A 57671-nucleotide genomic window follows, 5' to 3' on the forward strand; every position below is an offset into this window, starting at 1 on the left:
GCTGGAATTGTTTGTACTCTACCTCAATTAATAGGCTACGGGACTCTTGAGAATGATGTGTTTGGCTTGATCCTATTTGTGGTATTATCCTTGGTGATTTTAGTTACTATTATAATTTTTACAGAGGCACAACGCCGCATTCCGGTTCAATATGCTAGGAGCCTATACCGCGGCGGCAGGGTTTACCGCCAATCCGGTGGCACTCACATACCCATGCGCGTAAATTCTGGGGGCATGATACCGATAATCTTTGCTATGTCTTTTATGTTAATGCCTGGCATCATTGCCGGCTTTTTTGTCAGTCCTGATCTTGCAAATCCCAATTTTGCTAATTCGGTGGTTAATTTATTTTCCAGTGAAGGTTATTTCTATTGGATATTGTATTTCTTCTTAGTAGTTGCGTTGACGTTTTTCTATACTACGGTAATATTTCAACAGCAGAATTTGGCTGAGACATTGCAGAGGCAGGGCGCCTTTATTCCAGGTATCCGGCCGGGAAAAGCTACACATCAATATTTATCTAAGTTAAGCAATCGCCTCACATGGGGTGGGGCTATATTCCTGGGGCTTGTTACGATTTCGCCATTTATAATACAAAAAATTACTGGAATTTCTGGGAATTTGCAGCTTCCGGCTATCGGCATGATAATAGTTGTCGGCGTGGCGCTGGATACCATGAGACAGCTGGAAGCGCAGCTTCTGATGAGGAAGTACGAAGGTTTTCTGAAATAGGGAGGATTTTGCAGTGAGATTGATACTTTTAGGCGCTCCCGGATCAGGGAAAGGCACGCAGGCGAAGAATATCGCCGAGAAAGTCGGCATAACACATGTGGCTTCAGGGGATTTGTTCCGAGCTGCGGCAACCCGAGGGGATGAGTTAGGGAATCAGGCTAAGCATTATATGGAGCAGGGCCTCCTGGTTCCAGATGAGATTACTATTAAAATGATATTGGAACGCATAGATGCTCCTGATTGTTCGAAAGGTGTCATGCTGGATGGTTTTCCAAGGACGCTGGAGCAGGCTAAAGCGTTGGACCAGGCGCTGGGAGATAAGAAGTTAAAAATCGATCGTGTTTTCTATATTAACGTTTCCACCGATGAACTGGTACGACGGTTAAGCGGACGTTTTATCTGTCGTAAGTGTCAGGCGCCGTATCATAAGGTATCATCGCCGCCAAAGAAAGAAGGCGTATGTGATAAATGCGGTGGTGAGTTGTATCAACGTGCTGATGATACGCCGGAGACTGTCAGGAAAAGGATTGATGTTTATACAAAGGAGACATCACCGTTGATTGATTATTATAACAAGGCAAAGAAGCTTGTTGAGATAGACGGAGAGGGTAATATAGATAGTATTACTAAAAACATCATCGCAGCGCTTCCGTAGGATAAAAATGGGAATAGAGATTAAGTCGACCCGCGAGATTGAACTTATGAGGAAAGCGGGGGAAATAGTAGCCATCGTTCTGGATATATTGAAGAAGAGAATCAAACCTGGTATTATCACTGAGGAGTTAGACACAATAGCAATAGAAGAATTGAATAGACATGGCGCTAAGTCCTCTTTCAAAGGGTACAGAGGATATCCGGCGCATTTGTGTGTTTCTGTAAATGATGAACTCGTTCACGGTATACCCGGGAAGCGTGTTCTTAAAGAAGGAGATATTGTCACAATTGATTTTGGTGCCGTTTATAATGGCTTTCACGGAGATGCCGCTCGTACAATAGCAGTAGGCGAAATTAGTGACACAGCTAAGAAGTTGATAGATACGACTGATAATGCTTTGATGGTGGGGATTGAAAGCGCGAGAAACGGCGCTCGTCTTGGAGATGTATCTTATGCGATACAGTCTTTTGTTGAGGCTAACGGTTTCTCAGTAGTGCGTGAGTATGCGGGGCATGGTATCGGCCGACAAATGCATGAAGATCCACAAATACCGAATTATGGGAAACCAGGACAGGGGCCTGTGTTAAAAAAGGGTATGGCGCTTGCCTTGGAGCCGATGGTTACCCAAGGCGATTGGCATACTAAAGTAGGCAGAGACGAGTGGACGGTTTCTACTATGGATGGCAGTCTATGCGCTCATTTCGAGGATACGATTGTAGTAACTGAGGGGAAAGCAGAAATATTAACGGCGTTGGTTTAGGCAATTTATATGTCTAAGAAGGAAAGTATTGAAGTTGAAGGAACAGTTGTTAAGTCTTTGCCTAACACGATGTTCCGCGTCGAATTGGCCAATGGTCATCAGGTGCTAGCGCATATTTCCGGTAAAATGAGGATTCATTATATAAAAATATTGGCAGGAGACAAGGTTTTAGTTGAATTATCGCCTTATGATCTAACAAGAGGTCGTATCACATATAGATTTCGGTAGATTTTCGGGTGGTGGAAGGAGACAGATATGAAAGTCAAAGCATCGGTTAAATCGCGTTGCGAAAAATGTAAGGTAATAAAAAGACGGGGAATAGTCAGAGTGATCTGTGAAAATCCCAGGCATAAGCAAAGGCAAGGGTAAAAGTTCACAGCTTACTGTGTGAATATTATCAACGAAGGCTGAAGGATAAGGACGTAGTAATGGCACGATTAGCAGGGGTAGATCTTCCCAAGAACAAAAGGGTCGAGATAGGTTTGCGTTATATATACGGTATAGGACCTACCGCAAGCAGGGTGATCCTTGAAAAGGCAAAGGTAGATCCCAATACCAAGGTCAGCGATCTCACCGAGGGAGAGGTCGGTCAGATTCGCGAGATCATTGAAAGAGAGTATGAAGTAGAAGGTGAACTGAGGCGAAAGGTCAATCGCAATATTAAACGCCTGATCGAGATTGGTAGCTATCGTGGTATACGCCATAGGCGCGGGCTTCCGGTACGCGGACAGCGCACCAAGACCAATGCTCGCACGAAGAGGGGCGCACGTAAGACGGTTGCCGGCCGCAGACGGACTGTATCTAAGAAATAGTAGAGGAATATTATGCCAGAAAAGAAAAAAGTCACGCGTGTTAAGAGGAAAGAAAAAAAGTTAATAGCTAAGGGTCGTGCGTATATACAGTCGACTTTCAACAATACGGTGATAACAATAACAGATCAAGCCGGTAATACTATCTCTTGGGGCAGTGCGGGTACTGCGGGATTCAAGGGGTCGCGTAAGGGTACGCCCTATGCTGCACAGCTTGCGGCTGAACAGGCGGCTCATAAGAGTATAGAACATGGCTTAAAGCAGGTTGAAGTGTTTGTAAAAGGGCCCGGCAGCGGAAGAGAGGCTGCGATACGCGCGCTACAGGCAGCCGGCCTCACTATAACTGGGATTCGAGATGTAACGCCGATACCCCATAATGGATGCCGTCCATGTAAGAGAAGGCGGGTATAGTTTTTATATTTTGTAGCAGTACTTTAGAGTTGATTAGTTTTTTTGGATTTCTAGGGTAAAAGGAGCAAGGCGAAGAAATGGCTCGATATATAGGAGCAGTTTGTCGGATATGTAGACGGCAGAATGAAAAGCTGATGCTTAAAGGTGAGCGTTGCTTGTCAAGAAAGTGTGCTCTCGATAGACGCAGCTTTCCTCCCGGGCAGCAAAAATCTCATAGAAGAAAGGTCTCGGACAGAGGATTACAGCTCAGGGAAAAACAGAAGGCCAGGTTTACTTATGGCGTAGTTGAGAGGCAGTTCCGCAGACACTTCGATGATGCTGTGAGGCGTCCCGGCGCGACAGGTGAAATCTTGTTACAGATACTTGAGATGAGACTCGATAATGTCGTTTATAGGCTGGGCTTTGCTGATTCGAGGAGCCAGGCTAGACAACTGGTACGCCACGGGCATATCGTAGTGAACGGGAGGAAAGTAGATATCCCGTCCTATGCTACTCATATAGGAGATGAAATCGGTCTGCGCGAGGGTGATAAAGAGAGGACGTATTACAAAGTGGTCGCCCAGCAGGTAGGTACAAAAACGGTATCGGGATGGCTTAAGCTGGACGCAGAGAAGCTTACAGGGAAGGTGCTCTCTATCCCCAGCCGGAACGATGTTGATTTAAGAATTAATGAGAAGGTTATAGTTGAATATTATTCCAGATAGTATGATGGGGGGTAGCCACTTGACAGAGGCTGTACTACCGCAAATAGAGTGTTCAGAGCTCTCGGAAAAATACGGGCGTTTCGTCATAGAACCCCTTGAAAGGGGTTATGGTGTTACGCTGGGAAATGCTCTCAGAAGAGTATTGTTAAACTCCATCACCGGGTCGGCCGTGACGTGGATGATGATCGATGGTATTCAGCACGAGTTTTCAACTATTCCAAATGTTAAAGAGGATACCGTTGATTTTATCTTGAATGTAAAATCAATTCGCTTACGGGCTTTATCCTTGCGAGGCGGCAAGTTGACGTTAAGGTGTAAGGGGGAGCGCGAGGTCACGGCTGGCGATATCGAGCCTTCTGCCGACTTTGAGATAGTAAATCCTGATTTGCACCTTGCGACGCTTGATTCATCCGATTCTAAACTTGTAGTGGAATTCAACGTCGAACAGGGAAAGGGTTATCGTCTGGCCGGAAAAGCCGAAGGACTGCCGATTGGGGCTATTCCGATTGATGCGATTTTTACTCCTATAAGAAGGGTAAACTACAAGATAGAGACGGTTGCGCTTGAAGAACTCCACGGCTATGAGCGTCTAGCTATTGATATATGGACGGATGGCACTATTTCACCGGTGGAGGCAGTTAGTCAAAGCGCTCAAATGCTTATTGAGTATTTCCAACTCTTTTATGAGCTTGCGAAAGTGCCGCTGCGTGTCGGAGAAAAACAGCCTCGTCTTCCTATACCGCTAGAGCAATATAATATGCCTATTGAAGAGCTTGATCTCTCTGTTCGCACGTTCAATTGCTTGAAGCGAGCCGGAATTACAAAAGTCGGGGAGCTGTTTGAAAAGAACGAGGAAGACCTTTTGAGCATAAAGAATTTCGGGCAGAAAGCCCTTGACGAGCTTAGGGAGCAGATGAAAATAAAAGGGCTTAATCCCCCCAATCTTTTCAAGGGTGAGGCATCTGATGATGAGCCTTCGGAGGATATAACGGGGGAGGATGAATAAAATATGAGACACGGAGTTTCAGGCAGGAGTTTTTCCAGGTCTACTTCTCATAGGGTAATGATGTATCGTAACCTGGTTACAGATCTGTTAAGGTATGAGAAAATTGTCACCACTGAGGCTAAAGCTAAAGAGGTGCGCGGTTTCGCGGAACGCATGATAACGCTCGGCAAGGACGGCACATTGCAGAGCAGACGTCAGGTGCTCGCGTTTATCAATGACAAGCAGGTTGCAGACAAGCTGTTTGACGAGATCGCGCCTAAATATGCCCAGAGGGCTGGAGGATATGTTCGCCTCGTAAGGATCGGGCGGAGAGCCGGTGACGCCGCGCCTACGGCTCAGCTTGAATTAGTGAAGTAGCATTGAGAATTGCTCTTACGATTGAATATGACGGAACAAGATATTACGGCTCTCAAAGACAGAGAAATGTTCCGACGATACAGGGGGAATTGGAAGAAGCTATAGCTAAGGTTTCGGGAGAATATGTTCGAACGGTGTTCGCCGGACGCACCGATCAGGGTGTTCATGCAAAAGGTCAGGTGGCCGTATTCGAAACCAATTCGCGCCTTAAACTTGATAATATTACTAAAGCGTTAAACTTTTATTTACCGGAAGACATTGCTGTTAAGGAGGCCCATAAAGTCAGAGACGATTTCGATCCGAGGAGGGGAGCGCTGAGCCGGGAGTATTGTTACTATATCTGGAATGAGTCGACTCGGTCTCCTCTAAGGCGGCGTGATGCATTGCTGGTGCGGCGGCCTCTTGAAATTAGCATCATGGACGAAGCATGTAAGATATTGGAAGGTACACATGACTTCGCACCGTTTGCAAGCGCTTTAGAAGGACGCATAAATACAACCCGTACGGTTTATCGTGCTGGCACGTACAGAGAAGGATCGATGGTCAGTTGCGTCGTAGAAGCCAGTGCGTTTCTTCCTCATCAGATGAGGATGACGGTGGGGTCTCTGTTAAAGGTTGGTTTAAAAGTTAGCGATATAGCGGCTTTCCGTAAAATATTCGAATCCGGAAAGCCTGCAACGGCAGGGCCGGCAGTGCCGCCACATGGTTTATTTTTGATGAAAGTGAATTATCCTGGTGATGAAATATGAAGACTTATAGTATTAAAGCAGGCGAAATTGATCGGCAGTGGCATGTTATTGATGCATCTGATAAGACTTTAGGGCGTCTTGCATCCGAAGTGGCAGTAATATTGATGGGTAAGGATAAACCGACTTTCTCAAACCATATCAATGTGGGAGACTATGTAGTCGTAATAAATGCTGCCAAGATTAAGGTGACCGGGAATAAAGATAAGCAGAAGATGTATTACAGTCATTCTAACTATCCCGGCGGGCTGAGAACCGTAAGTTATTCAGATATGCTGAAGAAAAATCCGGAAAAAATAATCACATCCGCGGTTAAAGGCATGATCCCCCGCAACAGGCTTGGGCGTCAGATAATGAGCAGGCTTAAAGTATATGCGGGGGATGAGCATCCGCATCAGGCTCAAATAGGGAAATCCGACAAGGGGGAATAATTGGGCGAGAGAGGTTATCTACACGCAACAGGTAGAAGAAAGTCTGCTGTAGCGCAGGTGCGCATCAATTCGGGTGGTGGTGCCGTTATAGTTAATGGCAAGCCTCTTGAGGAGATGTTTCCGATTGAGAGACACAGAAACACGGTATTAGAGCCGTTGGTTGCAACGGACAGTCTCGAAAAATACAGCATCACTGTTAAGGTTAAGGGTGGAGGTTGTGCGGGACAGGCGGTTGCTGTCAGGCACGGCATAGCCCGGGCATTGGTAGAGGTTGACGATAGTCAGAAGAAACTGCTTAAAAGTAAGGGGCTTCTCACGCGCGACGCTCGTGTTAAAGAGCGAAAAAAGTATGGCCTTGTCAAGGCTCGAAAAGCGAAACAGTACACCAAGCGTTAGTCTTTATTCGAACTTAAGCGGCAATATAAAAGACCGCATGCGATGATTGTTAAATGCATGCGGTCTTATTTTGTATCCTGGGCGGCTGTTATGAAGAGAGCGCTTTCTTTAGATAATCGATGATCTCCACCGGCGAGGGGTTGATTTTATATAAAATTGCCAAGTAGTAGCTTACAAAGTCTCCCATCAGGATAGAGTTCATCATGCGGCATAGGGGAGTCTTACCGCTGGTATCGATGACCTCGTGAGGAACATGCGCTTTGGCTAGGATATCGCTTGTGATTTCGTAACGCTTGAGTGTGCGCGGATGCAAGTCTTCGGATCGCAGCATAACTACGAACAGTTTATCGGCCATACCAGCGGGAAACTGGTAACCTACGACGGCGTTGTGGTTAAGCTCGGGTAGTGTTTCGGAGAAGGCCCAGGCCTTGCTGTTTTCGTTGATTTGCGTTTTCCATCTGTAAGCTACGCTTGTTAATATACCGGCACCGTAAACAATTACGAGACGGTCGAATAGCTTCGCCGCCAATTGCTTGGCGGGGTTGCTTTCCATCGGGATGTCTTTACTTAGCTGCGTCGATAATTTATTCAGTGCGTCCAGTGATTCATCGATTTTCAGTAGCTCGTCCGGGATGATGCCTAGTTTGCGCATGAACGCCAGAAGTGAGAATAAGCTGCATCCCAGCGCCGCTCTCGGCTCAGAGCTGAATCCAAAGGATAGAAGCGGTACGCCGTTTCGTGCCGCCAGTTCACTGATCTTGCCGCCTGTGGTTATAACGAACTTTTTACAAGGTGTTTCCAGCGCCTGGCTGAAAGCTGATAGGGTCTCCTCGGTATTTCCTGAGTAGCTGGAGGCTATGACAAGTGTTTTTTCATTCACCGATTTCGGCAGGTCGTAGTCCCTCTGCACTATGACATCGATATTGCTTTGAAGGCTTACCATCGACCGCAACAAGTCGCCGCCTATTGCGGAACCTCCCATACCCAGAACTACGATCTTGTCGATACTATTGAAGTCTTCGGGCAAAGGCAATGTTAAGGCGCTCTGCCACGCCTGCCGGCACTGTTTAGGCAGATTTTGTATGCGCTCATGAAGGTTCGTGGTGTCGAGCTTTTCATATAGCTGCTGATCATCTAAATTTACTGTCATTTTACACCTGCCAATTTTTTACCTTCGCCAAGGAATGTCTTTACCTTTTTCATGCTATCGCTCTCCGAATATATGCGCATGATAGGTTCGGTGCCGGAGAAGCGTATTAGAAGCCAGCTGCCGTCCTTCATCAAAAAGCGGAATCCGTCTCTCGTTTCGACCTCGCGCACGGCCGTCCCGGCAATGCTGGAGGGCCTGCTATCGGTTAGACGTTTCATAATGGCTTCCCTTTCCTCTTGCGGGAAATCAACATCGAGACGATCGAAATAGTGAGGGCCTACCTTGCTGTAGAGATATTTGATGAGTTGAGACGGGCTCTTCTTCAGCTTTATCATAAGGTCAAGGAAGAATAGAGCTGATAGAATTCCATCTCGTTCCGGCATATGGCCGCGATATCCGTATCCTCCGCTTTCCTCGCCGCCCATCAAGGCATCTTTTTCCAGCATTAGCGGCGCTACATATTTAAATCCTACAGGAGTTTCATAAACGGGCACCTTGAATATCTCGCCCAGGCGGAACAGCATATTCGTAGTAGTTATCGTTTTGATTATCGGGCCGCGCTGTCCCTGCACTTCGAGAAGGTATAGGGCGATCAGTGCGTATGTCTGAAGCGTTGTGATAAATTCGCCTTTCTCGTCCATGATCCCTATGCGGTCGGCGTCTCCATCGGTGGCAAATCCGACGTCGGCTCGGATTTGTTTTATCTTCGTCGATAACTCCGTAAGGTTGTGCGCTATCGGTTCCGGCTGGAGGCCGGGGAAGAGGGGGTTGCGCTTCTTGTGAATCTCCGTAATCTTCGTCTTTCCGCCGCCGAGTATATTACGGAAATATCCCGCACCCGCGCCATACATGGAGTCGACGGCGATGTTTATACCGTTGCGCCTGATCTTCTCTATATCTACCATATCACCGAGATGCTTTATATAGGCAGGCGCCGGGTCGAATTTTACGACGGTACCTTTTTCAATCGCGTCGTCTAGGCTGATTTGTTTGATCCCTGCTGCGCCGGACTGTAAACGGGATATTCCCTTTTCCAGTTCTGTTATTACTTCTGGGGAGGCGCTGCGAGCGTCGCCCTGCTTGAATTTGAAGCCGTTCCACTGTCCGGGATTGTGGCTGGCGGTTATGATGATACCGCCGCCGGCTTTAAAATCCAGGATCGAATAGCTGATAACCGGTGTAGGTGCGGCGCTATCGCATAGATAAACCTTGATGCCGTTGGCGGCCACAACCTCGGCTGCTGCTGCGGCGAAGCGCTCCGAGGCGAATCGGGTGTCATAGCCTATGACCATGCCTTTCTTGGCAAGGCCAGCCGACTTCATGTAACCGGCCGCGGATTGGGCACAGATTCGAACGTTGTCGAAGGTGAAATCCTCGGCGATGATTGCACGCCATCCGTCCGTGCCGAATTTGATCTTCGAAGCCAAATGGCACCTCCGTTGCGGTAAATGCTCCGTTATCGACTAAGAGCCAGCGCCTTGAGAAGCGGAAACCTTTTCATCCGGCATGATTTTTGTATCCGGCGCCAGCCTTGAATTCTTCTCTATCGTAGCTTTGGTGCCTATGATGCACCCGGAGTCGATATAACAATCTTCATCGATGTTAACCGAGTCGGCGACAATGCATTGCCGCAGAGTTGTTCCTTTGCCGATTGCGACATTATGCCACACAATTGACTTTTCAACAAGGCTGTCGGCGCTTATATAGCAATGAGGCCCGATTACGGTCGGTCCTATAATGTGAGCCTGCGCCTCTATGAAGCAATCACGCCCGATTACAACCGGCCCGTCGATCCTGGCCCTGGGGTGTATCTTGTGTCCTTCTTCGGCCCATATGTTTCTGTTATAAATGCGGCCCGGAATATCTGTTGAGATTTCGCCCGTCAGAAGGTCGCCGTTTACCTTCATGTATTTCTCGGGCGTTCCGATATCGATCCAGTAGTCATGAGAAGAGAAGCTGAAGAAGGGATCGCCGCGCTCCAGAAGCAGAGGGAAGAGGCCGTGCTCGAACATGTAGAATTGATTGGTGGGAATATAATCCAGCATGTCGGGCTCAAGGATATATGTTCCTGCATTGATCATGTTTGTGGTTGCCTCTTCACGCTTGGGCTTCTCGACGAATCGTTTCACGCGGCCGTCGGCATCGGTCTCGACGACGCCGTACATACTGGGGTCGTCGACCGGCGTTAAAGCTATGGTCACCTTCGATGACTGCTTACGGTGTGTCTCAAGCATTTCGGTCAGGTTCATATCGGTGAATACATCGCCGTTGAAAACGAAGAAAGTTTCGTCCAGATGATCCGCTACGTTCCTGACTGCTCCTGCGGTGCCGAGGGGGAAGCTCTCTACAACGTAAGTCAGCTTCACTCCGAAATCAGAGCCGTCGCCGAAGTAATCTCTGATATGGTCCGGGAGATAGCACATGGCCAGCACCACATCATCGATGCGGTGGCTTTTCATATACCTGAGCATGTGTTCCAGGAAAGGGCGGTTCAGGATGGGAACCATAGGCTTTGGCGTGCCGTATGTCAACGGGCGGAGCCGTGTTCCTTCTCCGCCTACTAGAATGACTGCTTTCAATTTATTCGCTTTCTTTTACGCTCTATCCGGGATAGCCTGTAGCATCACTTGCTTTTAAGCCCGGCTTCTTTCCTGAGTATCTCGGCCTTGTCGGTTTTCTCCCACGGAAGGTCCAGGTCGGGACGTCCGAAGTGTCCGTAGGCTGCCGTCTGGCGATAAATAGGACGTCGCAACTGCATGTAGTCTATGATGGCGCCGGGACGCAGGTCGAAGTGCTTATTCACAAGCTTTACTATGACATCATCCGATACTTTATTTGTGCCGAAGGTCTCTATGGAAACGGACAGCGGGTGCGCCTTGCCGATGACATATGCCACCTGTATCTCCAATCGATCCGCCAGTCCTGCGGCTACAAGGTTCTTGGCGATATAACGCGCCATGTATGATGACGAGCGGTCTACCTTGGTACAGTCCTTGCCTGAAAATGCGCCGCCGCCGTGACGAGCGATTCCTCCATACGTATCGACGATTATCTTGCGGCCGGTGACGCCGGTGTCCGATACCGGTCCGCCTATAACAAACCGTCCGGTTCCGTTCACGTAGTATTGCGTCTCAGAGTTAAGCAGCTTAGATGGAATCACTTCCGAAATGACATGTTTTATGATGTCTTTTTCAATCTGGTCGTGTGTCACATTGTCGTCATGCTGGGCGCCGATCACTACGTTGACAATGCGTTTTGGCTTGCCGTTGATGTATTCTATGGTGACCTGGGACTTGCCGTCGGGACGGAGGTATTTTAATATTTTATCCTTCCTGACCTGGGCCAGCCGCTGGCACAGTCTGTGAGACAGCGAAATAGTAAGCGGCATCAGCTCCGGTGTTTCATTACAGGCGAAACCGACCATCATTCCCTGGTCTCCAGCTCCGATTTCATCTAAATGGCTGACGCCGGAGCTTTCCTTGGCTTCCAGGGACTTACTCACGCCCTGATCAATGTCGGGGGATTGTTCTTTAATAGAGACCATCACGCCCACGGACTGGTAGTCGAAACCGTATTCAGGTTTAATATAACCTATGTCACGCACAACCGCCCTTACTATCTGCGGTACATCGATGTAGCATTTGGTTGTTATCTCACCCATGACTATGACTAAACCGGTCGTCGTGGCAACCTCACAGGCCACCCTTCCGAACGGGTCTTTTTCCATAATCGCATCGAGAACGGCATCGGATATTTGGTCGCACAGCTTATCGGGATGACCCTCCGTAACCGATTCCGAGGTCAGAAACAAGGACGACGATGTCATAAATGTACTCATTTAATTTCCTTTCCAGATTAAGTGCCTGATTCCCAGCTCTCAAGATATTTTCGCTGTTCGTCCGTCAACGTGTCAATAGTAATGCCCATCGAGGCCAGCTTCAGCCTGCCAACTTCCTTATCGATCGCCGTCGGCACATTGTAAACGCCGGGCTTATCGATCCCTTCTTTAACTAGGTATTCCGCGCAAAGCGCCTGATTGGCGAAGCTCATATCCATAACGCTGGCGGGATGACCCTCGGCCGCTGCCAGGTTTATCAGACGACCTTCCCCGAGCAGGTATATCTTCCTCCCGTTTTTAAGCGAGTATTCGTCGATGCCCGGCCGTAGGCTGCGTTTTGCCATGGAAAGCTTTTCCAGCGCAAGGATGTTTATCTCAACGTTGAAATGCCCGCTGTTGGCTACGATTGCGCCGTCTTTCATTTTAGTGAAATGCGACTTATCGAGAACACTTGTATCTCCAGTTAGCGTAATAAAAACATCTCCTACTTTTGCCGCTTCGGCAATGGTCATGACAGCGTAACCGTCCATGCATGCTTCCAGCGCGCGGATCGGGTCGATCTCGGTAACGATGATATGGCTGCCCATGCCGCGCGCCCGCATGGCGACGCCGCGGCCGCACCAGCCGTAGCCGCATACTACTACGTTCTTGCCGGCCCAGAGGATGTTAGTGGCACGGGTGATGCCATCGATTGTGCTTTGCCCGGTGCCGTATCGATTGTCGAACAAATGCTTGGTGTCGGCTTCGTTGACCGCGATTATTGGGTATTTGAGCTTTTTCCCCGTAGCCATGCTGTTCAATCGAATACAGCCGGTGGTCGTCTCTTCCGTGCCGCCTATGATGTTCTTGATCAGGTCTTTGCGCTCTTTATGGATTGTCGACACCAGATCGGCTCCATCGTCCATCGTGATATTCGGCTTCGTATCCAGCACGGCGTTGATGTGTTTGTAGTATGTCTTATTATCCTCGCCTTTTATCGCGTAGACCGGTATGCCGAACTCATTCACGATGGCGGCGGCCGTTTCATCTTGAGTCGAAAGAGGATTTGAGGCGCACACTGCGACGTCAGCGCCTCCTTCTTTCAGCGTAAGCGCCAGGTTCGCCGTCTCCGTGGTCACATGAAGGCATGCCGCGATGCGTATGCCCTTCAGCGGTTTCTCTTTGGCGAAACGTTTGCGTATCAGGCGCAGCACGGGCATATCCCGTTCCGCCCACTCGATGCGTATCGCTCCCGCCGCTGCGAGTGACATATTTTTAACATCAGCCTTGATTTTGCCCATTATAAATATTCCTTCCTAATTTAGTTTGAACTGGTCCGCGACCCAGCCCGGCACATTAACGGTGCCGAGGATTATCGGTTTCTGGTGGCAATCGCTGCCACCAGTCATTATAAGCCCATTGCGCCTGGCGAAGCCAGTGTAATGCGCTGCTATAGTTTTATTGCTCCTGGGATACCAGCATTCCACGCCGTCTATGTACTCCAGCATGTATTGCGAAATTATGTTGGTCTGCGCATTCAGGTTTGTGGTTATCTCCCACAGGGACGTTCCTTTATCATCGGCTGGATGTGCGTGTACCAGCACGCCGCCCGCGTCCCTGATCAGATGCGACGCCTCTTCAAGTGATAGAGGGTACTTCGGGACGTCGAGTCTTACGAGATACTTATCGAAGGCCTGCTGCTTATCTCTGACTACCCCTTTTTTAACCAGATAGTTAGCGATATGCGGCCGTCCGAAAGAGCCGTTGACGCTATCGCTGATATTGGCGATATCATCCTCAGTGAACCTGTCGATACCTTCCGCGTCGAATGCTTCATTCAGCTTTTGCAGTATTTGCTGCGCCCTTTTCTCGCGATGCTCTCTTAATGATTGCAGTTTCTCCTTGAGCGCGGCATTATCCGGGTCGTAGTCATATCCCAGGAAATCCAGAGAATAAGGCTTGTTCTTGTATGTGAACGTCACGTTCAATTCCACTCCTGATATGTAGCAGATTCCGAGGTCGGACGCTATCTTGAACGCTTCGTTCTGACAATCGATATTGTCGTGATCGGTGACGGACATGAAATTAATGTTCCGGCGCTTCGCCTCTCGGAAGACTTCATCGATGGGCAGGTTGCCGTCGGAACCGGTCTTGGTATGGATGTGCAGGTCGATTTTCATGCGGGCCTATTCCAGACTTTCTCCATGCCGATCGGTTGTGTCTGAAGTCATGCTTTTTTGTTGTAACACTTGATGAATCTCTCTATGGAGCGATCGTACGTTCGTTCGACCTCAGGAGGGAAAAGACATCCCGGCAATTCACCCATCTTCCTGTGGTAAGTAATGCACTCGCAGCACTTCCCCTTGCGGGAGCACGGCTCGTATGTGCAGGTGCATTTCTCCATATTTGCTTTGATGTTACATTCCATTTCGAATTCCTATCACTTGATGTATTTATTCCTGAAGGCCAGCGAAAGGTCGGCGAGGAGTTCAAGAGCCCGCTCCGCGCCTTCTTCCGAGGCTGGTTCCAAACCGCATGCAGGCGTGAGAAGACTTTGTTTCAGCAGCTTGTCCCTGCTCACTCCTTTGCGCTCAAGTCCGGCCATGCAGCCGGTTAATCTGTCCAGCAGGTTTTTTACAGCTTCGTTCTGAAGGAACTTATCTTCGCGCGGCACTATGCCCCAGGCGATAACGCCTCCGCGCTCCATGAAGTCCTTTACTTCCGGATAAAGGGCGATCGTATTTCCGTAGCTGTAAGCGTCGAAGTTGATGATGTCTACGGATGTATTAAGCAGGATAGACCAGTCAGTATTGCCGCAGCAATGAACACCTTTCAGGCTTTGAACGTTTTCGAAAGTCCCTTCTATCAGTTCGGTAATACGTTCCCGCGGAATAGAGACAAATGCAGAGCCGGCCGCGGACATATAGGGTTCGTCGAAGAAAATAATCGTATTATCGGAGAGTTCTCGAAGCCTGGATTCCTGCCAGCGGGCCTTCAAGTTGAGATGCTTGACTACTGCGTCGGCGGCGGTCTCATCGTACAGGATAGGGCGGCGGTTCTCGTCGGTGACGGTCATGCCCCATGTAAACGGACCAGTTATCTGGCCTTTGACGGCAACAGGGTTCGACAGCCTGTGATTCAGGAATTCGTGCAGCCCCGCGGCGTATTCCTTGCTTATGCCGAAATCTTCTAGCTTGTTTTCAATATAAGCCGTGTACAGCTTTTCCAGTGGCTCGTCTATACCTTGTGATAAGTTTACATAAATTCTGTCCTGTTCCAGAACGAGTCCCGGGAATCCATCACTGTATTGGGCATACATGTTCTCAAGGAAAGAGCGTTTCGGCAATTGAGGCCAGAATGGGATCTCCGACAGGTATTTTGCAATGAGCGAGCAAGCCTTTGCAGGTTCTTTGTGAGGCATGCTGCCTATAGCAGTCGGCAGGCCGCTTAAATGAAAGCCGGTGCGGGATAATGTGTTCACTTTACTGAATATACTTCCTTATCAGCAGCGATAGGTCTTTCTTTGTTGCGGAAGGTATAAGCGCCGGGTCGGTCAGTATGGCGTTTTTTAACGCGCTGGCGCACTGACAATCCCGTTTATCCGGGATGCATCTCACCGCTTTTCTGATGATGCGTTTTGATATATCGGATGTGAGTTTGAGATTGGATATAGCTATATCGACGGTGACTTCTTCCTCGGTCTCGTGCCATACGTCGTAATCTGTGACGCATCCCACAGTGGCGTAACATATCTCTGCCTCGCGGGCCAGCTTGGCCTCGGGCAGTGCGGTCATGCCGATGATGCTGGCGCCCCATGAGCGGTAGAGGTTGGACTCGGCCTTAGTGGAAAAAAGCGGCCCCTCCATTATGACATATGTTCCCTCGGGATGGACCTTTGCCCTTTCTTCTAGCGCCGCTTTATACAGAATGTCGCTGAGTATAGGGCAGAACGGCCTGGCGAACCCCACGTGCGCGACGATGCCTCCCGTGAAGAACGAGCTGACCCTGTTGCTGGTGCGGTCGATAAGCTGGTCGGGGATCACGAGGTCGAGGGGGTGGATGCTCTCCTTCAGGCTGCCGACTGCGCTTACCGAGATTATCCATTCCACTCCAAGTGACTTCAGCGCATAGATGTTAGCCCTGGCCGGTATCTCAGTCGGGCTGACGAAGTGGCCCCTGCCGTGTCTCGGCAGGAAAGCCACATCTATTCCGTCGAGCGTTCCAATTATTATGGAATCGCTCGGTTCTCCGAACGGCGTCTTCGGCTTCACTTCTCTAATATCGGTCAGCCCCTCCATCTCATATAATCCGGTGCCGCCGATAACACCTATATTAGCCTTTGGCACGTTTTGTCTTCTCCTGTTTCTGTGGAAGCAATCGAATCGTTAGAGGGATACTATTTTAATCGAAGCAGACTGTTTTTATACGGCTCTCGTAATATCCCACGCTCTGTAATTATAGCAGATATATATCTGTGAGGGGTAACATCGAAGGCGGGGTTAGCCGCGCGCACGCCCTCCGGCGCAATGGGGATGCCGCGTATATGCGTAACTTCCTCGGGATTTCTTTGCTCGATGGGTATGTCGGAGCCTGAGCCGATGGTAGTATCGACTGTGCTTGTAGGCGCCGCCACATAGAAGGGTACGCCGTTCTCCATGGCCAGCACCGCCAGGTTATAGGTACCAATCTTATTTGCGACGTCGCCGTTGGCCACAATTCTATCGGCTCCCACTATCACACAATCGATTTTCCCTTGCGACAGGAAATATCCTGTCATGGTATCGGTGATCAGTGTGAACGGTATGCGGTATCGTTTGAGTTCCCATGCGGTCAACCTCGATCCCTGCAGCAGGGGACGGGTCTCACCGGCGAAGACATGAATCTTTTTGCCGCTTTCCCATGCCGCTTTGATCACGCCCAGCGCGGTGCCGTAGCCGGCGGCCAGCGCTCCCGTATTGCAATGAGTCATTATCGTATAGCCGTCCTTTATGAGGGAGGAACCGTGACGGCTCAGCGTCTTTTCCATCTCCTCGTCTTCTTTATCGATCTTTTTCGCTTCGGCCAAGAGAGCGCTCTTAATCTCGTCGACTGATTTGGCTTTCTCAGCTACGCGGTTCATTCGTTTTAAAGCCCAGAACAGGTTCACCGCCGTCGGTCGGGTAGCGGCTAATTCCTCGGATATCACGCGAAGCTTTGTGAGGAATAACTTTTTAGATTTGTCCCTTATTCCGTTTGCGCCCAGCGCCAGCCCGTATGCCGCCGCGATGCCGATGGCCGGTGCTCCCCGCACCCGCAGCATCTTTATGGCTTCAGCCACATCCTTGTAGTCGGAAAGTTCCAGATATACTTCTTCTTGAGGCAACTTTGTCTGGTCGATTAGACGGACTTTGCCGGAAACCCAATCGACAGCTTTGATCTCAGTTGTATTTCTCATGCTTCATGCTTTCGTCGGTTATTCCAGTATCTTGAATTGCAGCACGTCTACCAGTCCTTTATCGGTGAGACGCAGTTCAGGGATTACAGGCAGGGCGAGAAAGGATAGCGTCGCGAAAGGAGCGGATAGCTTCGAGCCCAGTTTAGCGGCAGCCTTCTCTACCTCCTCCAGCTTCTTGACCACCTTGTCGAGCGGCTGATCCGAGAGCAGTCCGGCTATGGGCAGGGGCAGCGCTTTGATGATTTTACCGTCGCATGCTACGACAAGACCTCCACCCAACGCCTCGACCTTTTTTATCGCGATATAAATATCTTTATCGTTCGTTCCCGCGGCGACGATGTTATGTGAGTCGTGAGCGATAGATGAGGTCAGCGCGCCGCGTTTCAGACCGAGCCCTTTCACCAGCCCCAGGCCGATGTTGCCGGTAGCTTTGTGGCGTTCGACTACGACGAGCTTTAAGATGTCGCGTTTCGTGTCAGCTACGACTGCGCCGTCGATTATCTTGGCTTTTTCATTAACGCTTCTAGTTATTATCTGATTCGGGACTATCTCTATTACGGGGTGATGCCATTTGGCAGCTTTAATCTTAAGTCTCTCGAGCTTAAAGGGCTTCACTTTCATGGTATGAGTCATCTGTTTGTTTTCACGTATCGAAGATGCGAATAGAGGTTTGCCAGCGCGAGCTACTAGCTTGCCGTGGCGGAATACCATCTCAGTTTTAAACCTGCGCAGGTCGCTCAGTACTGCAATGTTCGCCATATATCCCGGGGCGATGGCGCCGACGTTTTTTATCGCAAATCGCTCGGCAGTATTAATCGTGGCCATCTGTATCGCGCGTACAGGGTCCAGGCCCAGCTTTATCGCTTTTCGCACCACCGCATCGATGTCGCCGTCTTTCATCAGGTCGTAGCAGGAACGGTCGTCCACGACGAAGATGCAGCGCTTATAGGTTTTATCTGTGACCAGCGGCAGCAGTTCCTCAAGGTTCTTCTCGGATGAGCCCTCACGTATCATCACGTACATGCCTTTGCGCAGTTTCTCCTGAGCCTCTGCGAATTTTGTCGATTCGTGATCGGAGCTCATACCGGTGGCGATGTAGGCGTTAAGATCTTTGCCACCTAATCCGGGGGCGTGGCCGTCAATAACTTTGCTCTGAGACGCGCTGATTTTGGCCAGGACCTGGCCGTCGGCGAAAAGAACGCCCAGGAAGTTCATCATCTCGCCCAGGCCTGTAGTTTCGTCCCATGAAAGTATTTCTTCGATATCGTCCGGAGCTAGAGAGGCTCCGGCGGTTTCCAGGTGTGTTGCCGGTACACATGACGGGGCCATGAAATAAATGTCGAGAGGCAATGACCCGGCATAGCTCAAAACGTATTTTATGCCCGCGATGCCTTTGACATTCGCTATTTCATGCAGGTCGGTGACGATACCGGTGACGCCGCGCGGCACTACGGCTTCGGCGTAGCGGGCTATATGCAGCATCGAGCTTTCCGTGTGTATGTGCCCGTTGATGAGTCCCGGCGAGATATATTTGCCTTTGAGGTCGATAACTTGTTTCGCGTCCTTGTAGTCGCCGACGCCCGCGATCCTATCTTTATATATCGCGATGTTCCCCTTTTCGATTTCACCGCTGAAGGTGTTCACTATCCTGGCATTCGCCAGTATCAGATCGGCCGGGGCGATGCCGCGGGCTACGGCAATCAGTTTATCCAGCTTCATCTAATCCTCCACGACGCATATATCGCACAGGTTCCGGTATTCCTCATTGCAGTCTATTCCGTAACCTACGACGAATTTATCCGGAACGGTTATGCCGACGTAATCTATGTCGATTTTGACCTTTCTGCGCGACGGTTTGTCCAGCAGGGCGCATGTTTTCACGGAGGCCGGCTTGCGCCTTTTTACGTATTTCACGAAGTGGCTTATAGACAGGCCGGTATCCACGATATCATCGACGACGATAACATCGCGGTTTTTTACCGATGTCTCTAATCCGTGTACTATGTTTACCTTACCTGAGCTCACTTTACCCGAACCGTAGCTAGACAAGCGTACGAAGTCTACCTCAACCGGCATATCGATAAGGCGAATGAGATCGGCTAGAAAGATAAAAGAGCCTTTCAGCACGCCGATGATCAGGGGGTTCTTATCTTTATAATCGTTACTTATTTCTTGAGCCAGCCGTCTGACCTCGAAGTGCAGTTCTTCTCTCGGAATGAGCACTTTTGGTTTGTCCTGCGATTGCAACGATGCGATACCGGGAGTCGGCTTCATAAATGATTCATCTATGAGGCCTTCGGCGCGTTCGTAGCACGGGCATGGGGGAACTCCTATAGCGGCGAAAACACAGTTATCCAGGTGCATGCCTGAATACCACCCGGTCATCTCGTTTTCTTCTATCTCGCACCAGTGTTCCTGATAGTCCTCTTCAGGATCATATTGCCCCAGCTTGTGATGCGAGCATGTGGCGCAGCGAGCGGGACGAAAGAAATCCATAGCTTCCTCCATGCAGACATTATATTTACTCATCATCTGTGTGTCTACTTTTACTTGACACTATCTAGATACTCGTTTATCATCGCTACAGTTGCGAGTGTTCGTGGTCTGATATGAAGTACAAAGCTTTAAAATATGAGAAAAAGGGACGCACAGCTTATATCATTCTAGATACGCCTGAAAACGGCGATTCGTTGCATGAGAGTGTGTGTAATGAACTACTGGATGTTTGCGATGTTGTCAGCCGAGACGATTCCATAAGTGTGGTTGTGTTTGGACATGCCGGGCGAACGTTCCTGTTTGGCACGGCGACTGAGCTTGGTGCACTCGTAAGTGAAGTTATTGGGTCGGTGGCCCGCCTCGATAAAGTTACCGTTGCCGTGATTGATGGGGATGCTTTCGGCGAAGGGCTTGAATTGGCGCTTGCTTGTGATATTCGCATCGCCAGCGACAGGTCACGTTTTGGGCTTCCGAATGTTTCAGAGGGTACCATTCCATGCGGCGGCGGCACGCAACGGCTTCCGCGATTGGTAGGTCAGGGCAACGCTCTTGAATTAATTCTTACTGCGAAGACAATCGAAGCTGGGGAGGCGTTTCGTATCGGCTTAATACAGAAGATGATACCTTTCAAGGATATTGAAAAGGAATCCGACGTTCTGGTACAGAAGATCGCAGAGAAAGGGCCTGTCGCACTAAGATTTTGTAAGGAAGCCGTCAATAAAGGAGTGGACTTAACCTTGGTACAGGGATTGAGACTGGAGGCCGACCTGTACTTTCTTATTCAGACTACCGGTGACAGGATGGAGGGGATCAGGTCATTTTTAGAAAAGAGAAAACCATCGTTTAAAGGCGAGTGAGTGATACTGAAGTGTTTGACTACCACTTCAGGTCATATATTGATACACATGGCTGCACAAAAAAAGCACCTCTAATGTTTTGATAACGATTGTGGTAAAATAAATTCGTGACTGGATTTGAAACCATAATATATGAAAAGTGCGATGGCATAGCCAGAGTGATTCTGAATCGTCCCAAGGTGTTGAATCGGTACAACATCAAAATGCGGGACGAGATGTATGAGGTCCTCTCTGCGATAAGAGATGATCCTGAAGTTGAAGTGGTCATATTTAGCGGTGCCGGCGAAAGAGCATTTTGTGTCGGCGCGGACCTGAGTGAATTCGGTACCGCTCCTTCGCCTGTGATAGCCCGTCAGGTCAGGTGGGAACGAGATGTCTGGGGGTTATTGGACAGCCTTAAGCAACCTTTAATCGCTGCATTACATGGTTATGTGCTGGGTTCGGGTGTGGAAATAGCCTTGTTTTGCGATATCAGGATAGCTTCTGTCGACGCGGTTTTCGGAATGCCTGAAGTGGCTCTCGGTATGATCCCCGCGGCGGGAGGAAGCCAGACGCTTCCTAGAACCATAGGCGTAGGGAGAGCTTTGCAGTTGCTGCTCGATTGTGAATATATCGATTCGGAAGAAGCTTTAAGGATCGGACTTGTTAATAAGGTTGTGAGCCGTGAAGAACTTTTATCTGTTGCTGAAACCATGGCCAAAGATATAAAAGCAAAAGACGGTGCGGCGGTGAGATATGCTAAGGAGGCTGTGAAAAGGGGACGGGACTTGCCGCTGGAACAAGGTATGGCACTAGAAAGAGGTATAGCGAGGATTCTGAGAACAACGGTTGGGAATAGAGCCCGAGTCAACGATGCTGCTCTCATGTAGGGGATTTTTCCGGGAAATAGAGAATGGGTGATCAGCTAAAAGGCGGCATATCGGAACAGCTGGTTGAGGCGGCTGCGAATCTGGTTGTTGCTTCCAATAAGATTGTAGCATTTACCGGAACAGGTATAGCCAGCTCTACTCAGACCCAGCAGGTGAAAGCCTCAGTTAATCTAGGGGAGGATACATTCCCTAAATTTCAGGGCGATCCCGCCGCAAGGAAAAGAGGATGGCAGTTGTGGACCATGTTCCATATGATAGAGACTTCACAACCCAATGCCGTTCATTATGCGATAGCAGAATTACTGAAACTGGGCAAGCTTGAATGCGTTATCACTCAGAATGTAGACGGCTTGCATCAGAAGACGGGGATACCTGACGACAAGCTGGTTGAGCTACACGGTTCATTGCGGTGGCTTAAGTGTATTAATTGCGGTCAGCGTTATCATATTATAGATATCGCAAAGAAGCTGGCGGAAGGACAAAGTGAGGAGTCCGTTTGTACGGATTGTGGCGGGAAGTTGAAGGCGGCGACCGTATCTTTCGGAGAGCCTCCCCTGACGGAGGAGGTCAGTAAGGCGGAGCGGTTTTCAAGGAATTGCGACCTGTTTATGCTGCTCGGGTCATCGCTGATGATATATCCTGCCGCGTATATGCCGGTCTATGCTGTTGAGTCCGGCGCGAAGCTCATGATAATTAACACGGGTACTTCTCATATAGATGATAAGGCTGATGTTTTTATTCAGGGAGACGTAGGCAAAGCTTTGTCGGCCATCATGGATAGGGTCAGAAATAAGGCAGGGGCTTCTTAGAATATGTGTTATTTAAATTGCGACTGTAACAGATTGAATTAAAAGTAAGCAAGTCTAAATTTACAAGGAGGGAACTTAAAACAATGGTAGACAAGTCTGTCGCAACAATACAGGAGGCGATAGCTGACATCCAAGATGGCGCTATAATAGCAATTCCTGGATTCTTTGTCGCGGGCGTGCCTAGAGCACTGCTAAGGGGGATAATAGAAAAAGGGGTCAAGCACTTGACACTCGCCTGCGGCTGTGGGGCCTTGGTTGGAGCGAGGGAAGAATGCGAACTACTAGTTAAAAATGAGCAGCTGGATAAAGTAATAGATTCGTATCCGCTCGATCGTTCAGCGAGTAAAGGCGCAAATAATCCTTTTGAGCAGGCTGTCAGAGCGGGGAAGATAGAGGTGGAGATTTTTCCCATGGGTACTTTGGCAGAAAAGTATAGGGCGGCGGGCGCCGGCATTGCCGGTTTCTATACGCCGACTGGTGTCGGTACCGCTGTCGAAGGGACTATCACTAATATGCCGGATAATGGAAAAAAAGAGAAGAAGATGTTTGACGGCAGGGAATACATACTTGAGCTTGCTTTAAAGCCTGATTTCGCTTTCGTACATGCTTTCAAAGGAGACAAAGAAGGTAACCTCAGATATCGAAGGACGGCGAGAAATTTTAACCACGTTATGGCTGCATCGGCTAAGATTACCATAGCCGAAGTCGAGAATCTCGTGGAACCAGGGGATATGGATGTTGATGATATACATACGCCGGGTATCTATATTAAACGAATATTGCAGGTAGAACGTCCGAAATTTCATATCGGTATAGGTTAAGAAGGGAGAAAATAATGACCTCTGATAGCAAGATGAAGAAATTAGAAGGTATTCCTAGGGAGATGATTGCCCTGAGAGCCAGCAAAGAGTTGCAAGATGGCTGGTATGTCAATCTAGGCATAGGTATTCCTACTCTTATAAGTGACTGGATAGAGGGAAGGGATATAATACTTCAGGCTGAGATAGGTATGATTAAATGTGGTCCAATTGCCACAGGCGATGAGGCGGATCAGGATTTAATTAATGCCAGTTCTCAACCGGTAACAATATTGCCGGGATCAGCCTGTTTCGATATTGCAGAGTCGTTTGCTATGATACGCGGCGGACATATGGATGCTATTGTAGTTGGCGCCCTCCAGGTTTCAGAAAAAGGCGATTTAGCTGGATGGAACAACCCTGCCAGAGGGCTCACTATAGGCGTCATCGGCGGTTCAATGGACCTTTGTGCTAACGCCAAAAAACTCATGGTTGCTATGGAGCATACAACGACTACCGGAGAGCCCAAAGTACTTAGTAAGTGTACCTATCCCCTGACGGCAAAAGGCAGGGTTAATATGATCTTTACAGATCTGGCTGTTATGGAAGTTACTTCAAAAGGGCTAATATTAAAGGAAATAGCACCGGGAATCACTGTGGAACAATTGCAGTCGGTAACTGATGCGCCGCTGATCGTGGCACCTGACTTAAAAGAGATAGAATTCTAGATAGAATCCATCAGTTCGATAGATTATCTAGAGATAGAAAAAGGCCTTCATATCGTGAAGGCCTTTTTAGTTTGTATTTGGAAGGTAGATTATTTCTTCGGTTCGTCCTCTATCGCCAGCGCCACAAGTTCCGCAATATCGAGGGGCTTTATTTTCTCAGATGCTTCCTTTGCTTTTATCGCATCCTCGAACATCTGTAAGCAGAACGGGCATGCAGTGGCGATGGTGTCCGAGTTGGTTTCAAGAGCCTGATCGGCACGCATCTCGCTGATTCTTACGCCTGTCTTTTCCTCCATCCACATATGGCCGCCGCCGGCGCCGCAGCAGAAGCTCTTGCTGCCGTGTCTTGTCATCTCTTTGAATTGTACACCAGGCAGCGCATTTATTATCTTGCGCGGATCATCATAGACGGAATTGTGACGGCCTAAATAACAGCCGTCATGGTAAGTAATCGCTTTATCCAGGTTGTTCTTAAGCGTGAGCCTGCCCTGGCTGATTAGTTCGGCAATAAATTGTGAGTGGTGGATGATTTCAAATTCGCCGCCGAACTGAGGATATTCATTCTTCAGACAATTATAGCCATGCGGACAAGTGACGACTATTCGCTTGACATTATATTTTTTAAAGGTTTCGATATTTTTCATCGCCTGCATCTGGAACAGGTATTCGTTGCCGATACGACGCGCGGGATCACCGCAGCAGCTTTCTTCCTCACCCAGGATACCGAAATTGACGTTCGCAGCCCTGAGTATTTTCCCGAAGGCCTTGGAGACCTTCATGTTCCTATCCTCAAGAGCGGCGGAGCATCCGACAAAGTATACGATTTCAACATCGGAGTCGTTAGCTAAAAGCTTGCCTCCCTCGATATCGCCGCACCAATCCGTCCTGCAGGCGGTGGTGCCTTTGCAGGTATGTCCTCTCTCCTCGATGCACCGCAGAGCCATCTCAGCCGTTTCCGGCATTTCGGCCTGGTCAAGCACGAGGTTTCGGCGCATATCGATTATCTTATTGATGTGCTCGATATATGCAGGACAGGCCTCCTGGCAAGCTCTGCAGGTGGTACAGTCCCAGATGACATCATGCTTGATCACATCGCCGATCATCTGGGCGCCGGTGTCTCTGCCCTTACCCATAAACTTATTTCTTAACATGCCGAAGATATCCGGACCTGAATCGTACCAGTGGTTCTTCAAATCTTGTATTACCTGTTTTGGAGAGAGCTCTTTGCCGCTTAGGTAAGCCGGGCAGTTGTCCTGGCAGCGGCCGCATCTTGTGCAGGCATCGAGGTCCATGAGTTGTTTCCATGTGAATCCCTCGATTTTGCTAACGCCGAACGTTTCGGCTGTCTCCAGGTCTACAGGCACAAGCGCGCCTTTAGGCCCCAGTGAACTGAAGAACACGTTTAGTGGGGTCAGCAAGATATGCTGCAATCGTGAGCGGTTAACCATGACATATACCAGGAATACAAATGCAGGAAGTGTATGCAACACCGCTCTGTGCCAGACGAATACTTCGTTAAATGATTGTGTGTCAAAAGTCGGGAGCATCTTGGAGAAAAGATATCCGACCGGCGCCCATGTCGCCCAATCTGTCGGGTCTATCCCGCCAGCCGCGATGCGATAGCCCTTGGCCATGAATCCCGTGATTAAGATAATGAAAACCCAGATGTATATCAGTGTATCGTCCGGCTTCGTATCGAGCCGTGAAGGTTTTGCGATATATCTGCGGTATATGGCCAGAAGACCGCCGACTATCATCATTACGGCGCCGATCTCGGAGATGAGGGAGGCAAACAGGAAGACAGCCTGAGGCGGGCTGCTCAGGTCAACGGCGTACGAGAAAGGCCGTATAATTTTACCGAGGAGGAACAACGCGGTACCCCAGAATATCAACAGGTGCATTATTCCGGGATAGGGCTCTTTTATAATCTTCATATGTGCGAAGATCTCTTTTAAGACCAGCATTATTCTTGTGGGGATCTGGTCAAACCGATTCTCTTTTCCGCCCATACGTAAAAGCTGGTAATGACGGAATAAACCGAAAACAAATACTGCAGCAATAGCAAGTAAGCATATCGATGTTCCGATAATTACCGGCTTGTAGATATTCTCTATATATACACTTTGATTTATCCAGAAAAGATCACCCAATGCGGTCCCCCTGATTCAACTTCATATCTTCATTCATGAATTTTATGACCTTCGACAGATTATCTCATTAGTAAAGTTTCACTGTGCATATGCTAAATCTCAGGATAGAAAGTAAACAGGTGTGAGAATAGAAAAACCAGAAACAAACATCCGGCTGCAGCGATAAAGAGCGTTACTAGCTTGTTATGCTGCTGTTTAATACCAAGGTCAAAAAGTATCAACCTTACTCCTGCCAAAATTGAATAAAACACTATTCCCAATAATCCTACTTCAATCAAAACGGCTATTACTCTAAGAAATGTATCCATCTTTTTCACTCATCTCTTTTGTTGAATTACCACTCTACATGACGGACAGTATTCAGTCCATTCAGCGTCTGAGACCCCTGAGTCCTCCAACTTGCGTTTCAGTGCATCGACCATCGATTTCGATGCGTAAGGTTTATTACAATTGCGACAATGTATGAATTCATTCTCAAATATAGTTTCCCCGACGTTGCTTAACCTGGCGAAATCGAGTGCTTTACTAACCTTCATGCATTCCTCGGGGCATTTGTTCACGCAAAGGTTGCAGGCAATACATTTATCATGATTAAAGATCAGTTTAAAAGTAGGCGGATCGCCTGACGTTCGAGTTGATATAGCACCTGTAGGACAGTTCTGTGCGCAAACATTACAGCCAGTGCAGCGTGCCGAATCGATAGTTACAATTTCGAAAGGCACGTCTTCGCCTGATAACATGTCTTCGTTTGTAATTCGGAGCTTTGAATCCATCTCCTTGATAATAGCGGCCAGATTGTACATGCCTTCAAAAGTCATTGAACCTGGCGCAGACTTAAATTGTGTATGTCCTGATGCTACTACATAGTTGGTAAACTGGCGCAGATTGCCATTCAGCTCAATATCGACCTTATTTATACATTTGATACGGTTCTTATCTATTCCCCAGCGGTCGAGTAATTGCTGTACGAAATTGATAGTATTAGCTAAAGATTGCCGAGGCGTTTTATTGATGCAGCATTCTTCATCGTGAATAAGCGCTATGCCGTCGGCACCCATGTTAAAGGCGTTTAACAGCAGTAAAGGTGAGACGATTGACAGGGAAGGCACTTTAATGGTGAATATGCTGGGCGGGCAGTTTTTTATATCGGTATCGTCATTGTCAAAGCACGATTGACAGAAGATTGCTATTATTCTATATGGAAGCTCAGCGCGATTGGAAAGCAGTGCTTCGATTTCCCGTTCCAGTTCCACTGTGGAATATCCCGGATAAGATATCGCTCCTCTGGGGCATGCATTAACGCAGGCGCCGCAGCCGGTGCAAGAAGATTTATCGATTTGTAGTGCGTTATAGGAAGACGCTATTGCTCCGGCAGGACAAATATCCGCGCATAGTTTACATGAATCTCCCAGACAATCATCTTGTAAAATGGCCGGTATTACTTCATACCGCGGCAACAGCGAAGTTGCCAGATTCCGTCGAGTGATCTCGGTTTTGGAAAGAGAGAAACATAACTTTAGGTTCTCCTGAGAAATGTCACCGCATGTAGAAGCTTTTGAAATCTGTGACGCCAGAAGGAGTTTGATCCTATCCGATATTTCGGCATCCGAAAAGTCGGAGGATAATTCGCTCAGTATATTTAAAACTTTTGTGAAGCAAAGGCTGCTGTCGTCAACATCGACATCTTGCCAGAAGTTAGCTTTGTTCCGTATCTTGTCGCAAGCTCCTATTACTACAGGACGGATATTAACGCTATCCATGAGGAGGCGCAGTTCATGGCGTTTGCAGAGATTGTTGCCTGTAATTACTTCTAGACTCGGATCAGTATCATGAATAAAATGGCTCAACTCTTGTAGAGATATTCTTCTCTCAAGAGCTCCGTTACATTCACACAAAATAACTCCGCACCCAGACACTGCAACCTACTTTATTCTACGTCCTTTTCTTATTAAATATCCTATACTATGATGATTTATTCTCATCAGGATTTGCATGTGTATTTTCTGACGGAGCATCCGTCTTTGCAGCTTCCTCGGTTTTTTGAGGAGCGTCCGCTGCCGAAGATTCCGCTGCTTTCGGAGAAGCTTCTGTCTTTAATGGTTCTTCAGCTTTTGGAGGGGCCAGCTTAGCAGCTTCAGCTGCCAGCTCCTCGGCTGTCTTTTCCGGTAAGGCTTTTAGGAATTTCAAGCCCAACAAGAATAATAAACCTACCATTGTGAAAATACCAAGAGTGATTCCCATTTCCACGGGTGTTATGGCAAAAGTTCCCACTGCTCCGTATACTCCCTCTATGTGGCCGGGATAGTAGTGCTGAGGGAAGGCTGCTTGTGAAATAACCAGGAAGTATCTCTCAAAGAATATACCTATGACTACGGATACAGAAGCTATAAATATCCAATTAACCGTCCTGAGTTTTTTATTAAAGAGAATTATCAATGGTAATACAACAACAAGGCCGATTTGCAGAACCCAGAATATCCAGGCATATTGACCGGTCAAGCTAAACATGACGGCCGCTCTTTCAGGTGAATATAAGTGAGTCATTTTATCCAGGAATATGAGCAGAGCTAATATACAGATAAACATAATTAATAAACGGCTTAAAGATACAACCATATCTTTACGTAGATCGCGGCCGGTGAATTTCATTGTCAGTACAAGTACTACTATTAGAAGAGCCAAGCCGGAGGTGATAGCGCACGTTAGAAACTCTAATGGCTTTATTGGAGTGAACCAGGCTTCCCGGGCGGCCATAAAACCAAAGATGGCTCCTGTCCCCATATGCACCAAGGCAGCCCATCCTATAGCGAGAATGCCCCATCTCTTCATCCATGCCTTGTTGCCTGAAAGGATGATACCCAGGTATGCAATGCTGATTATGAAATAGCCGCTGTACAAAATGCCGTTGATAGCGAACATGGATGTCATGTTGTTCCAGTAGAAGAACATGAACAGGCGCCAGAAGTTCTCCGGCCTGCCCAGGTCTATCGCGATGCCGATCAATGCGCCGAATATCAATACGATTGCCAGCAGAACGGCCATTCTGCCGATAGGCTTGTATTTCTCCTGTCCGAATACATATACAAGGGTCGAGAGTATCAATGAACCGGCGCTTAGTCCAATGAAATAGATGGTGAGCACTATGGGAAAACCCCATGGAATTACATTGCTGCTGCCGAATAGATAATGGCCTTTATAGTATGAAATGCCGTAACAGATCAGGCCTAACAGGAATAATCCGGCGAGAACGCCTACAGCGATCTTATAGTTCTTGGAATGACCTTCTACGGATACAAAATTCAGTTCCACAGATTCACCTTACTTAGTTAAATAATGTACTTTGGGCTGAGTGCCCATAGCCTCTCGAAGTATTATTGAAGTTCTGTTTGATAGTAATTTCGATACTTCGCTGTCGGGATTGTCTAAATCACCGAATGTCCTGGCATGGGCCGGACACGCCTCAACACATGCAGGTACAACCTCGGTACCAATCTCTTGTCCATCCATCAATGCTTTTTCAATTCGATGGAAACAGAAAGTGCATTTCTCAACCATTCCGTGTGCCCTGTGAGGAAAAGGCCAGTTTCCTATTAAATCCCTTCTTAAAGGCGGATCAATCCGATTATACTGTACATCCTCTTGCTCTTTATAATTGTAAGCCCTGGCGCCGTACGGGCAGGCAACCATGCAGTATTTGCATCCAATGCATCTTCGGAAATTCTGCATGACGATTCCGTCGTTTCGACGATAGGTTGCTTTACAGGGACATACCATTACGCAGGCAGGATTGTCGCAGTGCATGCAGGGCATCGGAACCATTTCGACCTTTGCTGTAGGATATTCGCCTTCACTGGCTGCGATTACTTTGTGCCAATATGGATCCTGCCTATGAATCTGCTCCTCAAGCGAACCATGCGGCACATTATTTTCTTCCTTACAGGCTATTGTGCATTCCTGGCAGCCGGTGCACTTATCCAGGTCTATTATCATTCCCCATCTTGCCATTTAGCGCCTCACGCCTTATATACTTTCACTCTTGTATTAAAGAAAGCTGATTGTCCGCTTATATTATCGTAATGGACACTGGTGATGTCATTTGGATTAACGCCTATTTCATTGGACCACTCACCATCATAGTAGTGACCCTGCCCCCGGGCTATTGCTACCACTTCGGGATGTATTCCGTGGAACACCCGGGCCTTGGTCTTGATCTTATCCACCGGCGATTCCACCCACACTTCATCGCCGTCTTTGATCTTAAGTTCGTCGGCGGCCTCTTTATTGATCTCCACAAAATTCTTCCAGCCGTAGCCGTGCATTACCAGGTACAACTCCTGAGCCCATGGATAGTTCTGACTACCATTTTCAATACTTAAAACGGGCTGGTATGTTACCAGGTTAAGAGGATACGAACCTGCATTACCCTCGAATTCCGGTTCGGTGTAGTGAGGCAGGCAGGCTATGTTGTCGATAGTGCTTGACCCCGATGATTCAAGCAGTGCCTTCAGGTTGCCCGAATAGAACTCGAATTTCTTGGACGGAGTTGCGAAAATCGCATCGTATTTATTAAACTCGTAATCGGGTCCAACCCAGACGCCTTTATTGCGGAACTCGTTCCATGATATTAAGTTCTCCGTGCGGTATCTAACGAATCCTTCCGCGTTGTCGCCTATATTCACAAATGATTCGGCTACGCTATCGCCAACCTGTCCGGCCAGGTTGAAAATGATATCGCCAAGAGCCACGGACTCTTCCATTTTTTCTATCACGGGTTGCTTTATCTTAACCTCGGTGAAGCCGGAGCCGGGCGGGCAGTGCTCGTAAGCCCAATCCTCCAGCAGCGTGCACGCCGGCAGCACGATATCGGCGAATTCCGACATCTCAGTTAGAGAAGGTGCAATATGGACATAGAAAGGCAACTTTGCCATCGCTTGGTTCCAGCGTCCGGTGCCGGGTGCGAACATATTGAAGTTGCTGTTGAAGCCTATAGCCATTTCGACGGCATAAGGATTATCGCCTAATATCGAATCCGCTACTTGGTTCGTTACCATCTTGGCGGCAATGAAGTTCTGTTTGCCCCTGAGATCAATAGTATCTTGAGAATTCCCGGTCTCCGCTATCGAATCCTTAATAATCGCGGGCATATCCGTATATGAAGGATACTCCTGATATATAACTCCGCCGGGTACGTCGATGCTGCCGACCAGGGCGTTCAGACAGAATATAGCGTAGCTTGTGTAGGAGCCGTTGGGCCAGCAGGTGGCTCCCCTTCCGCGCCACGCGATTGCGGGTTTGGACCCGGCGAACTCTCTTGCTATCTGACGGATGACATCGGCATCAATGCCGGTAATGGATGCAACCGACTCAGGACTATACTGGCTGAGGGCCAGATTCTTGTATTCCTCAAAACCGCTTGTCCAGTTGCTCACGAAATTCGAATCGTATAAGCCTTCACTGATAATGACATTTGCTATGGCCATCGCCAGGGCAGCGTCCGTGCCTGGCTTTATCGGTATCCATGTATCGGCCTTGGCCGCAGTGACCGAATACCGAGGGTCTACAACCACGATCTTTGTGCGCATAGCCTTCTCGCGCCTCATCTTGCCCCACATACGTAGGTTGCGCGCAAGCGGCTTCTGGGATTCTATGATACTTGCGCCGAAAGAGAGGATATAATTCGTGTTCTCAAGATCGTATGCGCTGAGCGTATAGTGGCCGTCGGCCATCCATTCGCCGGCCTTTGACGCTTCGTCATCAAGTGCGTCGCCTGTTATGACATTCGGTGTGCCGAACGCTTCGGCAAATCTACGGATTAAATCTTCATTGCTGTTGCTGTTTAGTCCGTCGAACAATATTAGTTTATGAGGTGCTCCGGAAGACCTTAGAGATTTCAGCTTAGAAGAAATCTCGTTCAAGGCCTCGCCCCAGGTAATTGCCTCCCAGACCGGGTCGATCCCCTTGCCTTTCTGTGCATTGGTTCGCTTTAAGGGGGTTTTGACGCGATTGTGGTCATATAATATTTGCAGTCCGATTTTACAGCGCGGGCATGTCTTTCCATCCGATACTTTTGATAGGGGATTGCCGTTGATTTTAACGGCCCTGATATCCTCGCCCTCCTGCACTTTCACTATGGTCGCGCAACGGGTAGGGCAGTTCAGGCATGAAGTGGGAATCCACTCTTCGGTGAAAGTTTCGTAGATGCTGTCTGAAGGGGACAAGAACTGCGCTTCGGGGCGTTTGATGGCGAAACCGGCTGTCAGGGCAGCGGTCGCAGCGGCCGAAACGCCAAGAAAAGTCCTTCTGCTTAATAGTAAGCGCCCGGACTTTTCCTTCTTTTGTTTTGTTTTTCTATTAATATCTTTTGACCCGGAGGTCGGTGATTCACCGTTATTCAGTGTATCTGGTTCCTGTTTCATGAAATCTTTCTATCCTTAAGATTTGATAAAACCGCCTCGCACCATCGATACAGACCGCGTAAAGTATAGCATATCAAAAATCCTGGTGCAATACATTTTACTGACTATTGTTATTTATTTCACAAATATCTCAATCCTTAAATTAACCAAGGGATTACTTATTCGAGTACAACTTCCCCGCTTTTGCCTCCGCTCTTCTTCAACAGTCGTATATTCTCTATCCGAATGCCTTTCTCGACCGCTTTGCACATATCATAGATGGTCAGCGCGGCCACGGAAACGGCGGTCATCGCTTCCATTTCCGCTCCTGTCTTACCGGCACACTTCACCTGTGCGGTAATATCGACCCATCCGTCGCCGAATTCGAATTCGATCTTGACTTCATCGAGCAGCAAAGGATGGCACATGGGAATCAACTGGGACGTGCTCTTAGCTGCCGTAATCCCCGCCACTTGAGCTACCGTAAGCGCTCCACCCTTGGGCAGCTTATCGTTTCTGAGCATGTCGAGCGTAGCGGGCTGCATAACAACGCGTCCCTTGGCTAAGGCGGCCCTATTCGTGACAGGTTTATCGCTTACATCTATCATTCTGGTTTGTTCTGTCATCCTACCCTCCCAGTTGGCACATAGCCCTTCCCTTTTGATATTGCCCCTTAACTAACGTGTAGCGTTCCGGCTTAGCCTCAATAGCGCGTAACAGGCATTGTTTGATATCGTCAAATGTCCCGCCGTTACGCAGTACCGATTTTAAGTCCAGTTCACGATCGCTCATGAGGCATGGACGCAGCATTCCGTCCACCGTCAGCCTCAATCGATTACATGAGGAACAGAAACATTCACTCATCGGACTTATGAATCCTATTGTTCCCTTTGCTCCCGGGAACTTGAAATACCTGGCGGGTCCGTTGCCGTTGCTTGTAGAATGTGGTTTCAACTCGCCAAATACTTTCAAACGCTCGATAATTTCGCTAATGGGGACGAAGGAGAATGTCTTGTTGTCAACGAATGGCATAGGTTCTATAAAGCGGACATGCCAGCCTTTCTCGATGGAAAGACTTGCGAAATCGGCAACCTCGTCATCGTTGATATCCCTGATGACCACCATGTTGATCTTTACAGGGTCTAGTCCTATTTCTTTTGCGAACTCAATTCCCTCAATGGCATCGGCTAGCCGTCCTGTACGAGTAATGCTGTGGTAGCGCTCTTTATTCAGCGAATCGAGGCTGATGTTTACCCGTTTCAAACCTGCTTCCTTCAACTCGGATGCGTATTGTTTTAAGAGAATCCCGTTCGTTGTTAAAGCTATATCATCTATTCCTTCGATCTGAGAGAGCATCTTGACAAGATCGGTCAATCCCAGCCTTACCAGGGGTTCACCGCCGGTCAGCCGGAGTTTGTTGATCCCTATCGCAGCCGCTGCCCGCGCCACGGCCGCAAGCTCTTCGTAACGGAGAACATCGCTGTGCGGCAGGCTCTGCACACCCTCGGCAGGCATGCAGTATACGCATCTCAGATTGCACCGGTCGGTGACCGATATCCTGAGATAGTCTATATGTCTATGAAAACTGTCGGATACTTCTACCATATACTTTAATTATATACTATAAAGGTCGCTTAAGATTTTACGCGCTTCATCGGCGGCTTTCCCCCTGTGGCTTACGGCGTTCTTCCGGCTCATCGGGAGCTCAGCCATGGTCCTGTGCAGTTCAGGCAGGTAGAATATGGGGTCGTATCCGAAGCCTTTATCACCCAGAGGCGCAAAGGTTAGTACGCCGCGACATTGCCCCTGGCAGGTTTGCACTTTGCCGTCGGGTCGAGCTATAGCGATGACGCATCTGAACTGAGCGTTGCGCTTATCCCAAGGAATGCCGGCCAGCTTGTTCAGCAGGAAGTCGATGCGTTCCGCGTCCGAGGCGTCTTCTCCGGCGTATCGCGCCGAGCGCACGCCCGGTTCGCCGTTCAGCGCATCGACCTCAAGCCCGGAATCGTCGGCCATGGTAATCAGACCGCTTAACTGGGCATACCGTTCTGCTTTAAGTACGGCATTTTCTTCGAAAGACGCTCCGGTTTCCTCTACCTGTTCGCTGATATCGATATCTTTAAGCGATACAATGCGGTAGGGTATGCCTTTGAGAAGCCTGGCATACTCGCGGACCTTGGCTTGATTATTGGTGGCTAGAAGAAGTTTGGGCTTGCTCAATATATCAGACTTCCCGTCGAATTTTAGTATTCTATTCCTTTTCTCGCTTTTATGCCTTGACGATACGGATGCTTAACTTCATCCATATTCGTGACCAGGTTCGCCGCGTCGGTTATCATCTTGTCGGCATAGCGACCGGTCAAAACGACCTCGACCGAGGGCGGTTTAGCGCTGATTATATCGACTACGTCCTGAACGTCGATCAGCTTCCACGCGGATGCTACGTTGATCTCATCAAGTATGACGAGGTCGTAATTCCCGCTCTGTATCGCCGACGCGGAGGCGCTGAGCGCAAGGCGGGCCTGTTCCTTCTCATCTTCTGTAACGTTATCAGGGTCGGTAAGGCGATCAAAACCGAAAACCTCGAACGATAAATCAGGCAGCTTTGAGAGAATCTCGCGCTCTCCGTACGGGAATGGTCCCTTCATAAAGAAGATAATGTGGACCTTCGCGCCATGTCCAAGGGCCCTCACGGCCAGTCCCAGCGCGGCTGTAGTTTTGCCTTTGCCGTTGCCGGTGTAGACCTGTATCAGTCCTTGCGTAAAAAATGTATCGCTCATATCGAACTATCATTAAAGGGGGGCGCATTACGTTCGATTCCAGTGTAACAACGGCATATTCTAATGTCAATTAAACGCTGCTTGTGATTCTAAGCTGACTTAATTAGGCATGTATGCTATCATATTCTCGATTATTGATTAACAAAGGAGGACTTCCATGAAGGCTAGATTTCTGGCAGTAATTGTCCTTTGCGTTGTGTCTATCCTGGGGGCGGTTGCCTGCAGCGGGGGAGGGGTGGCGCCCAACGGCATGACCGGCGGGGAGATACTGGCCGCGTCTCAAACCACAACGTTTAATTCCGCTCGCTTTAGCGCCACGGTTGAGACCGGCATGATGGGTGAGTCACTCGCAATGCAAATGTCCGGCGCTATGGATGAGGCTAATCAAGCAATGTATATGACCATGACGGCGCCCGATATTGATTACACCATGCAGATGTATATAACGGATGGCTGGTTATACATGATCGATCCCGACTATAGTACAAGTTGGATTAAGACGCAACTTACAGAGGATATATGGGAACAGCAGAATCCTACCGCTCAGCAGCTGGAGCTTTTAGAGGGGTTCGTAGAGGCTAACTATCTAGCTATGCAGAATATAGGCGGGTCCAACTGCTATAAGATAGAAGTTGTCCCAAACTGGAACGCCATATTGGGCGCGACCGATATGGATGAGACGGAATACTATAGTACCGAACAACTGGTCGACATGATCAAGGATACCGAATGTATGGTTTGGGTTGAGGAGGCCTCCTATTATCCTGTTCAGTTATATTTCAGCATGATCATGGAGATGGATATTCTGGGAGAGAAGTATTCAGTTACTATGGATATGACCATGACGTTCACCGATATCAACCAGCCTGTGAATATCACGCTTCCCGCAGCAGCCGCCAGTGCTACAGAAATCTCATATGATGACTTTATGTACGGTGAGTGGTAGGGAAAACAGAGTTGGTGAACTCGAATATTAAATAAACAACTTTTAATCAGAGTCAAATAGTTTACATAAAGGGTGTCCAGAATTATGACGGGCACCCTTTATTATTTAGCTTTATTATATAGAAATTAGCGGAGGCGCATGCTATAATACGTTGGTGCTTTGAATAGGTATTAGCTATAGAAATTCTAGTATATATTACAGCCGAAGGCTGTTTTTGCGTCAGGAGGACACTGGATGGGAATCCTTGAAGAATACAAGCAGAAACGTGATAAGGTCCTGCAGATGGGTGGGGCCAAGGAAATAGGCAAGCAGCATGAACGGGGCAGCTGGACCGCTAGGGAAAGAATAGATTACTTCTTCGATCCGGGGACGTTCACCGAGATAGGATTATTCGTAAAGCATCGCACTACTGCTTTCGGGCTCGATAAGAAAGAGTTTCCCGCGGAGGGAGTGATAGTAGGATTCGGGCGCGTCAACGGCAGGATAGTGATGACCGCCGCCGAGGATTATACGACGATGGCCGGCACCTTCGGTGAATACCACGGCAAGAAGTTCTCTGAAGCTATCACCATGGCCAAGGACATGGGCGTGCCCTTCGTCGGCATGAACGACTCGGCAGGGGCCAGACTCCAGGAAGGAATGGACACGCTACAGAGCTATGCCTGGCTTTTCAGGTCTCAGATACTGGCCTCCGGCATCATTCCCCAGATAGCGCTGATAATGGGCCCCTGCATCGGCGGTCAGGCCTATCACCCCGTGATGCAGGACTTTGTCTTTCAGAACCGCAGGACGGGAAGGATGGGCATAGCCAGTCCGGCGTTCGTTAAGACGCAGACGGGAGAAGAGATAGACCTGGATACTCTGTGCGGCATAGAGGCTCACGCTATCAAGTCGGGTGAAACGCATGTGGTAGCTGAGGACGACCAGGACTGTCTGGATAAGACCAAGGCGCTTCTTGATTTCCTTCCGTCCAATAATAAAATGGAAGAGCGCCGCAAGACATACCGCGAGCCGGATGACGATCCTTACAGGGAGATACCGGAACTTAACGATATGGTCCCCGACGATCCTCTGACGGCCTACGATATGCATGAAATAATATACAGAATCGTAGATAACGGGTATTTCTTTGAGATATTCGCGGATTTTGCTCCTAACGTTATCGTGGGGTTTGCCAGGTTCGGCGGACGCCCCGCGGGCATAGTGGCCAGCCAGCCTTCCTTTGCCGCGGGGGCTATAGACTGCGACGCGGCGGATAAGATCGCCAGGTTCGTGCGGTTCTGCGATATGTTCAATATACCGCTTATAAACCTGCACGATGTCCCCGGCTATTGGATCGGTTCGGCCGAGGAGTGGAAGGGCATACTCAGGCACGGCGCGAAGATGATCTATTCCTACATCGACGCCACCGTGCCCAAGATCACCGTCATCGTGCGCAAGTCTTACGCGGGCGCTTACACCGGGATGTGCTGTAAGGATACGGGGGCCGATTTCATGTTCGCCTGGCCGGGAGCGAGGGTCTGCATAGTTGGCGCCGAGACGGCGGCCAGCATCATCTTCGCCAGAGAGATAAAAGAGGCGGCTAATCCTGAGGAGATGAAGGCCAAGCGCATCGGCGAGTACCGCAAGCTCTTCGAGAATCCCTACTGCGGCGCTGAAAGAGGGTTCATTGATGACGTCATCATGCCCAGCGATACCAGGAAGATAATAAACAAGGCGCTGGACCTTCTGGAGACAAAGACGGTTGTCAGGCCGCCGAGAAAATATTCCAACATCAACCTGTAAACAAGAGCACTGTCATTCTCCGATAGAGATTACCGGTCGATGTGATGACTTGGAGGATAACAAGCGATGGATTTCAAGTTCACGGAAGAACAGGAAAAACTGAGAAAAGAAGTACGCTCGTTTCTTGATGACGAGTTGAAGAAGGGCACCTTTACAACGCATTGCGATGCCTGGATGGGGGGCTATTCAAAAGAGTTCTCCAGGAAGATGGGGGAGAAAGGCTGGATAGGATACTGCTGGCCCAAGGAACATCACGGACAGGGCAAGAGCTATATCGACAGACTTGTCATAACTGAAGAGCTCGTTCGGTACGGCGCGCCGGCGGCGTCGCACTGGTTCGCCGATCGGCAGATGGGCCCGTCGATACTTAAACACGGCACCAAGGAGCAGCAGGACTTTTTCCTGCCGCGTATAGTTAAAGGCGAGCTGTGCTTCGGCATCGGCATGAGCGAACCGGAGGCCGGATGCGACCTGGCGTCGCTGAGGACGAAGGCAGTGCTCGATGGCGATTACTATGTGATCAACGGGCAAAAGGTCTGGACCAGCGGCGCGCAGCACATCGATTATATCTACCTGGTGGCGCGGACGGATCAGGAGGCGCCCAAGCATAAGGGCATCAGCGAGTTCATCATCGATATGAAGATCCCGGGCATCGATGTGCGGCCTCTTATCGACATGACCGGCGGACATCACTATAATGAGGTCTTTTTCGACAATGTTCGTATACCTAAGACCACCCTGGTCGGCGGCTTGAATAAGGGCTTCTATCAAATCGCTCAGCAGCTCGACTATGAGCGCAGCGGGGTGGAACGCCTGATGACCAATTATCCTCTGCTTGAGGATATCGTGAAATATGTAAAAGAGACCGATTACCACGGGCAGCCTTTGTCGAAAAGCGTTCTGGCCAGGCAGAGCGTGGCCGATTTGTTCATAACCTTCGAGGCGGGGCGGCTGCTGACCTACCGCGTGGCCTGGGTTCTTGATCAGGGCAAAATTCCAAGCACCGAGGCGGCGCTGGCAAAGGCCTTCTCGACATCGTTCGAGCAGCAATTGGCGCATACGGCCACGCAGATACCGGGACTGTACGGCACGCTGAGACAGGGATCAAAGGGCGTTCCGGCAGCCTTCCGTGAAAGTCCGGCGGAATCCTGTATCTTCTCGCCGGCCTATACGATCCAGGGCGGCACCAACGAGATATTGCGCAACATCATCGCGGGCAGGGGACTGGGACTGCCGTCGTAGTATCCGAATCGTAATTCGAGTCGAATGCTTCAGGGCGATGTGAGAACATCGCCTTGATTTTATCAGCGGCTTCTGTCAGAATTCTGTCGCGTCGGCGATTTCATGGGTAAGAATATGGAGATAATACCGGCAATAGACCTGAGGGGCGGCAAATGCGTGCGCCTCTATCAGGGCGATTACAAACAGGAGACAGTCTTTTCCGAAGACCCCGTCGATACCGCCAAACACTGGCTTTCGCTGGGGGCGAAGCGAATACATGTCGTTGACCTGGACGGAGCGGCAAAGGGCGAGATATGCCACTTCGATGCGATATCGTCCATAGCCAGCGCTGTTAACATCCCGGTCGAGGTCGGCGGCGGCATAAGGACCATAGAGTCGATCGAGAAATTGCTTGGAGCCGGTGTCGGACGGGTGATACTTGGCACGGCGGCCATCGAGAACCGGGACACGGTAAAAGAAGCCTGCCGGCGGTTCGGGGAGCGTATTGTCGCAGGAGTGGACGCCCGCGACGGATATGTGGCGACGCGCGGCTGGCTCGAGAGCAGTAAGGTAACGGCGGTCGATTTGATCAGGGACATGCAATCCGTCGGCATCGGCCGTGTGATATATACCGACATTGCCCGCGACGGCACTCTTACCGAGCCGAACTTCGCCGCTATAAAGGAACTGATGACGAAGGTCGATGTTAAAATCATCGCGGCCGGCGGCATAAGCTCAATCGAGCATCTTAGTAAGCTGGCCGCTCTCGGCGTCGAGGGTGCGATTGTGGGGCGCGCCATATATACCGGGCACATCGATTTAAAGAAGGCGCTGGAAGCCATCAGCGGCAGCTAATAGAAGAGGTCCCCGTAGGGGCGAGGTCGCCTCGTCCGCCAATAGGGGCGCCAGGGGATGTAGGGGCAGGTCTTGTACCTGCCCGCTGTGGGCGACCACAAGGGTCGCCCCTACACAATGACCGAAATATTAAGGGGTTGATAACGATTAATCCAATCCGTTTTAACAATATCCGGCAACTGGAGGAGCCATGCTTAAGTATGACAGTAAAGGTTTGATACCGGCGATAATACAGAACGCGGACACCGGCAAGGTGCTCATGCTGGGCTATATAAACGAGGAATCGCTAAAGATAACGATTGAGACTGGCAAGGTATGTTTTTTCAGCAGGAGCCGGCAGAATCTGTGGCAGAAGGGCGAGACCTCCGGCAACTTCTTGAACGTGCGTGAAATACTCAAGGACTGCGATGAAGATGCCCTCCTCATTAGAGTCGACCCCGTGGGCCCGACCTGCCACACCGGTGAGGAGAGCTGCTTCTACAGGGATATCAAGAGCGATTAGTAAAATAAAAAGCGGCTGTCACGCAGCCGCTTTGAGATCTCTTCGATTTCAGGCTATTTCTTTTTACCGTAGCGCTTCTGGAACCGCTCCACGCGTCCCGCCGTGTCCACGATCCTCTGCTCGCCCGTAAAGAACGGGTGGCACCTGTTGCACAGGTCTACCCTTATCGTGGGTTTCAGCGATACGGTCTGGAATTTATTGCCGCAGGAGCATGAGACCTCGCACTCCACGTACTTGGGATGTATATCCTTCTTCATGAGTTGTAAACGCTGACCTTTCTCTGGTGTCTCGCGAACGGCTCGAACTTCACGTAGCCGTCTATCTTGGCGTAAATGGTGTGATCCCGGCCCAAGCCCACGTTAACGCCGGGCCGAATGCGGGTGCCCCTCTGGCGCACGATGATAGTGCCGGCCTGTATCTTCTCTCCGCCGTACCGTTTTACGCCCAGCCGCTGGCCTTTACTGTCACGGCCCAGCCTGGTGCTTCCTCCGCCTTTCTTATGTGCCATAACCTTACTCCCAGTATCCTATGATAATATTTCCTTGATAGCTATCTTGGTGTATATCTGGCGGTGCCCTTTCTTCCTGCGGTAGCGCGTCTTGCTCTTGTACTTGAAGACCGTTATCTTCTTGTCCTTGAACTCATTCACAACATCCGCTGTAACCCTGGCGCCCTCCACCACGGGCGTGCCCACCTTGACCTTCTTGCCTTCGGCTACGAGCAGCACGCGGTCCAGCTCGATAGCGCCGCCTTCTTTAGTGTCAAGACGGTCGACTTCGATGACATCGCCGGGCGCCACCCTATATTGCTTGCCCCCGCTCTCGACTATGGCGTATATCTTGGGGGCCGTCTTCTTTTTCGTCTTTGTTACTGCCACGTGGTTCTCCTGTAAGAAAACTGGTTCCGTTAAACGCAACTGAATGTAGATTGTAACACGTTCGAATTTAGATGTCAAAAGGGATACAGCTTTGTTATAATGAGTCCGAGGCAGCTATGACGGATTTGCATGACATCTTGCCAGGTGTAACCAAACCGGCGCGATACACGGGCGGCGAATGGAACAGCGTCGTCAAGGATTGGGGCTCGACCGATGTTAAGATCGCTCTGGCCTACCCGGATACCTACGAAATAGGGATGTCGAACCTGGGGCTGTCCATCCTGTATCATCTCGTCAATAACGAGCCGTATGCCCTGGCCGAACGGGTTTATGCTCCCTGGATCGATATGCGGGACGCGATGAAGAGTGCGGCGATCCCGCTCTTCAGCCTGGAATCGAAACGGCCGCTGCGCGATTTCGATATCGTCGGCTTCTCGCTGGGCTACGAGCTGACCTATACCAATGTACTCGGCATGCTGGACCTGGCGGGGATACCGCTGCTGTCGTCGGAGAGAAGGGACGGCGACCCCCTGATCATCGCCGGAGGAAGCTGCGCCCTCAATCCTGAGCCCATGTGGGAGTTCATCGATCTGTTCGTCATGGGGGAGGGCGAGGAAGTTGTAATAGAGTTTCTGCGATCCTTCCGCGACTTCAAGATGAATGGCGGTTCGGACAGGCACGCTCTGCTGCGGCATCTTTCGAGAATACCCGGCGTGTACGTGCCGGCTTTCTACGACGTATCGTACAATAGCGATAACACTGTGTCTGAGGTGGCGCGGGTATCGACGGATGTCCCCAAATCGATATCGCGGCGCATAATGAACGAACTGCTTCCCGCCGTCACCTCTCCGGTGATACCTTATATATCCACGGTGCACGACAGGGCCATGATAGAGATACAGCGCGGCTGCACCAGGGGCTGCCGTTTCTGCCACGCCGGCGTTGTCTACCGCCCGGTACGCGAGAGGCCGGTAAACGAGATACTGGCGGCTATGGACGATTTACTCAAGAACACCGGATACAACGAGCTTTCACTGCTGTCGCTGAGCACGAGCGATTACTCGAACATAGAGAAGCTGATAAACAATATAAATCTCAAGTTCCGCGACGACAGCCTTAAGATATCCCTGCCCAGCCTGCGGCTGGACAGCTTCTCCGTGGCCCTCATGGACGCCATCACCGCCGGCAAGAAAACGAGCCTGACCTTCGCGCCTGAGGCGGGGAGCGAGCGGCTGCGGCGGGTCATCAATAAGAGCCTGACGGACGATGTGATTATTAATACCCTGGCCGTGGCCTGCAGCCACGGATGGAATAACGTTAAGCTCTACTTCATGCTGGGGCTGCCTACCGAGACCTCTGAGGATATCGAGGCGATAGCGGCGCTGGCGCGGCGCGCCGGTACTGATATCGCTAAACAGTGCGGACGGAGATTGAACATCAAGCTGAGCGCCTCGGCCTTTGTGCCCAAGCCGCACACGCCGTTCCAGTGGGTGGGGCAGGTAAATCGGGATGAGATGAACGACAGGATTGATATCCTGCGCCGCGGCTTGAAGAAATCCGGGACGCGGCTCACATGGCAGGACCCTCGCGTCAGCTTCCTGGAATCCGTGCTGTCGCGGGGCGACCGCCGCCTTTCGCGGGTGATACATACGGCATGGCGGCTTGGCGCCGGATTCGATGCATGGAGCGAGCGATTCAGGTACGACCTGTGGCTCAAGGCGTTCGAGGATTGCTCTATAGACCCTTCGTTCTATGCCAACCGCACGCGTCCTCTGGATGAAGTTCTGCCGTGGAACCATATCGATACCGGCGTTAGCATCGATTACCTGAAACAGGAATACATCAACAGTACAAATGAAACAGCTACAGATGACTGCCGCGTCGGACGCTGCAATCATTGCGGCCTGGAGCGCGTCATCCCCGCATGCGGGACATTGCTGTAGGATCAGGCTGCTGAAGAATTATCAACCCCCTATTATCCCCCAATCTTGGGGGAATTTTTAAAAATATAGGGGACACCCCTAAAACCCCGTCCCCGATTCATCGGGGTACCTCTTTTTCAAAGCTGTCATTGCGAGTCCTTCCCCGTTAGGAATATGCAGAAGGACGCGGCAATCTCATAGCTATCCCCCAATACGTTGGTCACCGGGTAGGGGCGAACCTATGTGTTCGCCCACAATGGGCAGGCACAATCTTTCCATGACATTAAGGCATATGGAAGGATGCCCCTACGTTGGGAGGGTAACCATGGGGGGTTACCCCTACGTGGTGGGTTTGCGAACCCACCCTACACAACTCAAAGCTGTCATTCTGAATCCTATCCGGTAGCGATGAAGAATCTCGACGAGATCCTTCGCCGTTCTGTAGCGAGGGCTCAGGATGACAAACTGTAGAAAAGCTGTTGAAGGTGTTCTTCACCTTCAACAGCAATCAAAGAGGGCGCAGCAAGCAGCGCCCCTACGATACGTTCCCTGCGCATGTTCCATTAATACAAAATAAAACAGCGGCCGGAGCTTTTGGCCTCGGCCGCTGTTGCTGTTACGGTTCAGAGTGATTCCACTCTAATAGCCGGTGTTTAATCTAGAACTCTTCTTCCTCTTCGCCGTAGAGCTCTTCCGCGGGTACCTCTTCCTCCTTGGCGCCTTTCTTGGGCATGACAAGGAGAAGTACGATGGCGAGCACCACTATGAAAGCGCCCGCGCCGATGAGTACCCAGTACCACCAGACCCAGTCACTGGCAGCCTTGCTGGCGACAGCCCAGCTGCTGAGGTGGCTGGTTGTGCCGCAGATGGTGTTGCCGGTGATGTTGATGTTCTTAGCCTCGTTCCACTTGCCGTCGGCATAGTAGATAAGGGTAAGGTTATCCAGGCCCTGGTCGTAAGTGGACAGCTGAGCGCATATGGTAGCTTCCGCGCCCAGAGCGCCGCCCGGCGTTACCGTGAAGCAGGTGCTGCCGAAGGTGTAGTCGTCTGTATCGGCATGCGTGCAGGTGCCTGCTGTGATAGTAACGGTTTGCGTTGAAGTAAGGGCGCCGGAAGGGAAGGTAACCTCATACTTGCCGTCCGTTGTGGAGACCGTTCCGCCGGAAGTGCCTACCGTGCCGCTGCCCGTTGAAGTGGGAGGAGTTGTTGCGGTAGCTGTGGCAGTAGCCGTCGTCGTCGCTGTAGCCGTCGCTGTAGCTGTTGGCGTAGCGGTAGCCGTTGCCGTAGCAGTAGCCGTAGGTGTAGCAGTAGGTGTCACGCCTATGCCGAACGTTACAGCAGCGGAATTCAGCGTGTTAGTTCCGTCGGTGGCCTGAGCTATGGCCTGATAAGTAGAGCCGTTAACCCAGGTAGGCATCGTTCCGTAAGCCCAGCTTGTAGTGCCGGAGCAGACGAGCCATGTCTGGGTAGCGGTCCATGCCGCGCCGTCCCAGTACTGGCTGTTGCCTGTATTCTGCAGTTGCACCTTTACTTCTGTAACTGTAGCATCGGCGCTGGCCGTACCTTCTATTGCGGAGGGGCCGGTGGCAAGGTTTGCGCCGTTTGTCGGAGCAGTGATGACGCATGTTAAGCCGCCCGGTCCCGGTGTTGCAGTAGCGGTAGCCGTTGCCGTAGCTGTGGCGGTAGGAGCGGGCGCCGTGCCCGATATGTCATGCACAAACGTGAACGTCTGTGTCGCTGTGGACTCTATATTGCCGGCCTTGTCAATAGCCTTTGCCTCGATAGTGTAAACGCCGCTATTAGCAATATTCGTGTTCACGTGTTGCCAGTTGGGCATAGTGCTGAACGTCCACGGGCTTGTGCCGGAAGCGACATTCCATATATCAGCGCCCCACTGATTGCCGTCCCAGTACAGGGAGTCGCTTGCTCTCTGTATTCTAACCTCTACTCTTGACAGGGCGCCGGCGGCCGCGCCGCCCGTGATATCGGCGCTGGTTCCGCTGATCGATGCAAGGGAGTTGAATACGGTATCGCCGTAAGGCGACGATGTGACCCAGAAGGTAGTGAACAGGGTATTGGTGGGTGCCACGTCGTCCACGATGAATGTGTAAACGGTCGTAGTAGCCTGCTTGCTGGCGTTGTCCGTGGCCCTGGCCTTTACCTTATAAGTGTGGCCTGCCGCCAGGTCAGCGCCGGTGGGCATGGCAAATGTCCAGTCCATCTGCGCGGCATCGGCAACATCGCAGCTTGCCGCCGTGGATGCGTTAACCCATGTCTCAAATACGGGAATCCAGGCGCTGCCGTTCCAGTTAAGGTAGGAGGTGAAGTCCTGCACCCAGACCTTCACGCTTCCGTTGGGAGCGGCGAGCGATTTGAGGTTAGTCGCACGTGCCGTGCCAGTGAGATTGCCGAAGTACGCCGTTGTTACGTAAGCCGGGATGGTGTCCATGACGATGCTGGGGCCTGTCGTCAGGTCCTTGCAGTAGGTAAAAGTCGAAGTTGCAGCAGCGCCCACATTTCCGGTCTTGTCAATCGCATAAGCTGCCACGTTATATGATTCAGCCTGCGTCCATGGCGGAAGGCAGGGGTTGGTGCTGGTGGTTATCTGCCAGCTCGTGGTACCGCTGGCTTTCAAAGGAGTTAGAGGACCCACCCATGACGTGCCGTCCCAGTATTGGGAGTCGCTCACTCTCTGTATGGTTACATAAACAGATCCGATAGTGCCGGTCTTTGTAGCGCTCATCTTATCGGCGGCAGTTCCCTTTATGGCCGTGACGGCTGACATCGAACCATTGACGGCAGGTGTTATTACAACAACGGGATATGTGGTGCTGCCCAATACGCCATACTGGTCATAGATGAAGGAGGCCTGGGCCATGGTTCCCAGGTTGTCGTTCATATCTACAGCCCATGCGTAGATGTAGTATGTGTTTCCATCGGTAAGAGGAGCTACACCGCCAAGCCCGGCCCAGGTCCAGTCCCACTGGCCGTTCCATAATGATCCAAGTATTGTCGTAGTATATACATATGTTTCCGGATCGTTGGTCCATCCTGCGCCGTCCCAGTACCTGTAGATACTGTATTCCGAGTCATAGGATTTTATTTGCAGCCTCACCTTCTGCAAATCGATAGCGCCGGTGTATGATGTGCCAGTAATGACGGTTCCCAGGCCGGCGTTATTCAGGTAAGCCGGGATGGGATCCATGTAGGTGGTGGGGGTTGATGCGGCCTGCACGGTTACACCGATGAGCGCTGCGGGTATTAGAGCGCACAACAGCGCTGCCACCATCAGCAACCGCCAGGTTAGGTTAAACCTTTTCTTCATAAGACTTTCTCCTTTCGTTCTATAACATTTAAGTCAGGCGGTTCAAACCTAACCAAGCATCTTCTGCCAGTACAGACCGCCTGCCTGTTAAATTAAATTTGTAGATATTAACACAAGAGTGCACTCGTGTCAATATCTATTTATCCAATTTAGCCAAAACAGCCTTGATTGTCAATAGACTTTCCAAGTGTAAATCGTATTTGGTGAATAACCGGTAAAGTTCCCACTCCTGTCATTGCGAGTCCTTCCCCGTTAGGAATATGCGTAAGGACGTGGCAATCTCCGTCGATATAGCCGGCCCGGCTCAAAGCTTTGCTCTCAACCCCCTGTGTCCCCCAATCATGGGGGAATTTTTTGTTTTAGGGGACACCCCTAAAACACCGTCAGGAGACCATGTCTCCTGTACCTCTGTGTAATGGTCGAAGACGGTCAATCTTTCCGAACCCCCTGTATCCACCAAATATGTCGGTCATTGTGTAGGGGCGACCCTTGTGGTCGCCCACAGCGGGCAGGCACAATCCTTCCATGACATTAAGGCATATGGAAGGATGCCCCTACATCCCTGGCGCCCCTATTGGCGGGCGAGGCGACCCCGCCCCTACATTCAACTCACCCTGTCATTGCGAGTCCTGTCACAGAGCGGCGAAGCAATCTCCGTCTGTTTAGCGATACATCTTGGGATTGCCGCGTCGTCCTTCCATGAAGTTGGATTGATAGAAGGACTTCCTCGCAATGACGGTTGATTGATTCGGTGGGCGCAGCCCGTCCTATATTTTAAACCCGATACGTAGGGGCAGGTCTTGACCTGCCCGATAGAGCGGGCGCAGCGAGCAGCGCCCCTACGGCTGGATCATCCTTCCGCGGTAGGGTGAGTTCACTTATTAAGGTACTATTATTCTTCGCGCAGGGCGGCGATTGACATAACCTCGTCGCCCTCGTCAAGCTTCATAACGGATGCGCCGCGCCTGATGCGGCCCTGGATGGGTATAGCGTCGCCGCGCATGCGTATGACCACGCCCTGGGCGGACTGTATCATAACCTCGTCCGAATCCTTCACCACCCTGGCCGCCACCACCTTGCCCACCTTCTGGCTCAGCGTCTTGACGCCGCTGCCGCCGCGCGACTGCTGACGGTAGTTGGCCAGGCGGCTGCACTTGCCCTGGCCCGATTTCGTCAGCACCAGCAGGCTGGCGTCCTGGATCACTATGTCCATCTGCACAACATTATCGTCCGGGGCCACGCGCATACCCCTCACGCCGCCGCTGGTGCGGGAGGCGATGCGCAGCTCGGCGACGGGGAACCGTATGGCCTGGGCCTTCTCGGATATGGCTATGACCTCATCCTCGTTACGGGCGATCCTCGTCGATATGAGCTGCTGCCCCTTGGGCAGCTTCATCGCGATGATGCCGTTGGAGCGCACCGCGGCGAAATGCTCCAGCGCCGTCCTCTTTATTATGCCCTTGCTCGTCATCATGAGCAGGAAATAGCCCGGTATGAACTCGGTTATCGGCAGAACCTCGGTGACGCGCTCCTCTTCCGATATCGCTATGAGCTTCACCAGCGGGGTGCCCTTGGCGATGCGCGATGTCTCCTGCGGCACCTTGTAGCACTTCAGTGAAAAGACACGGCCCGTGTTGGTGAAGAACAGCAGTGTGTCCAGCGTGTCGGCCACCAGCAGGCGGCGCACCATCTCCTCCTCGCGGATGGAGATGCCGGCCACGCCGCGTCCGCCCCTCTGCTGCACGCGGTAGGTCTCCAGCGGCATGCGCTTGATGTAGCCGCGGGTCGTCAAAACGATGGCCACCTTCTGATGATGGATCAGGTCCTCCTCGCTCATCTGTCCCAGTTCCTCTACGATTATCTCGGTGCGGCGCTCATCGCCGTACTTATCCCTGACCTCGATGACGTCTTCTTTTATTAAATAGAGCACCTTGCGCGGGTTGGCCAGAAGGTCTTCCAGATACGCGATGGTCTTCAGCACCTCGGCGTATTCGTCCGTTATCTTCTTGCGCTCCAGCGCCGCCAGACGCCTGAGCTGCATGTCCAGGATGGCCTGGGACTGTATATCGGTCAGTCCGAACTTCTCCATAAGGTTCTTCTTGGCGGCGTCCGCGCTGCTGGAATTCCTGATGGTGGATATGACCTCGTCCAGGTGATCCAGGGCTATCTTTAAACCTTCTAATATATGCGCGCGGTCCTGAGCCTTCTTCAGCTCGAATCTGGTGCGGCGGATGATGACATCCTGGCGGAAGATTATATACTGCTGCAGCGCCGTCTTAAGGCTTACCACCTTGGGCTGTCCGTCAACCAGCGCCAGCATATTAAGATAGAAAGCGGTCTGCATTGGCGTGTGCTTGAACAGGTTGTTCAGCACCTGCTCCGGCTCCATGCCCCGTCTCATCTCGATGACGACGCGTATGCCGTTGCGGTCCGATTCGTCGCGAAGCTCGGTGATGCCCTCGATCTTCTTGGCCTTGACCAGGTCCGATATGCGCTCCACCAGAGCGGCCTTGTTCACCTGATAGGGCAGTTCGGTCACCACTATCTGCTGGCGGCCTTTGGCCAGTTCTTCCACGGAATACCTGGATCTGATGATGACGCGGCCCTTGCCGGTGGCGTAGGCGTTCTTTATGCCCTCGCGGCCGTATATTATGCCGGCGGTGGGGAAGTCCGGGCCCTTCACGATATCGGAAAGCTCATCGGGCGAGGCCTCGGGATTATCGATGAGAAGGCAAAGGGCGTCCGATATCTCAATTAAATTATGGGGCGGAATGTTTGTTGCCATGCCTACGGCGATGCCCGAAGCGCCGTTGACCAGTAGGTTGGGGAATCTTGAAGGGAGAACGGTAGGCTCCGTGAGCGAGCCGTCGAAGTTCTGCACGAAGTTTACGGTGTCTTTATCGATATCGGCAAGCATTTCATTCGCTATGCGGGCCAGGCGGGCCTCGGTGTATCTCATGGCGGCGGGCGGGTCATTATCCACGCTGCCGAAGTTGCCCTGGCCGTCGATGAGCGGTATCCTCATTGAGAAGTCCTGGGACATACGCACCATGGCCTCGTATACGGGGGAGTCGCCGTGGGGGTGGTACTTGCCCATGACATCGCCGACGATACGGGCGCTCTTCTTGTGGGCCGAGTTGTAGTTGATCCCCATCTCGCCCATGGCGTACAGGATGCGCCTCTGCACCGGCTTCAGTCCGTCGCGCACGTCCGGCAGGGCGCGGGACACTATCACGCTCATGGCGTAATCCAGGTAGGAATTCTTCATTTCCTCGTGGATATCAATGGGTTTAACCGATCCTGCTTGCATGTTTACCTCTCATCGCCGTGTATAACTTATCCCATGAAGCATATCACAGGGGCGCAAATTCGTCAAAAATGAGATTTTGTAAAATTTACGCTCTTTCAGGGGAAATTCTAAAAATTAAGAGCAGGGGTTTCACACACACCCTGCTCTCTGCCGCTATCATTTTTATCAGGCGAAGCGTTCTTCACCCCGATGGAAAACGGCGGTACGATCTCGTCCTGCGGCCGGCCAGGGAATCGTTTCGAGCAAGCGACGGATCAGGCTTCTTCTTCGAGAACTTTGTCCGCGCTGGTTTCGGAGGTCATCAGGGTCATGCTGTCCGGCAGGACCTCGGTATCCTCTTCCGTATCCACCACATCGCCGCTGTCATCGTATGTCTCTTCCTCGTCGCCGAGCTCATACTTCAGGATACTGCCTTTCACATACGAGCGGAAACCGTCGCTGAGCTTTGCGGGGAAGGAAGGACGCCCCAGCTGTTTGGGGTGTTGATAGGTCTCGGTGATGATGATCTTTACAGCGCTGTCGGATATGCTGGCTATAGCCGCGGAATACTTGTTGCCGCCCTTCATGAGCTTTGAGAGGCGCGTGTTGATGCGGGCCTCCACCTGTCCCAGGTATTCTCCGGCCTCATTCTCCACAACCAGGCGCTGCTTCTTAAGCTTCAACTGAACGATATCGCCGGCGGACATTTTTACCAGAATCTCCCTGGGGGCCGGCTGGTCCAGCCTGGCCACGCCCGCCTTGCCCGTCTCCTCTATAAAGGTGCGGGGTACGGCTTTGGGGCGGTCCTCAGAAGGCGCCGGCTGTTTTTCTTTCAGCAGGGACAGCCTTCTCAGGTTCTTGCGCGCGATGATGTTTTTCGCATCGATTCCCAGTGTCCGGTTGTAGGCCTCGATGGCCTCCTTATATCGTCCTTTTTCCGTTAACGCCTTGCCCAGCCTGTTCAACGCGTTTATGTCGTTAGGCGCGGCTTCTATAATGCTCTCATTGGCGGCTATGGCCTCATCCCATCGCCCTTCCATAGCAAAGGTAATCGCTTCCTGTGTCCGCTCCCTCTTCAATTTTGCCTCACCACATTGAGTTTCCATTAAATAACCTCCGACCTCATCCGCATTATTTTAAGGATTATGGCCAGGATGTCAATAGGCATTGAGACCAAAAGATAACTTTGGTTAAATTTCTGTCACAAATGGATGATAACCGGAGGCAACGTAGTTACATATCGATAAGAGTCTGTCTGGCAGGGATGTCAGATATGACCGGTCCAGTATTATATCCGTCTTAAGCGCCGCATACGCTTGAATGTTTTCAAATACGAGACGCCAAACATAAGTAGGTTGACATGGCTCGAGCCATTCTTACGCTGGGCGTAATGGAAAGGGACCTCTACTATCTTATAGCCCTTAGTGTAGGACTTGATAAGTATTTCCTCAAGAACGTCAAAATCCGAACTTTCAAGGTTAATATCTTTTAGTAACGATGCATGATACAGCCGAAATCCGCTAGAGATATCACGGAATGGCAGGGAAAGTCCGAGTGTAAAGAACTTGTTCAGGGCTCGGCTTAAGAGCCTGCGCATCTTTGTCATCTCTGTCGAGCCACCTGTGATATAGCGTGACGCGATAACAATCTCAGCCGCGTTGCGCTTATCCCACATGTCAGGGATGAAGTCCGGACGGTGTGACATATCGCCATCAAGCGTTAATACATATTCGCCGTGTGCTGCTGAAAAACCGTCGCGAAGGGCCGCTCCATATCCGCGGCCGCTCTGCCGGATGACACAGGCGCCATTATCTTGTCCAACCTGACAGGTATTATCAACAGATCCGCCGTCTATCAGCACTATTTCGTGATCATGAGCTATGCGCGATGCTATATCATGCAGTCCGGGCAGAAGCTCCTTGAGATTAGCGCCCTCATTCATGACAGGGATAACAATACTCAGTTGCAAATGATATCTCCCCAGACTACGCGTTGCCTTTATCCAGCTCAAATACACGGTGCAGCGCTTTCACCGCATCCTTGGCCTTATCTTCGTGAACTATACAGGTGATCCTGATTTCAGATGTGGTGATCAGTTCGATATTGATTCCCGCTTCATACAATGAATGAAACATCCTGGCGGCGTATCCCGGCGTATTCTGCATCCCTATGCCTATGATGCTCACTTTACCGAGCTTCGCATCCGCAACACAGCCCCTTGCGCCTATCGACTTCACCACCGGCTCAACGACGCGTATCGCCTCATCAAGATCGCTCTTGGCCACCGTGAAAGTCAGGTCGGTTACCCGTTCCACGCTGGCGTTCTGCACTATGGTGTCCACACTGACATTAGCATTGGCAAGAGCGTCGAAAACGGCGCTGGCTATGCCCGGCTTATCGGGGACGCCCAATATCGTGACTTTTGCCACGTTCTGATCAAGAGCGATCCCGCGAACTTTTGCCCTTGTTTCCATATTCATTCCTCCATGAATTAAGCTGCCAGGAGCGTCGGTGAAGCTGGAAGCCACCAGTATGGGCATATCGTACATCTCTCCAAGCTCCACGCATCTCATATGCAGCACCTTGGCCCCGGAGCTGGCAAGCTCCATCATCTCTTCGTATCCTATTTCCTTGACCTTGCGCGCTTCCGGAACGATGCGCGGGTCCGCGGTATAGACGCCGTCCACATCCGTGTATGTTTCGCATACTTCCGCCTTTAGCGCTATAGCCAGCGCCACGGCGGTGGTATCGGAGCCGCCGCGTCCAAGAGTTGTCACGTCATCTTCTGAGGTGATCCCCTGGAAACCGGCGACTATGACGATCTTGCCCGCTTTAAGCTCTTTTTTAATACGCTTGGCTTCGATATCGATGATGCGCGCCTTGGCGTATACCGCGTCGGTCATTATGCCCGCCTGCGCGCCGCTCAGACTCACGGCGTCATGCCCCATCGACTTCAGCGTCATGGCCAGCAGCGTGCTTGATACAAGCTCTCCCGTGGAGAGCAGGACATCCATCTCCCTGACATCGGGATGATCGGTAACCTGGCGGGCCAGCGCTATCAGCCCGTCCGTAGTCTTGCCCATGGCGGAGACTACCACTACTACTTCATTGCCCTTCTCCTTGGCCTTTATGGCCCTTCGCGCTACGTTCCTTATTTTTTCCACATCGGCGACCGAACTGCCGCCATACTTCTGCACTATTATTGCCATATTATCTCCGTTTTCTTGCGCCATCTTATCACTATTTTATCCATCATATTATAACCGTTTTCCACAAAAGCCCCGGTCTTTTTAGCTTCGACTTCAGTGAAACGGGCAGCCCCGTTTGAAGTCACACCCTTCCCCCAGACAACAAATGGCACTGCTTCCTCCGTGTGAGTTTGAATCGCCAGCGGCGTTGGATGGTCGGGCATAGCAAGAAACTGGATATCGTCGTTATTCCATTCGAGTATGCGACTGACCATCTCGGAATCAATCTTTTCTATAGATGCTATCTTGTCCTCTGCCGATCCGCTGTGCGCAGCTTCGTCAGGGGCCTCCACGTGTATGAAAACTATGTCGTGGTCTTCAAGCGCTTTGAGAGCACCGGTAACCTGTGCGGTATAATCATTATCTACATTATCGGTAACACCGCTGATATCAAGAATCGTGAAACCCGCCATTTTGCCTAAACCACGGAGCAAATCGACTCCTGAAGTAATTGCCCCTTTAATTTCGTATTTGGTCTGAAAAGAAGGCAGCGGAGGTATATGACCGCTGCCCCAGAAAAGCCAAATCATCGTTGCCGGGATCTCTCCCCGGGATATTCGATTTAAATTCACAGGGTGATCACTCAGGACGTATCGAGAGCGCTCCATCAGATCGACTAAGAGTTCGCTGCCCGGTCCGTGCGGCATGTATTCAGCTATCGGCTTGCTGGGGATATCATGTGGCGGAGTACATATCGCTTCAAGTCCAATTTCATGATCCGTTATCTTACATATATGACGATATCCGACACCGGGATAAAAACAAACATCCTTGCCCCCAATCTCGTTATTTAGAGCTTCTATGAGAGCGCGGCCTTCTTCTCTTGAGATATGTCCCGCAGAATAACTCCACATCATTCCATCTTTTATTGCTACAAGATTGCAGCGAAATAATATGTCATCACTTGTGAATGGGACATCCATGCTGATAGCCTCGATAGCGCTCCTGCCCTTGAAATAAATTAGCGGATCATATCCCAGCACGGACATGCAGGCGACGGCGCTGGAAGGCTCCATGCCCGGAGGCACCGTGCGAACCAGACCAACTATGCCCTCTTTTGCCATGCGGTCCAGGTTGGGCGTATCCGCCAGTTCAAGGGCTGTCATGTTACCACGATCCGGTATGGGCCAGCCGGCGGCGCCGTCGATTATCAGCACGCAATATTTCATGGCCATAAGTATATGATAAGGATAATTTCAATTCAATACGGAATGCGACAGTGAGGCTTTTCCGTATCCAACCCCCTGTCATCCCCCAGGCTTGGGGGAATCATCATCCGAACCCCTGCTGGTCCCACATACGTTTGGTTATCGGGTAGGGGCAGGGCTTGCCCTGCCCGATAATTAGGGCGCAGCAAGCGGCGCCCCTACAGGACACCCCAATCCTTCCGTATTGCGGAAGGACGACGCGGCAATCTCATTGATGTTCAATCCCCTATAATCCCCCATCGAAGGGCGAACACATAGGTTCGCCCCTACGTGAGGACATTATGTAAGGGCTTGATTAATCAAGGCCTTATGGGATACCATCAAACCCCTGCCAGAGGGTGGTACATCTGGACTTCCCTTTAAGCTACCCTCTTCTTAAGCAGGGGGGAGAAGGTTAAGATGAGGGCTAAAGCTTAACAGCGCACCAAGAGAAGGCCAGGGTGAGGGCTTCCCCCTCAGCATGTTGCTAATAACAGGCGCAGAAGATATACTATTGGCTGCGGGGCGTAGCGCAGTCCGGTTTAGCGCGCAGCGTTCGGGACGCTGAGGCCGGTGGTTCAAATCCACTCGCCCCGACTTTCTCTCTTCAAGATAGATCACCCAGTTCCCGCTTAGCTTCGTTCCAAAGCGCATTCTGCTCTTCGAGAGTCATATCAGCCAGAAGCCGTCCCTTTTCCGCGCAGATTTTCTCCATGTATGAAAAGCGTTTGTAGAAGCGTTCGTTGCATGCCCTCAGCGCGGCCTCGGCATCTATGTCCATGCGTCTCGCTACGCATACCAGCGTGAAGAGCATGTCCCCGAACTCCATCACCTTATGGCGGTGATCCTTCGCCTGCTGCAACTCGGCGACCTCTTCGCATAGCTTATCGATGATGTCGTCCACGGTGATCCAGTCGAACCCGACGCGGGCTACGCGCCTTGCCGCCGCCTGGGCGTATGCCAGCGCCGGCATGTTTTTAGGCAGGCCGGATAGCAGCTCGCCCCTGCCTTCCTTCCGTTTAAGCTCCTCCCAGTTGGCAAGGACTTCTGAAGCGCCGCTGACCTTCTCTTCACCGAAAACGTGGGGGTGCCTGTATATCAGCTTGTCGCATATTCTTTGAATCACATCGCCTATTTCAAAGCAGCCTTCATCCTTGGCCATCTGGGCGTGAAGAACTATCTGCAGGAGCAGGTCGCCCAGCTCTTCGCATAGTTTGTCCATATTTCCCTTATCGATAGTCTCAACCGCCTCGTAGGCCTCCTCCAGCATGTTGCCCTTGATCGAATCGTGGGTCTGCTCGCGGTCCCAGGGACAGCCGCCCGGGGCGCGAAGGCGCTCGATGATGGCCACCAGTCTGTCGAAACTCTTCAAGTCTTCATTCTTGTCCAAAACGCTACCTCTTCACTGCAAGAATAGAACGCATTATATGTCCGATACATTAAGTTGACAAGCCGCAAGCGCTACCATAGCATTGTAACATGCTGGCGGGGAGAAACTTCCGAATTCCGTTCCGGGTCGCATCGATCCTTTTCATTGTATGCATTCCCCTGTTCCTTCTCACAAGCAACATAAGGTGGGTCGCCAACGATCTTCAGTTCTGGGAAGAGGGCTTCGAAAAATATGACGTCAGCGCGGAGACGGGATTCAGCGACGAAGAACTCATCGATATATCAAAAGGTCTGATCCGATATTTCAATTCCGGAGATATCGACGATACGATGTATATATTCAGTGACGATGAAATCATACATCTGCGCGACGTCAGAGGGCTGATTCAACTCAGCTACACGATTCAGTGGATAACGCTTGGCTACATCATTATCTTTGTGGCGGCAGGGTATACGTATAAGCGAAGGCAGATGTTTTCATCGTTAGGCAAGCTTGTCCTGACAGGCAGCGTCGCCGGTCTCGCCGCTCTGGCGGCGACAGGCATAGCCGCGATGATAGATTTCGACTGGCTGTTCATATTATTCCATCGGATATTCTTCACCAACGATTTGTGGATATCTTCGGGCTACCTGCCGCGAATATATACGGAAGGCTTCTTCTACGATGCGGCCGGGGCAATCGCGATAGCAATGGTATTACAATCGCTGTTAATCGGGGCGATAGCGGGGGGCTTCCTGCTGCGAAGGCGGAGACGCCTCGCGAACTAATGATGGCATGAGGTGCATGAGGTGGCGGGGCACGACGGACCGCAGCCGCCGCCTCCGGCGATAGGAGATGAACTGCCGTCAGCCCCTTTTGAAAGGGCGGCAAAAGCGGACAGCTGTTTGCTTGCCGGTGATTTGCATTCGGGGCAGGAGACCTTCTTGTCGGAATCGCTGAAGGAGCACCTGCGCTCGAACTTCGCATCGCACTTTGAACATTTATATTCGTATATCGGCATGACAGTTATATTCTAGACCGTGTTCAGCAGAGAATCAAGAGCGCCAGACAACCTCACCGCCTACTATTGTAGCCTCGACCTTGATATCTCGTATCTTCTCCGGGGCTATCTTCAGCGGGTCATCGCTTAGAACAGTGAAATCGGCCAGCTTTCCCGGGATTATCGTGCCTTTTACGCCTTCGTCGAACGAGGCGTATGCCGCCGCCTTGGTATGCATCTCCAACGCGACGGACGGCAGCACCCTCTCTCGGGAGAAAAACGCTTCTCCTTTTTGTGTCTTCCTGTTGACAGCGGTGTGCATGCTCAGCATCGGGTTAAGCGGCGCGACCGGATTATCAGATCCCGCGCTCGGCTTGAGTCCGCTCTTCAGGAAAGAACTGATGCGATACAGTAAAGGCAGCTGTTCTTCGGATACGGTCTCAAGGTAGCGTTCTCCGCTGTGGTAGATGAAAGAAGGCTGCGTAACCACAAGGGCTCTTACATTTTCTATTCTATCGAGCAGTGAGTCCGGGCATATGGAACAATGCTCTATGCGATGGCGGTGATTATCCTTCTTCGATTTTTCGTAGATAGACTCCAAAGCCGACACGGCCGCCTCAACCGTATTCTGCTCTATGGCATGAATCGCTATCTGAAATCCATTATCCTGCGCCTGCGAGACCATCTCCCTTAATTCATCCATCGACGGACATAGACAGCCCCTGGCTTCGCTTATCATTATTTTAAGAGCCCCGAGACGCATATCGTTATCGCCGTGCCGCGGCTCGAATCCGTCTTCCAACAACTGATCCATGTATCGCATGCCCATCATCAATGACAGCCTCGGTTTCAGCGA

Annotated in this window: 58 protein-coding genes, 1 tRNA gene and 1 pseudogene (2 of these 60 only partly in view); 26 read left to right on the forward strand and 34 right to left on the reverse strand. The window is 50.7% G+C overall.

Annotated features, from left to right (window positions below; translation table 11 throughout):
• The 13 genes from secY to rpsI form a co-directional block, all read left to right on the forward strand.
• Positions 1–732 carry the 3' portion of a preprotein translocase subunit SecY gene (secY, locus tag WC562_04700; GenBank protein ID MFA5055457.1) on the forward strand. It extends 522 nt beyond the left edge of the window, so 732 of the gene's 1254 nt are visible here — the last part of the coding sequence; the start codon falls outside the window, past its left edge; the stop codon is at positions 730–732.
• 13 nt (positions 733–745) lie between these two features.
• A complete protein-coding gene (locus WC562_04705; protein ID MFA5055458.1) occupies positions 746–1387 on the forward strand; it encodes an adenylate kinase in 642 nt (213 codons plus the stop codon).
• A gap of 7 nt (positions 1388–1394) precedes the next feature.
• Positions 1395–2147 carry a type I methionyl aminopeptidase gene (gene map, locus WC562_04710; protein MFA5055459.1) on the forward strand — a complete coding sequence of 251 codons (753 nt, stop codon included), beginning with the start codon at positions 1395–1397 and terminating at the stop codon, positions 2145–2147.
• 9 nt (positions 2148–2156) lie between these two features.
• On the forward strand, positions 2157–2375 hold the full coding sequence (gene infA / locus WC562_04715; protein ID MFA5055460.1) for a translation initiation factor IF-1: 219 nt from the start codon (positions 2157–2159) through the stop codon (positions 2373–2375).
• Between the two features lie 27 nt (positions 2376–2402).
• On the forward strand, positions 2403–2516 hold the full coding sequence (rpmJ, locus tag WC562_04720; GenBank protein MFA5055461.1) for a 50S ribosomal protein L36: 114 nt from the start codon (positions 2403–2405) through the stop codon (positions 2514–2516).
• A 59-nt stretch (positions 2517–2575) separates the two neighbouring features.
• Positions 2576–2959 (forward strand): 30S ribosomal protein S13, encoded by a 384-nt coding sequence (rpsM, locus tag WC562_04725; protein MFA5055462.1) that lies wholly within the window; start codon positions 2576–2578, stop codon positions 2957–2959.
• 12 nt (positions 2960–2971) lie between these two features.
• Positions 2972–3367 carry a 30S ribosomal protein S11 gene (rpsK, locus tag WC562_04730; protein ID MFA5055463.1) on the forward strand — a complete coding sequence of 132 codons (396 nt, stop codon included), beginning with the start codon at positions 2972–2974 and terminating at the stop codon, positions 3365–3367.
• Between the two features lie 77 nt (positions 3368–3444).
• Positions 3445–4071 (forward strand): 30S ribosomal protein S4, encoded by a 627-nt coding sequence (gene rpsD, locus WC562_04735; protein ID MFA5055464.1) that lies wholly within the window; start codon positions 3445–3447, stop codon positions 4069–4071.
• A 19-nt stretch (positions 4072–4090) separates the two neighbouring features.
• Positions 4091–5077: a DNA-directed RNA polymerase subunit alpha gene (locus WC562_04740; protein ID MFA5055465.1), complete on the forward strand. Its 987-nt coding sequence runs from the start codon at positions 4091–4093 to the stop codon at positions 5075–5077.
• 3 nt (positions 5078–5080) lie between these two features.
• Positions 5081–5434 carry a 50S ribosomal protein L17 gene (gene rplQ, locus WC562_04745; protein MFA5055466.1) on the forward strand — a complete coding sequence of 118 codons (354 nt, stop codon included), beginning with the start codon at positions 5081–5083 and terminating at the stop codon, positions 5432–5434.
• A gap of 2 nt (positions 5435–5436) precedes the next feature.
• Positions 5437–6183, forward strand: coding sequence for a tRNA pseudouridine(38-40) synthase TruA (gene truA, locus WC562_04750; protein MFA5055467.1), 747 nt, complete (start codon positions 5437–5439; stop codon positions 6181–6183).
• Positions 6180–6611: a 50S ribosomal protein L13 gene (gene rplM, locus WC562_04755; protein ID MFA5055468.1), complete on the forward strand. Its 432-nt coding sequence runs from the start codon at positions 6180–6182 to the stop codon at positions 6609–6611. The genes truA and rplM overlap by 4 nt, the downstream gene beginning before the upstream one ends.
• Positions 6612–7007, forward strand: coding sequence for a 30S ribosomal protein S9 (rpsI, locus tag WC562_04760; GenBank protein MFA5055469.1), 396 nt, complete (start codon positions 6612–6614; stop codon positions 7005–7007).
• Positions 7008–7095: 88 nt separating this feature from the next.
• Here rpsI and WC562_04765 read toward each other — a convergent pair whose 3' ends face one another.
• From WC562_04765 to hpt, 12 genes are read right to left on the reverse strand one after another with little or no spacing between them, the layout of a single operon-like run.
• A complete protein-coding gene (locus WC562_04765) occupies positions 7096–8157 on the reverse strand; it encodes a bifunctional phosphoglucose/phosphomannose isomerase (GenBank protein ID MFA5055470.1) in 1062 nt (353 codons plus the stop codon).
• The gene (locus tag WC562_04770) at positions 8154–9584 is read right to left on the reverse strand and encodes a phosphoglucomutase/phosphomannomutase family protein (GenBank protein ID MFA5055471.1); all 1431 of its coding nucleotides are present in this window, start codon (positions 9582–9584) and stop codon (positions 8154–8156) included. Before WC562_04770 ends, WC562_04765 begins: the two co-directional genes overlap by 4 nt.
• A 36-nt stretch (positions 9585–9620) precedes the next feature.
• Positions 9621–10736, reverse strand: a complete 1116-nt coding sequence (locus WC562_04775) for an NDP-sugar synthase (GenBank protein MFA5055472.1) — start codon at positions 10734–10736, stop codon at positions 9621–9623.
• A gap of 44 nt (positions 10737–10780) precedes the next feature.
• The gene (gene metK, locus WC562_04780) at positions 10781–11995 is read right to left on the reverse strand and encodes a methionine adenosyltransferase (GenBank protein MFA5055473.1); all 1215 of its coding nucleotides are present in this window, start codon (positions 11993–11995) and stop codon (positions 10781–10783) included.
• A 17-nt stretch (positions 11996–12012) separates the two neighbouring features.
• The gene (ahcY, locus tag WC562_04785) at positions 12013–13275 is read right to left on the reverse strand and encodes an adenosylhomocysteinase (protein MFA5055474.1); all 1263 of its coding nucleotides are present in this window, start codon (positions 13273–13275) and stop codon (positions 12013–12015) included.
• 15 nt (positions 13276–13290) lie between these two features.
• Complete coding sequence (locus WC562_04790) at positions 13291–14154, reverse strand: PHP domain-containing protein (protein ID MFA5055475.1); 864 nt, start codon at positions 14152–14154, stop codon at positions 13291–13293.
• Between the two features lie 47 nt (positions 14155–14201).
• Positions 14202–14402: a DUF6485 family protein gene (locus WC562_04795; GenBank protein ID MFA5055476.1), complete on the reverse strand. Its 201-nt coding sequence runs from the start codon at positions 14400–14402 to the stop codon at positions 14202–14204.
• Positions 14403–14414: 12 nt separating this feature from the next.
• The gene (locus tag WC562_04800) at positions 14415–15455 is read right to left on the reverse strand and encodes a methionine synthase (protein ID MFA5055477.1); all 1041 of its coding nucleotides are present in this window, start codon (positions 15453–15455) and stop codon (positions 14415–14417) included.
• Position 15456: 1 nt separating this feature from the next.
• Complete coding sequence (gene mtnP / locus WC562_04805) at positions 15457–16320, reverse strand: S-methyl-5'-thioadenosine phosphorylase (protein MFA5055478.1); 864 nt, start codon at positions 16318–16320, stop codon at positions 15457–15459.
• Positions 16321–16370: 50 nt separating this feature from the next.
• Entirely contained in the window at positions 16371–17408 is a 1038-nt protein-coding gene (mtnA, locus tag WC562_04810; GenBank protein ID MFA5055479.1) for an S-methyl-5-thioribose-1-phosphate isomerase, read from the reverse strand.
• A gap of 18 nt (positions 17409–17426) precedes the next feature.
• Positions 17427–19127 (reverse strand): adenine deaminase, encoded by a 1701-nt coding sequence (gene ade / locus WC562_04815; protein MFA5055480.1) that lies wholly within the window; start codon positions 19125–19127, stop codon positions 17427–17429.
• Positions 19128–19940: a hypoxanthine phosphoribosyltransferase gene (hpt, locus tag WC562_04820; protein MFA5055481.1), complete on the reverse strand. Its 813-nt coding sequence runs from the start codon at positions 19938–19940 to the stop codon at positions 19128–19130.
• A 77-nt stretch (positions 19941–20017) separates the two neighbouring features.
• Here hpt and WC562_04825 point away from each other — a divergent pair, with 77 nt between their 5' ends.
• From WC562_04825 to WC562_04845, 5 genes are all read left to right on the forward strand, one after another.
• Positions 20018–20761: an enoyl-CoA hydratase-related protein gene (locus tag WC562_04825; GenBank protein ID MFA5055482.1), complete on the forward strand. Its 744-nt coding sequence runs from the start codon at positions 20018–20020 to the stop codon at positions 20759–20761.
• 107 nt (positions 20762–20868) lie between these two features.
• Entirely contained in the window at positions 20869–21630 is a 762-nt protein-coding gene (locus WC562_04830) for an enoyl-CoA hydratase/isomerase family protein (GenBank protein ID MFA5055483.1), read from the forward strand.
• A gap of 23 nt (positions 21631–21653) precedes the next feature.
• On the forward strand, positions 21654–22439 hold the full coding sequence (locus WC562_04835) for a Sir2 family NAD-dependent protein deacetylase (GenBank protein MFA5055484.1): 786 nt from the start codon (positions 21654–21656) through the stop codon (positions 22437–22439).
• A gap of 83 nt (positions 22440–22522) precedes the next feature.
• Positions 22523–23260 (forward strand): 3-oxoacid CoA-transferase subunit A, encoded by a 738-nt coding sequence (locus WC562_04840; GenBank protein ID MFA5055485.1) that lies wholly within the window; start codon positions 22523–22525, stop codon positions 23258–23260.
• A 14-nt stretch (positions 23261–23274) separates the two neighbouring features.
• On the forward strand, positions 23275–23964 hold the full coding sequence (locus WC562_04845; protein MFA5055486.1) for a 3-oxoacid CoA-transferase subunit B: 690 nt from the start codon (positions 23275–23277) through the stop codon (positions 23962–23964).
• 89 nt (positions 23965–24053) lie between these two features.
• Here WC562_04845 and WC562_04850 read toward each other — a convergent pair whose 3' ends face one another.
• The 10 genes from WC562_04850 to cobO form a co-directional block, all read right to left on the reverse strand.
• Entirely contained in the window at positions 24054–25898 is a 1845-nt protein-coding gene (locus WC562_04850; protein ID MFA5055487.1) for a heterodisulfide reductase-related iron-sulfur binding cluster, read from the reverse strand.
• Between the two features lie 308 nt (positions 25899–26206).
• Positions 26207–26431: a hypothetical protein gene (locus WC562_04855; protein MFA5055488.1), complete on the reverse strand. Its 225-nt coding sequence runs from the start codon at positions 26429–26431 to the stop codon at positions 26207–26209.
• Positions 26432–28009 carry a 4Fe-4S binding protein gene (locus tag WC562_04860; protein ID MFA5055489.1) on the reverse strand — a complete coding sequence of 526 codons (1578 nt, stop codon included), beginning with the start codon at positions 28007–28009 and terminating at the stop codon, positions 26432–26434.
• A gap of 67 nt (positions 28010–28076) precedes the next feature.
• Complete coding sequence (gene nrfD / locus WC562_04865; GenBank protein ID MFA5055490.1) at positions 28077–29423, reverse strand: NrfD/PsrC family molybdoenzyme membrane anchor subunit; 1347 nt, start codon at positions 29421–29423, stop codon at positions 28077–28079.
• Between the two features lie 9 nt (positions 29424–29432).
• Complete coding sequence (locus WC562_04870) at positions 29433–30119, reverse strand: 4Fe-4S dicluster domain-containing protein (GenBank protein ID MFA5055491.1); 687 nt, start codon at positions 30117–30119, stop codon at positions 29433–29435.
• Between the two features lie 8 nt (positions 30120–30127).
• Positions 30128–32530: a molybdopterin-dependent oxidoreductase gene (locus WC562_04875; GenBank protein ID MFA5055492.1), complete on the reverse strand. Its 2403-nt coding sequence runs from the start codon at positions 32528–32530 to the stop codon at positions 30128–30130.
• Positions 32531–32688: 158 nt separating this feature from the next.
• Positions 32689–33135, reverse strand: coding sequence for a cyclic pyranopterin monophosphate synthase MoaC (gene moaC / locus WC562_04880; GenBank protein MFA5055493.1), 447 nt, complete (start codon positions 33133–33135; stop codon positions 32689–32691).
• Position 33136: 1 nt separating this feature from the next.
• Positions 33137–34114, reverse strand: a complete 978-nt coding sequence (gene moaA / locus WC562_04885; GenBank protein ID MFA5055494.1) for a GTP 3',8-cyclase MoaA — start codon at positions 34112–34114, stop codon at positions 33137–33139.
• Positions 34115–34123: 9 nt separating this feature from the next.
• Positions 34124–34729 carry an XTP/dITP diphosphatase gene (locus WC562_04890; GenBank protein MFA5055495.1) on the reverse strand — a complete coding sequence of 202 codons (606 nt, stop codon included), beginning with the start codon at positions 34727–34729 and terminating at the stop codon, positions 34124–34126.
• A 23-nt stretch (positions 34730–34752) separates the two neighbouring features.
• The gene (cobO, locus tag WC562_04895; protein MFA5055496.1) at positions 34753–35289 is read right to left on the reverse strand and encodes a cob(I)yrinic acid a,c-diamide adenosyltransferase; all 537 of its coding nucleotides are present in this window, start codon (positions 35287–35289) and stop codon (positions 34753–34755) included.
• A 157-nt stretch (positions 35290–35446) separates the two neighbouring features.
• On the opposite strand from cobO, the gene WC562_04900 reads away from it, so the two are divergent.
• The 5 genes and pseudogenes from WC562_04900 to hisI all read left to right on the forward strand — a co-directional run bounded on the left by WC562_04900 (position 35447) and on the right by hisI (position 40580).
• A complete protein-coding gene (locus WC562_04900) occupies positions 35447–36235 on the forward strand; it encodes a DUF6612 family protein (protein MFA5055497.1) in 789 nt (262 codons plus the stop codon).
• A 234-nt stretch (positions 36236–36469) separates the two neighbouring features.
• A complete protein-coding gene (locus tag WC562_04905) occupies positions 36470–38020 on the forward strand; it encodes an acyl-CoA carboxylase subunit beta (GenBank protein ID MFA5055498.1) in 1551 nt (516 codons plus the stop codon).
• 66 nt (positions 38021–38086) lie between these two features.
• Positions 38087–39262, forward strand: a complete 1176-nt coding sequence (locus tag WC562_04910; GenBank protein MFA5055499.1) for an acyl-CoA dehydrogenase family protein — start codon at positions 38087–38089, stop codon at positions 39260–39262.
• A gap of 114 nt (positions 39263–39376) precedes the next feature.
• Entirely contained in the window at positions 39377–40096 is a 720-nt protein-coding gene (gene hisA / locus WC562_04915; GenBank protein MFA5055500.1) for a 1-(5-phosphoribosyl)-5-[(5-phosphoribosylamino)methylideneamino]imidazole-4-carboxamide isomerase, read from the forward strand.
• A 190-nt stretch (positions 40097–40286) separates the two neighbouring features.
• A pseudogene (hisI, locus tag WC562_04920) lies at positions 40287–40580 on the forward strand (phosphoribosyl-AMP cyclohydrolase).
• A gap of 71 nt (positions 40581–40651) precedes the next feature.
• Here hisI and rpmE read toward each other — a convergent pair.
• From rpmE to rplU, 3 genes are read right to left on the reverse strand one after another with little or no spacing between them, the layout of a single operon-like run.
• Positions 40652–40855: a 50S ribosomal protein L31 gene (rpmE, locus tag WC562_04925; GenBank protein ID MFA5055501.1), complete on the reverse strand. Its 204-nt coding sequence runs from the start codon at positions 40853–40855 to the stop codon at positions 40652–40654.
• Positions 40852–41106 (reverse strand): 50S ribosomal protein L27, encoded by a 255-nt coding sequence (gene rpmA / locus WC562_04930; GenBank protein ID MFA5055502.1) that lies wholly within the window; start codon positions 41104–41106, stop codon positions 40852–40854. Before rpmA ends, rpmE begins: the two co-directional genes overlap by 4 nt.
• Before the next feature lie 18 nt (positions 41107–41124).
• On the reverse strand, positions 41125–41436 hold the full coding sequence (gene rplU / locus WC562_04935; GenBank protein ID MFA5055503.1) for a 50S ribosomal protein L21: 312 nt from the start codon (positions 41434–41436) through the stop codon (positions 41125–41127).
• A gap of 155 nt (positions 41437–41591) precedes the next feature.
• Between rplU and WC562_04940 the strand changes: the two genes are divergently transcribed.
• Positions 41592–43418, forward strand: a complete 1827-nt coding sequence (locus WC562_04940) for a TIGR03960 family B12-binding radical SAM protein (GenBank protein MFA5055504.1) — start codon at positions 41592–41594, stop codon at positions 43416–43418.
• Positions 43419–44055: 637 nt separating this feature from the next.
• Here WC562_04940 and WC562_04945 read toward each other — a convergent pair.
• The 6 genes from WC562_04945 to WC562_04970 all read right to left on the reverse strand — a co-directional run bounded on the left by WC562_04945 (position 44056) and on the right by WC562_04970 (position 54434).
• On the reverse strand, positions 44056–46722 hold the full coding sequence (locus WC562_04945; GenBank protein MFA5055505.1) for a hypothetical protein: 2667 nt from the start codon (positions 46720–46722) through the stop codon (positions 44056–44058).
• Positions 46723–47614: 892 nt separating this feature from the next.
• Complete coding sequence (gene gyrA / locus WC562_04950) at positions 47615–50032, reverse strand: DNA gyrase subunit A (GenBank protein MFA5055506.1); 2418 nt, start codon at positions 50030–50032, stop codon at positions 47615–47617.
• Positions 50033–50286: 254 nt separating this feature from the next.
• Positions 50287–51117: a tetratricopeptide repeat protein gene (locus WC562_04955; protein MFA5055507.1), complete on the reverse strand. Its 831-nt coding sequence runs from the start codon at positions 51115–51117 to the stop codon at positions 50287–50289.
• A 182-nt stretch (positions 51118–51299) separates the two neighbouring features.
• Positions 51300–51980, reverse strand: a complete 681-nt coding sequence (locus WC562_04960) for a glycosyltransferase family 2 protein (GenBank protein MFA5055508.1) — start codon at positions 51978–51980, stop codon at positions 51300–51302.
• A gap of 16 nt (positions 51981–51996) precedes the next feature.
• Positions 51997–53220, reverse strand: a complete 1224-nt coding sequence (locus WC562_04965; GenBank protein ID MFA5055509.1) for an aspartate kinase — start codon at positions 53218–53220, stop codon at positions 51997–51999.
• Positions 53211–54434 carry a cofactor-independent phosphoglycerate mutase gene (locus WC562_04970; protein ID MFA5055510.1) on the reverse strand — a complete coding sequence of 408 codons (1224 nt, stop codon included), beginning with the start codon at positions 54432–54434 and terminating at the stop codon, positions 53211–53213. The genes WC562_04965 and WC562_04970 overlap by 10 nt, the downstream gene beginning before the upstream one ends.
• A 533-nt stretch (positions 54435–54967) precedes the next feature.
• Between WC562_04970 and WC562_04975 the strand changes: the two genes are divergently transcribed.
• Positions 54968–55043: transfer RNA gene (locus tag WC562_04975), tRNA-Pro, on the forward strand.
• A 10-nt stretch (positions 55044–55053) separates the two neighbouring features.
• Here the strand turns inward: WC562_04975 and mazG are convergent.
• Entirely contained in the window at positions 55054–55836 is a 783-nt protein-coding gene (gene mazG / locus WC562_04980) for a nucleoside triphosphate pyrophosphohydrolase (protein MFA5055511.1), read from the reverse strand.
• 89 nt (positions 55837–55925) lie between these two features.
• Here mazG and WC562_04985 point away from each other — a divergent pair, with 89 nt between their 5' ends.
• Positions 55926–56603 carry a DUF1461 domain-containing protein gene (locus tag WC562_04985; GenBank protein MFA5055512.1) on the forward strand — a complete coding sequence of 226 codons (678 nt, stop codon included), beginning with the start codon at positions 55926–55928 and terminating at the stop codon, positions 56601–56603.
• Here WC562_04985 and WC562_04990 read toward each other — a convergent pair.
• The gene (locus WC562_04990) at positions 56600–56836 is read right to left on the reverse strand and encodes a zinc ribbon domain-containing protein (protein MFA5055513.1); all 237 of its coding nucleotides are present in this window, start codon (positions 56834–56836) and stop codon (positions 56600–56602) included. The genes WC562_04985 and WC562_04990 overlap by 4 nt on opposite strands.
• A gap of 34 nt (positions 56837–56870) precedes the next feature.
• Positions 56871–57671, reverse strand: partial view of an amidohydrolase gene (locus tag WC562_04995; protein MFA5055514.1) — the 3' portion only. It continues 738 nt past the right edge of the window; 801 of the gene's 1539 nt are visible here — the last part of the coding sequence; its start codon lies off the right edge, out of view; the stop codon is at positions 56871–56873.

Source organism: Dehalococcoidia bacterium (assembly GCA_041649635.1).
Lineage (GTDB): Bacteria > Chloroflexota > Dehalococcoidia > E44-bin15 > E44-bin15 > JAYEHL01.

Excerpts from the sequence above, each read along its gene's own strand:
- map (MFA5055459.1), top strand. The coding sequence starts at position 1,395 with ATGGGAATAGAGATTAAGTCGACCCGCGAGATTGAACTTATGAGGAAA.
- infA (MFA5055460.1), top strand. The coding sequence starts at position 2,157 with ATGTCTAAGAAGGAAAGTATTGAAGTTGAAGGAACAGTTGTTAAGTCT.
- rpmJ (MFA5055461.1), top strand. The coding sequence starts at position 2,403 with ATGAAAGTCAAAGCATCGGTTAAATCGCGTTGCGAAAAATGTAAGGTA.
- rpsM (MFA5055462.1), top strand. The coding sequence starts at position 2,576 with ATGGCACGATTAGCAGGGGTAGATCTTCCCAAGAACAAAAGGGTCGAG.
- rpsK (MFA5055463.1), top strand. The coding sequence starts at position 2,972 with ATGCCAGAAAAGAAAAAAGTCACGCGTGTTAAGAGGAAAGAAAAAAAG.
- rpsD (MFA5055464.1), top strand. The coding sequence starts at position 3,445 with ATGGCTCGATATATAGGAGCAGTTTGTCGGATATGTAGACGGCAGAAT.
- rplQ (MFA5055466.1), top strand. The coding sequence starts at position 5,081 with ATGAGACACGGAGTTTCAGGCAGGAGTTTTTCCAGGTCTACTTCTCAT.
- rplM (MFA5055468.1), top strand. The coding sequence starts at position 6,180 with ATGAAGACTTATAGTATTAAAGCAGGCGAAATTGATCGGCAGTGGCAT.
- WC562_04765 (MFA5055470.1), bottom strand. The coding sequence starts at position 8,157 with ATGACAGTAAATTTAGATGATCAGCAGCTATATGAAAAGCTCGACACC.
- metK (MFA5055473.1), bottom strand. The coding sequence starts at position 11,995 with ATGAGTACATTTATGACATCGTCGTCCTTGTTTCTGACCTCGGAATCG.
- ahcY (MFA5055474.1), bottom strand. The coding sequence starts at position 13,275 with ATGGGCAAAATCAAGGCTGATGTTAAAAATATGTCACTCGCAGCGGCG.
- WC562_04790 (MFA5055475.1), bottom strand. The coding sequence starts at position 14,154 with ATGAAAATCGACCTGCACATCCATACCAAGACCGGTTCCGACGGCAAC.
- WC562_04795 (MFA5055476.1), bottom strand. The coding sequence starts at position 14,402 with ATGGAATGTAACATCAAAGCAAATATGGAGAAATGCACCTGCACATAC.
- mtnA (MFA5055479.1), bottom strand. The coding sequence starts at position 17,408 with ATGAGAAATACAACTGAGATCAAAGCTGTCGATTGGGTTTCCGGCAAA.
- ade (MFA5055480.1), bottom strand. The coding sequence starts at position 19,127 with ATGAAGCTGGATAAACTGATTGCCGTAGCCCGCGGCATCGCCCCGGCC.
- hpt (MFA5055481.1), bottom strand. The coding sequence starts at position 19,940 with ATGATGAGTAAATATAATGTCTGCATGGAGGAAGCTATGGATTTCTTT.
- WC562_04825 (MFA5055482.1), top strand. The coding sequence starts at position 20,018 with ATGAAGTACAAAGCTTTAAAATATGAGAAAAAGGGACGCACAGCTTAT.
- WC562_04835 (MFA5055484.1), top strand. The coding sequence starts at position 21,654 with ATGGGTGATCAGCTAAAAGGCGGCATATCGGAACAGCTGGTTGAGGCG.
- WC562_04840 (MFA5055485.1), top strand. The coding sequence starts at position 22,523 with ATGGTAGACAAGTCTGTCGCAACAATACAGGAGGCGATAGCTGACATC.
- WC562_04845 (MFA5055486.1), top strand. The coding sequence starts at position 23,275 with ATGACCTCTGATAGCAAGATGAAGAAATTAGAAGGTATTCCTAGGGAG.
- WC562_04850 (MFA5055487.1), bottom strand. The coding sequence starts at position 25,898 with ATGAAGATTATAAAAGAGCCCTATCCCGGAATAATGCACCTGTTGATA.
- WC562_04870 (MFA5055491.1), bottom strand. The coding sequence starts at position 30,119 with ATGGCAAGATGGGGAATGATAATAGACCTGGATAAGTGCACCGGCTGC.
- WC562_04875 (MFA5055492.1), bottom strand. The coding sequence starts at position 32,530 with ATGAAACAGGAACCAGATACACTGAATAACGGTGAATCACCGACCTCC.
- moaC (MFA5055493.1), bottom strand. The coding sequence starts at position 33,135 with ATGACAGAACAAACCAGAATGATAGATGTAAGCGATAAACCTGTCACG.
- moaA (MFA5055494.1), bottom strand. The coding sequence starts at position 34,114 with ATGGTAGAAGTATCCGACAGTTTTCATAGACATATAGACTATCTCAGG.
- cobO (MFA5055496.1), bottom strand. The coding sequence starts at position 35,289 with ATGAGCGATACATTTTTTACGCAAGGACTGATACAGGTCTACACCGGC.
- WC562_04900 (MFA5055497.1), top strand. The coding sequence starts at position 35,447 with ATGAAGGCTAGATTTCTGGCAGTAATTGTCCTTTGCGTTGTGTCTATC.
- WC562_04905 (MFA5055498.1), top strand. The coding sequence starts at position 36,470 with ATGGGAATCCTTGAAGAATACAAGCAGAAACGTGATAAGGTCCTGCAG.
- WC562_04910 (MFA5055499.1), top strand. The coding sequence starts at position 38,087 with ATGGATTTCAAGTTCACGGAAGAACAGGAAAAACTGAGAAAAGAAGTA.
- hisA (MFA5055500.1), top strand. The coding sequence starts at position 39,377 with ATGGAGATAATACCGGCAATAGACCTGAGGGGCGGCAAATGCGTGCGC.
- rpmE (MFA5055501.1), bottom strand. The coding sequence starts at position 40,855 with ATGAAGAAGGATATACATCCCAAGTACGTGGAGTGCGAGGTCTCATGC.
- rpmA (MFA5055502.1), bottom strand. The coding sequence starts at position 41,106 with ATGGCACATAAGAAAGGCGGAGGAAGCACCAGGCTGGGCCGTGACAGT.
- WC562_04940 (MFA5055504.1), top strand. The coding sequence starts at position 41,592 with ATGACGGATTTGCATGACATCTTGCCAGGTGTAACCAAACCGGCGCGA.
- WC562_04945 (MFA5055505.1), bottom strand. The coding sequence starts at position 46,722 with ATGAAGAAAAGGTTTAACCTAACCTGGCGGTTGCTGATGGTGGCAGCG.
- gyrA (MFA5055506.1), bottom strand. The coding sequence starts at position 50,032 with ATGCAAGCAGGATCGGTTAAACCCATTGATATCCACGAGGAAATGAAG.
- WC562_04955 (MFA5055507.1), bottom strand. The coding sequence starts at position 51,117 with ATGGAAACTCAATGTGGTGAGGCAAAATTGAAGAGGGAGCGGACACAG.
- WC562_04965 (MFA5055509.1), bottom strand. The coding sequence starts at position 53,220 with ATGGCAATAATAGTGCAGAAGTATGGCGGCAGTTCGGTCGCCGATGTG.
- WC562_04970 (MFA5055510.1), bottom strand. The coding sequence starts at position 54,434 with ATGGCCATGAAATATTGCGTGCTGATAATCGACGGCGCCGCCGGCTGG.
- WC562_04985 (MFA5055512.1), top strand. The coding sequence starts at position 55,926 with ATGCTGGCGGGGAGAAACTTCCGAATTCCGTTCCGGGTCGCATCGATC.
- WC562_04990 (MFA5055513.1), bottom strand. The coding sequence starts at position 56,836 with ATGCCGATATACGAATATAAATGTTCAAAGTGCGATGCGAAGTTCGAG.